A 52,891-nucleotide genomic window follows, 5' to 3' on the forward strand; every position below is an offset into this window, starting at 1 on the left:
ACTCGAACCCGCGACCCCCGGCGTGACAGGCCGGTATTCTAACCAACTGAACTACCACTCCGCATTTTCGTTGCTGTCTGAGTCTCCCCTGACAGCGGCGTGAATAATACGAACCAACCCCTACTTCGTCAAGGGCTTTTTTGTTTTTTTATAGGTTTTTTAGTCATCTGACATCGAAAGGTTTAAAATTTCACCGGATCTATCACTTTTTGAACCATTTTTGTCGAGTTCTTTTTTTTCATTACTTTGCGGCTCATTTTCAACTGCTGGTTTTTTCTGCAAAAATGGCAGCTTAATTTTTGGTAGCAGCGATTTTTTCTGAACAAAGACACGAATTGCCAACCAACCAAGCAGCAAGATCAGCAGATTTCCACCCACAATTAGACCTATCAATGTCATAGTTGCCATTGATTCAGCTTCTTTAGCGACTCTTTCTATCTCTTGTTGCTCTGCTTCACTAATAATAGGTGCTGGTAATTCAGGTACCACTTCGATTGGTCGCTCTATTTCAAACCTATAAGTGGGTAATGTCGCCATAAATTCACGGCCATTCACATTAGTGCCAAAAACAGACAGTTCAACACTGTATCGTCCCCAATCATAATTTTTAATTGCCAATTCGCGGGTCAGGCCTGCATTAGCATCAAGGGTAAACATTTGTTCTTCATTATTGGGGTAATAAATTTTACCTTGGATCAATACCGTCTCTGGCTGCACTATTTGCTTATCGAGGGTAATGGTTAATTGATGTTCTTGAAAGTCATCCTCGGCAAGTGCAATGCTATAACTAAAAGGCGGCTCTTTTACTTCGATAAGATCTTGTACAACGGTGCGCTTTAATATTGGCGTTTCTATATAAAGTTCAGGTCGCCATTGTCCAGCAGGAAAGGCTAACTTAAATTCCCCGGTAAAAACACCATCTTTGGGGCGTTCATCAAAACCACGCCCGTCATCTTTAAATTCTGCAACATTGTGGGTACCTGCACCAAAATTAGCAAAATCACTGTTGTTGGTACTTATAAAATCAACGTGTAGGCTAACTACATCGCGAAATAAGCCGCTGTTTATCGGCTGGCCATCGTTTAAGATCTGCCCAGTAATTTTCACGGTTTCACCACGAAACAATAGCGCTGGCAATGGCTCAACTTGCAGCTCTACTTCGCCTAGCACCACAATTCTGCTTTTCGGTAAAATGCTACCAACAACTTGCCAAGGCCCCGCCATTGGCTGCTTTATGGTAATAAGGTCGTAGCTGAGTTCATCAAACCATTGCAGGTTGTCATCTTTTCTTGCTGACGTTGCATAATATTTACTGCCATCAGGTTTTACTAATACGACCGCGGGCGCACCCGGTTTACGAAAAAACAATAAGGTGATTTCATCAACTTTATAATCGATTCGAAAACGATTTTCCAATAACGGAATTTCATTTTGCTGCCCGTTACGTTGCAATAAAGTTATTTTATCTTCACTGGTTGCATTACTGGTACTTGGTAACATCATTACCAAGCACACAGCTAACAGTATGCTTCTCATGTTTTGCCTTATTCGGCACGCCATAAACATTGGCTACCGACTATATTTAATCGTTCTTCATGAGCGAGTTGCTCATCACTACTGGCATGCAGTACTACCAGCGGTGCGCGGTTTGGATTTAAGCGACGCAGCTCTTTTTGCTGCTGTTCACTGCCTTGGTTTTTATTCTGATTAAGGTTGAGCTTTACTTGCCCACCGGTCATCGCTAAATAAACGTCGGCTAAGATCTCAGAATCCAGTAACGCGCCATGTAAGGTACGTTTAGTGTTATCTACATCATAACGACGACATAACGCATCAAGATTGTTCTTCTGACCTGGATGCAAGTCACGCGCCATTTTGAGGGTGTCGAGAACTTGGCAGTAATCATGGGTTTTTTGGTAACCTTGATTAAGTAACGCAAATTCATTATCCATATGCCCGACATCGAACGGCGCATTATGAATTACCAGCTCTGCCCCTTTAATATAGTCGAGAAATTCTTGAGCGATTTGATGAAATAGCGGTTTATCACGTAAAAACTCGTTAGTGATACCGTGAACATCAATGGCTTCTTCTTCACTTTTACGTTGCGGATTAATATAAACGTGAAAGTTATTGCCGGTTAAACGGCGGTTAACTAATTCCACGCAGCCGATTTCAATAATACGATGCCCCTGTTTAGGGTCGATGCCGGTGGTTTCTGTATCTAAAACTATTTGTCTACGTGCCATATCGAATTTAACCTGACTCTGGTATCTTCCTATAATCACTTCATTGTACATAAGATCAAGGGAAAACAGTGCAAAAAACCGTAGAGATTTACACCGATGGTTCGTGTTTAGGTAATCCGGGCCCAGGCGGTTATGGTATTTTTATGTTTTATAATGACCACGAAAAAAAATTAAGCCAAGGTTACACCCTCACCACTAATAACCGCATGGAAATGCTCGCAGCGATTGTTGCACTTGAAAGTTTAAACCGCCCTTGTGAGATTAACCTCACCACCGACAGCCAATATGTCAAGCAAGGCATCGAATCCTGGCTTGCAAACTGGAAAAAACGCGGTTGGAAAACGGCCGCAAAAAAACCAGTGAAAAATGTCGATTTATGGCAGCGTCTGGATGCAGCTTGCGCCCGTCATAACATTACCTGGAAATGGGTAAAAGGCCACAGCGGCAATAAATACAACGAGATTGTTGACGATTTAGCCCGTGATGCAGCAGGCAGTAAAGACTTACTTGTCGATGAAGGCTATAAACCGGAATAATCTAATTCAAAAAAATCACCGCAAAGCATTTAACACTATCCATTATATGATATAAGATTTAGCTATATCATATAACGGAGTTGTTTAATGTCTATTTTAGTCGAGTCTTTTTTTCATCAACAAAGTGCTACCTTTAGCTATTTAGTGTCTTGCAGTCTCACTAAGGCGGCCATGTTGATTGATAGCACTGCAGACTTTGACGCCGCTAGCGGCATCTTGAGCTTTAAAACCGCAAATGACATTATTCGCCACATAGCTGCAAACGAGCTGGTGCTTGAGTGGATCTTAGAAAGTCATGCCCATGCCGACCACATTACAGCGGCAAGTTATATCAAACAGCAACTTGCCTCTAGCCATCCTTGTAAGCTCGCAACAGGCAGCAAAATAACACAAGTGCAGCAACACTTTAGCCGTTTATATGATATTGATATGCCCTGTGACGGCAGCCCTTTTGAGCAACTATTTAACGATAATGACAACTTTATGCTTGGCGAGTATAACGTTACGGTGATCGCAACACCCGGGCATACCCCAGATAGCGTTTGTTATTTAGTGGAGGGTAATTTATTTGTTGGTGACACTTTCTTTATGCCCGATAGCGGCACCGCGCGCTGTGATTTTCCAGGTGGCAGTGCCAAGCAGTTGTACCACTCATTACAACGGATACTCGCTTTACCAGATCAAACCATATTGTGGATGTGCCATGACTATCAACCAAATGGCCGCGAGTTAGCAAATAAAACCACCGTTGCGCAACAGCGTAATAGTAATATTCACCTGCAAAATACGGAGCAAGGTTATATTCAAACTCGGCAAACACGCGATGCCACTCTTAATGCCCCTGCTTTACTTCACCCAGCAATACAAATGAACATTCGCGCAGGGCAATTACCGCAAGCACAGCAAAATGCGCAACGTTATTTAACTATCCCGCTCACGGTGCTGCTTTGAGGTTTGACGTAATCCGGCACCTTTCACTGGCGCAAACTGAGGACGTGCGTGCCATTTAGGTTTTATTGGTGTCAATGGTGCTACTCGCTTGCGGGCCACCAGCATATAAACACTGCCCATCGGTTTTAAATATTGCTTAGTAAAACGGCGCCATGGCGAAAACCGTGACAAGCGATTCCCCCGCGCGAGTGATGAATAAATAAAACGCTCATCACTAACAATTTCAAAGCCAAGCAAATTAAGCCAGTCTTTGACACGTGCAGGGGTAAAAAAACGTCCTGTCCACGGCAGCTTTTGACCGCTAAACGGCAATAACTGCGCCAATCCACATAAGCTAAATGGATTAAAGCCAGTGATCACCATATAACCACCTGGTATTAAAGTGCGGTGCGCTTCACGTAATATATGATGCGGATCAGAATGATACTCTAAGCAATGGCTTAAAATACATGCATCAACACTGTGCTCGTAAAATGGTAACTCATCAATATCTGCAATCACGCCAGTAAATGGCCCTGACTCTGCTACACACACTTGATGTTTTATCGTGCTTTTGCTGGTATTGAGTTCACCACTCAAATTTCCCAGTTTTAACATGTGATAACCAAACATACGCGGTAACCACTTATCTATTTTACGTTCTATATCACTACGTAAATAGTCGCCATGAGGAAACTCTTGCCAAGACAGTGGTTTGGGTCCTTCTTGAAAACTAAGGGCTGGTTTCATACGCTGAGCTCGTTATACTATCTAATATCGTCACTTTATAGAGCAAAGCCACATGGTGCAAGTCAAAGCAATTAAAGCCTTTTCAGATAATTATATTTGGTGTATCAGCGAGCCTAGCACGACTCATGCATGGGTGGTTGACCCAGGTCAGGCAGAGCCCGTGCTCAACTATTTAACACAGGCAGGCTTAACCCTTGCGGGAATTTTAATTACCCATCATCATTATGACCATACTGATGGCGTAAATGCCTTACGTGAAAAATTTGCCGATATTGATGTCTACGGCCCAGCTAATAGCCCATTTAAAGGGATCACTAAAGCGCTAAACGAGGCTGATGTGATCACTGTCCTTAATACTGAGTTTACGATTATTACCACCCCAGGGCATACCTTAGATCATATTTGCTATACCAATCCTGCGCTTGCTTTTACCGGCGATACCTTATTTAGCGGCGGCTGCGGACGTTTATTTGAAGGAACCGCGGCGCAAATGCAGCACTCTTTTGATAAATTAAAAAAATTACCCCCAACGTGTGAAATTTACTGCACCCATGAATACACGCAAGCAAATTTAGCCTTTGCGTTGGCAGTTGAACCTAGCAACCGCGATTTAATTGAGCACGCGCAGTGGGTAGATACTCAGCGCCACAACAAGCAAATTACCTTACCAAGCACGCTGGCGTTAGAACTAAAAATCAACCCTTTTATGCGCACTGATATTGCGGGAATAACGGACCACTTACCTAAACAATATAATCCGTTTACAAAAAACACATTACAAAATAATGAACCTTGGCAAAACTTTGCAGGTCTTAGAACCTGGAAAGACCACTTTTAAAACAATAAATTAAAAATAATCAAGCTATTATGATTTTTATACAGTGATTATTGCAGTTTTTAAATGGTCAAAAAGTGGCAATGTTAGCTCATTACGGGTAGTATTCGCCGAGTTTTTTACCTGATGTATTGGTATTTATGAATAAATCTCCCCTCGTTTTAGCCTTGGCACTGGTGCTAAGTGGTTGTCAAACATTGACATCAACACAGTCTGACGACGCTATTGCCAAGCAAGCAACGCAATCGCAACTCGAAGGCGCAAGCCCGAATGACATTAGCGAAGCATTGATGATCAATGCGCAATACCATCAAGTGAATGATGTCGATGAAGCGCCACCCGTTTTTGATGATGTATGGGAGCGAATTCGTTACCAATTATCAATAGAAGTACCGCAAAACCGCCCAGTGGTTGCCGAACGTAATTATTACGCAAAGCACCAAGCTTACCTAGATCGCATTTCAAAACGTGCTGAGCCTTACCTACATTTTATTGTAGAAGAAGTTGAAAAGCGTAATATGCCAATCGAGATCGCATTACTGCCGATTGTAGAAAGTGCCTTTGATCCATTTGGTTATTCAAACCGCAGTGCATCGGGAATTTGGCAATTTATGCCGCAAACCGGTGAGCGTTTTGACTTAAAACAAAACTGGTGGTACGACGGCCGTCGCGACATTGTGCAATCAACTCGCGCCGCACTCGATTACTTATCTTATTTACACAAAACCTTAGATGGTGATTGGCTTAACGCCATTGCTGCTTATAACTCAGGTGAAGGTCGTTTGTTACGCGCGATAAAAAAGAATCGCAAAAAACATTTACCGACCGATTTTTGGTCGCTTGATCTGCCAACCGAAACCACCGCCTATGTACCTAGATTACTTGCACTGTCTGACTTATTAAATCGCGCTGATGAATTTGGCCTAAAATGGAACCCAATCATCAATGCACAAGTTGTCGAAGCCGTTGATATTGGTTCACAAATTGATCTGGCATTGGCAGCCCAAATGGCAGATATCAGCCTTACCGAACTGTATCGCCTAAATCCTGGCTTTAATCGCTGGGCAACGGATCCAAATGGTCCACACTTTTTATTATTGCCCACCGATAAAGTTGAACAATTTCAAAGTTTATTAGCGAAAACTGAAGTTAAAGATCGCTTGCGTTGGCAACAATATATTGTCGTAAACGGTGACAGCTTATCGGTGATTGCGAAAAAGTTTGCAACCAGCACCAGTGCAATCAAATCGCTCAACAAGCTCAAATCAAATACCATTCGTGTTGGCCAGCAGTTATTAGTGCCGTTAAGTGACGGCGCAATTAATAGCGAACATTTACCCGAACAAGTGCGTTTGGCAGCAAATAAAAACAGCCAAAAAAAGCTCTCTCACACGGTTAAAAGTGGCGATACCTTATGGGATATAAGCCGAGAGTACGACGTTACGATTAATGAACTGGCAACATGGAACAAGCTTAAAAAGAACAGCGTATTACGATTAGGGCAAAAGTTAACGGTTTATCAGAGCGCTAAGACCTCTCAGACAGCGTTAGTCAGTAGCAACCGGACAATCACCTATAAAGTTCGCCGTGGTGACTCACTGGCGCGCATTGCCGATAAATTTAACTTAAGCGTAAACGATATCATTAAATGGAATAACCTTACAGGCCAAAAGTACTTACAGCCTGGGCAAAAGTTAAAGCTTAAAGTTGACGTAAAAAGTACCTAGTTAACACTTAACTCAAAACGAACAAGAGCGCATAAGCGCTCTTGTTCGTTTTTGGTATGCATCATCGTTATTGAGGTAATTTAGTTAACCAGTCTTGTAACCATGGCTCAGCCACAGGCCAAGGCTCAAAATCTTCGCACGCATCAATTTCTAAACGATGGCCAATCGGTTTAGCTTGCAAGTCACGAAATAACTCATCAAAACTGCGTCCAGCACCACAAAAGGTATCGCCATAGCTTCTATCACCCATAGCTATAATGCCGTAAGGCTTAGCGGTTAACATGGGAAAAGTGCTATTCAACTCGTTAAAAAAACCAGCGAGATTATCGGGAATATCGCCTTGTCCGGTAGTCGAGGTGATCACTAAAATATGTGTGGCTTGCTGAATATCCGCAATGCTTGGTTGATCGACTAAATTTACGCTGTGCCCTGCTTGTTCTATTGCGTCAATAACTTCGTCACTTAAGCGCTCAGCGCCACCGTAAACACTGCCTACAAAAATGCTAATAGTCGCCATTAATAATCCTTCTCTTGATTTGGCCAGCCTAGTTGAGTACAGATGCTTAGCATTGCCTCCCCCAGTGGCGCTGTAATGTTTATTGGTTGCTGAGTATAAGGGTGCACAAAGTTAAGCTCAGTTGCAAATAACATTAAGCGGCGCAGTGCAAAATGCTCCCTAAAAAACTGATTATGTTGATTGTCACCATGATTTACATCACCAATGATCGGTAAAGATAAGTGTTTTAAATGACGGCGAATTTGATGCTTACGCCCTGTTTTAGGAAAACACTCAACCAACGAATAGCGAACTGTAGGGTAGTTACCAATGGGGATAGGCAGCGTTGCTTGATACAAACAATTAAATTGTGTTTGCGCTTGTTGCGGTGCTTTATCTTGTGCGGCAAATTTATCCGCTATTTTATCCAGCTGTTCTTTTAGCGGTTTGTCTAAAAATACCGATTCAGGGGCAAAACCACGCACTAACGCTAAATAACGTTTAGTAATTTGATTATCAATAAATAGCTGATTGATGTCTCGTGCGGCCTCAGAACTTAATGCAAACAGTAATACGCCCGATGTTGGTCTATCTAAGCGATGCACTGGAAACACATGTTGACCAATTTGATCGCGCAGCATCTGCATCGCAAATTGCGTTTCGTGTTTGTCTAAAAATGAGCGGTGCACTAATAAACCCGACGGCTTGTTAATCGCGATATAGTTTTCATCACGATACAAAATTTCAAGCTCAGCAAACTCAACAGGGGCTAGACGTTCATTCATTATTACTTCCTAATAACTGATCAAGCTGGGCTAACAATCGCGTCACTGCTGCGCCACCGCTTTTGTGCGCTAACATAAGTTCCGCCATTGGCGCGATGGCAAAGTTAGCTGGTAACGGCTGAGCGTGGCTGACCAATAGCTGCATTTTTTCAATAAATACAAATTGCAGCCATTGTTCAAAGGCCATGGTATCGTGACAAAAAGGTACGGTTGAATTTAACGCTTGCACAGCCAGCGGCTCATCTTGCCACAATTGGTGCTGCTTCAATAAGCCTTCCAGTTGCGTTAAATACGCTTGGATCTGTTGGTACATAACCACCTACAATCATAAATATTGGCTAATTATACCCTGTTCCCTCAGCGCCTGCTATGGCGTATAATTTACAGAATTTTGCAGTAAAAATCAGTGGATCATTATGACCGAGCAAATCGCAACTTTAGGGCAATTACTGGATGGCGCAGGCACCACATGGCGCGTTTTTGATATTGGCAGACATATAACTAAACTAAATAAGAAGCAATTTTTCGCCATTGAACAGGCGCAAGTCCCCTATCCTTTTCCTTTAGCAGGTCATGCTTGGTTAGCCATTCAATTTTGGGATAGTAAAGCCAGCAGCGAGCCCTATGTATGGTTCTTAAAATTTCCAGTGGATGAGCAAAGTAAGCTGGTTTGCGCAAGCCGCGACCATTTTGCCAATATGGTGATTGAAGCAATTGGTAATGACTTAACTGGCAGCCAAGCAGATGGTAAGCTTGATAATAACCCTTACGTATTTACCCCCAATGCCAATAAATTAGCCGCTTTTAACGCACAATTAAAAGTGCTATTAAAACAACCAGCTTCACAATATTATGAATACAGCCAATTGTACTTTAGTGGCAAACTAGGGTTTGATAATTGGCAAAGTGTTGCAGTGCAAGGCATTGCTGATTTTGCTCTGCGCTTGGATGATGATAACAACCTAACCGCGTTGCAAAATGCCTGGCAGCAGTTGCCAGCGGAGGTATTACAACCACTCAGTGCCATGCTTGAACATGTTGAAATTCCCCCTGTATTGAGTGAGCAACTGTTAAGTTATGCTCAACAAGCCATTGCACAAAAAGACACATTAGCACTGTGCTGTGCTTTACGGGCGATGTCAAAAGCACAAGCGCAAACACTGACAGCCCAGTTAGTTGATACTATTTTGCAATCAGCAGTTGCCACGGAGCCGGATGTTATTCAAACCATAGCTGGACGCTGCTTTAATTTACTGAGCGACCCTGAACGGTTACATATTTTTATGGATAACTGCGCCCACCAGCAACAAATTGAAGAACTTTTTCCAAGTATTTTCGCGGATTTAGTTGCAATACCCAATATTCGCCCGCACTTATTAGGTTTGTTACGTAAAGAAAATCGCAGCGAAACCCTCGCGCGCGCAATTGGAAGGTTATTCTCGTAAATGGCAAGTTTATGGACATTCATTATCATTGGTGCGGTTATTTATCTGTTTTGGCTTAATCGTAAAGTGGCAGAAGCCGCAAATGCACATGCCAAACGGCAAAGCGAACAACTGCAAGTACAGTTAATGAGTGTCGCCTGTATTAAACGCCGCTTTGGCTTACTAAAAAGCGGCAAGCCCGGTATTAAGAGCGAGTTTATATTTGAGTTTTCCAGTGACGGTGAGAGCGTTTATCAAGGAGTGTTATTTATGGAAAATGAAATGCTAAAAAGTGTGGTGGTGCCACCGCATAAGATTTAGTAGCGAGTTAGAAAGTTAGCGAGTTAGCGAGTTAGCGAGTTAGCGAGTTAGCAGCGCACACTGATGTTTAATCATTTCACGTCAACTATAAAAAACCAAGGCGTAACATGTAGTTACGCCCCAATCTGACTTCATCCATAACAAGGCATCCATACCTATGCCGAAGCAACCATTTTTATCTTTCCCCTGAACGGGTATATATCCAAATACACCCTCACATTGCATCTATGCAATATCCTACACGTCCTAGTGTCATCCTCTTGCCAGCCTGGCCGTCCTACGTTTACAAACGCTCCTATTACTTCCTGTAATATAATCCTTTGGGCTATCCTTATCATTAGCTCCGCTAATGTACCGCATCCTCGCGGTGTCCTAGTTCATCCTTGCATCCGTGTTAACTTGTCCATTTGCATCCTGCTAAGCTTCATGCTTAATTGCCATAATCCATTTCCTTGGCAGTAGCTCATTCATTGAGTCTATGTCGTCTTGACAAAGTAAAGTTTAAAGCAAAGCAGGCTCAAGGGTAGTTACAAATAACAATAATTTTCATGTCACAATTTTGCAAAAATAACATATATGATAAAAAACAATAAGTTAAACCTTTAGCTACACTATTTATAGAGGAATAAACGGCTAAAGCGCACGATAATGTAGGATATCTCTCACAGTGATATTTCCATAATGGCGTTTATGCCGAATCAATGTCATTGAGCTGATTTAAACAGCAGTTCACCTTGTACATTACTAAACGTTAGGTGTTGTAAAGACACAAACCCTTCGCTGGCAAAAAATGCGCTATGCTGATCTTGGGTAACAAAAACCGCCATTCCTGAAGCATCTTCATTGCTTTGCACTAAATCATTTAAACCTCGTAATAAGTAACGGCCAATACCTTGACCATGAAAGTGAGGGTCAACCGCAATAAATGCTAAAAAATAATAGTTGCCTTGCGTAATGAGTGCATTGCGGATCGTTTGCTCTTTCTCAATCAATTGATTAGTTTGTAAATAACCTGCGCTGAGCATTAATTTCAAACGCCAATGCCAATAACGCTGAGCTTGCAGCTGACTTGATGATTCGAATACACACGCAACCGCTTTTAAACGATCATTTTTATATAAACCAATCAGCGGCTGTTTTTCTTGCCAAAATGTGTTGAGTTCTTCGCGGATCAAAGCACGCAGTTTTTTTTCATAAACCGCTTTATTCGCCTCACTGTAATTAAGCATAGGTTGCAATAGCGGATCATCATGATAGGCTTGATAAATTAAACTCGCTGCGATACTAATGTCTTCTGCGGCAATATACTGCACACGCAATGTTTCATTGTCAGTCTCTACTGTCATGACTCGTCCTTATTTTTATTTTGATTTTTTCTATAGCAACAGCTATAGGTATATTCCTATCTGCGTTAAAAGGCAAATTCAGCGGGTGTTAAACTCTAACAACCCATCATAAAGTTCGATTACTGTTTTACCGTTATCATCAAGGAGCATGACATGGATACTACTAAACACGATATCAATACACTCTTCAAACAACTTGGCTTAGCAAGTTCAGAGAGTGAAATTGATACTTTCATTGCTGCTCATTCATTACCCGACACCACATTGCTGCAAGACGCGCCATTTTGGGATCAAGCACAACGCCACTTTATTGCTGAGTCATTAGCAGAGGATGGTGATTGGAGTGAAGTGATTGACGAACTGGATGTACGTTTACGCCAGCAGTAAAAGTACTTGGCTACTGCCAACCAGCTGTTATTATACCCGGCGCAGCACATCTGTGTGCTGTGCCTTACTTTAAAGAGTTTAAAAATAGAATGAATGCTGTTGTTTTTGATGCAATCAAAGCCCTTCTTGACGAAGGCAAAACCCCTACTGTCGCTTTAACTAAAAGTAAACTAACCCAACCGATCCCATTACCTGTTATTATTGCCGCTGTAAGCCAATATAAAAATAATCCAGATTCTATCCATAACTTGGCAAAATCCACCAATGTTGCAGTTGAGGCTGTCAGTGATGTAAGTCAACTTGATCGTATTGAACAAAAGCTCGATCGCTTACTCGCCTTACTCGAAAATAAAAACTAGAGACTTAACATGTTTGTTGTTGATTTAACGTTTGATTGTTACCAAGATACGACCCTTGAAAATGCCGAACAAGCAATAAATCGCTTGGTGAATGCATTGCGCTTTAACGGCCAAATAATGGGTGAAGAATTTCCAACTGTGCTAAAAGATGGCTACTTCATTACCCGCGTTATGTGCCCGACCAATGATGCAATGCACCCACTTAACAACAGCCCGTTTGTTAAACACAGTATTGATAAACTTCACGATGCCGGACTACTGGCCCCTAAAGTCAAAGTCATTGGTCAAGATATTCACTCTAACGGCGCCGATCAGTGTCATCAACCATCGAGTTATATTTTATATACCACCTATGTTCATACATGCAGTCCATTGTATTGTGGTGATGACTTTTTACCCGTTCCGTTGTTTAAAATACCTGCCATTGCCAATGGTGATTATAAAACCTTAATAAAATGGCAAGAAGATTGGCAAGCGTGTGACCAAATTCAAATTAATGGCGCAACACGCTGTGAATTTCCTGCCTTGGATGAAATATCAAACCTTGATAGCGATCTTTCGCGCCGTGGTAAAGACATCGCCAAACGAGTTAGTTTTTTAACTAAAAAACCGGTGTATTATTACTTGTATCGGGTAGGCGGTAAAGACAAAGCATCTGAGCTGGAACGTAAATGCCCAGCTTGTAATAACGATTGGAAGTTACCTGAATCATGGTTTGGGTTATTTGATTTTAGATGTGAACCATGTGGTTTAGTGTCAAATATATCGTGGGATTTTCAGTAACCATTAGTCTTTGCGTACTAGAGATTAAAAAGCGCTGCGGAGTAGCGATTACTCCGCGGCACAAACACTTACACGGTAAGTGCGGTTATAAAAGAGCCAAGATCAGCGCTAAGCACATGATGGGGTTTTTTACCTACATACTCTAAACACACTTCACCGGTGTCTAACAACACCGAAACCAATAAGTCTTCTTGATCAGTGAGGCCAATAAATACGGTCGCTGGCTGTTTTAGTTTACGCTTCATCAAGACATGACCGGTTATATTTTGCTGCAATAAATCAAAATCATCATCGCTCCATGCTTGCAATAACTCCACGTCATGACCATCAATGTTGGCAATAATACAACCGCCGAAAAACGCACCATAGTACTGTTGCAGCGCTTGAGGAAACTCAAGCTCTAGCGCCTTGGCTAAGTCAGTTAAAGAGCCGCTAGGAGTGCGAGCTATCGCTTGCCATTGGATCAACCCTTGCTCATCTGGGTGGCCAACTTCACACGGGCTTGGCCAATCACTGTCATGTTCAATCTGTGGTAACTTGCCGGTTTGCGCTTGTTGCTTACTGGCAAAGCGTTGATGGAGTTGTTCTAACTGGGTAACAATAGTCATGCTGTGAAACTCATAAGCTTTAGGTATAATGGCGCTATTGTAACTACAAAAGACCTAATATGACAGATTACAGCAACGCACCAGAATTAAAAGACAGTGTGCTTGGTCAAGCAACTGAGTATGTTGATACGTATACACCTAGCCTACTGTTTCCGATCGCCCGAAAACTTAATCGCGATGATTTAAACATTGATGAAAGCGCCCTGCCTTTTCAAGGCCAAGATATTTGGACCGGCTACGAGCTTTCATGGTTAAACCCAAAAGGTAAGCCCGTGGTTGCTGTAGCAAGCTTTGAATTTCCCTGTCAGAGCAGCCATATTATTGAATCTAAGTCTTTTAAACTGTATCTAAATAGCTTTAACCAGACTCGTTTTGATTCAGTTGATGATGTTGCCGCCATTTTAACCGCCGACTTATCAGCTGCAGTAGCAATGCCTATTACAGTCACTTTATACAGCCCCGCAGATTATAACTGTTTGCCATCTACACCCTTACCGGGTGTGTGTATTGATGAGTTAGATATAGAGATCACTGACTACCAGCTAGGCGCTCATAGTTTAAAAGCAGCGAGCAGCGAGGTAATAACCGAAACGCTGCACAGTCATTTATTAAAATCAAACTGCTTGATCACCTCGCAGCCAGATTGGGCAAGCATTATTATTCGTTATAGTGGTGAGCAGATATGCCATGAATCATTGCTGCGTTATTTAATTTCGTTTCGTACTCATAACGAATTTCATGAACAATGTGTAGAGCGTATTTATTGCGACTTAATGGCGCAATTGAATTTAGATAAGCTTGAAGTGTACGCCCGTTATACCCGCCGTGGTGGCCTTGATATCAACCCGTATCGCTCTACGGATCAGGATATCACGCCATTTAATGTGAAAATAAACCGTCAGTAATAGCCATTTTATTGTATAAAACCCCGAGCGCGCTCGGGGTTAATTTTAACTCGCTAACTTTCCAAGTCACTGACTCTTTTCGTCGGAATTGGCATACCACAAACATCAACATAATTAGGCGTTTCAACAAACCATGCTTCAGAGCGATTTTTTCGTGCTTTGATCAAGGCTAAGAATGCGGCAGAATCAGTACGCATGACCTTAAATTGGCTATTATCTTGCTTACTAATATCCGCTAACACTTGCAGATCCGTGATCGGGTTAAAAGCAGCGCCGGTATTAGCAGTGCGAGATAAACGATTAAAATGCTCCATCCCCTCTAACACACGGCCAAACACGGTAATATTACGATCCAAATAACGCGGACCATGGCCTATGGTGACATAAAACTCAGTGCCGCCGCTGTTAATATCGTTATCCCGAGCCATCGCAAAAATACCATTGCAATGCACTTGCCAAGTTTGTGTTTGTGCATCGTTTTGCGCCACGGCAAAGCCATTCAAAAATCCGGTAATAGCGGCGTAACCATCACTGTGGTCAAGTTCGGTAATATTTACGGGGCTCGGGGTCGTTAAATAAAACTCTGCGGGTATCGCTTTAACGGCGCTTTTGACTGGCTTTTTACCACTTTCATCGCCACCTTGTGCTACAAAACCTTCCACAAAGCGATAAACATTTAAATCCTTATAAAAACCCTCACGAGCAAGCTGTTTGATATTTTGCGTGTGTTTCGGTGCAAGCTGTGGGTTAAGTTCAATATAAGCAGCGCCTGTTGGCAGTGTGATTTTGATAATATTGTCAGCATCCACTACCCGCCACTGCTGCTGCGTTGCTTGACTAATAATTGCCGCCGCCGTGGGCTGAGTATCGGCTTGTGCCACATTCATTTGGCTAGCTAATAAAGCAGCGCCAATAAGCGATAATTTTTTAAACATGTTGCACCTATCATTATTGTTATGGCGTTAGATTATTTGGTTAAGCTGCTTTTATCAAGCCAAAACTGCGGCTGATAAATTGGCGCACTGTGTGGCAGTAAGGGATTCATTAGTTCAATAATACGGCGATTTTTCAAATCAGCTTGTGCAATAGTGGCAGCAAAATATTCGAAAAATAGCGTGTCGAAAGAACCATCAGCAATCGCAGCTAATAGGCCATCTTGCAGTAATTTGTGTAGTGCTTGATTATTTTTTGCCACAAAAAAATACACCGCTGATGGGTAACGAATAGCAATATGCGACTCGTGAATAATATCATCGCCATGATTTTTGGGTAAATCAAAGATATCGTATGGCAGTGCATCAATACGTCCAGAGCGCAACATTGCGATTGGTTCGGCGCCCATCCCATACATTAATGTATCTAACTCATTCCGTTTAAAAATAGCGGTATCCGGCCAATCTTCCCGCAAACCAAATACAAACGGAGTCAGTTGTCTTGCATGGGTTACCGCTGCAAACATGTCTTTATGACTAATATGCACCACAGGAATGCGATAACCGAGTAACCCTTTATCTATCGGGATCAAAATTGCTTTGGCCTGTGTTTCCCACTCTGAGCTCGTTACTCCCCAAAACACATCTATGCCATTTTCCTTACCCAATAAACGAATAGCTCTGCTTTGTGAAGGAATATCGGGCACTTTATTAGGCACCATAGTAATAGCTGACTTACTGAGTATCAACGCTAATAACTCTGCAGGATAAGGATGGCCATCAGCAGAGTAACGAATCGTTAATGGCGTGTTAGCCAAACCACTAAAGGAGATCAATAAGCAAGCTAGTAGCAGTTTTTTCAACGTCTCTTAGCCCTTAATCTAGATCAAATTTATATAGAATATCAACGTTCTGATATAGGCCACTGGTGATTTCAATATAGAGCTGCGACAGTAATTGGTAGCGTACTGCCACTTCACTTAGCGAATCAAAAATACCCACGCTGTATTTAACTTGAATACCAGGTGCTACATAACCAGAAATTTCCACTTTGGTTTCATCACCACTGCCTTTTGAACTCAAGCTGACATCCGATAGACCGAACGTTTCTCCCACTTTTGACACCATCCCTTCACTGCGACTCACTCCTTGCGCGAGTAATAACTGCGTCAACATCGCATCGGTGGAGCTATCCCCTTCATCTAAGGGTCGGCCATTTAATAAATAAGCCAATGATTGCGCTTGATCCATTGCAGGCTCAGAAAACACCTTTAATACCGGTTGCTCAATGTTACCCGTTAACGTGATCCCGGCAATCACATCATTAGCGGTATTCTCTGGGTTGCGGATCGCTTTAATATTAAGGAATGGTTTATCTATCGGACCGCTAAAACCAATTTGCCCGGTACGGATAAGTAAATCTTGGCCAAAAGAACGATAAGTCCCTTCACGTAAATTCAACTCACCGGTTGCGATCATCGGAGTTTGCTGATCCATTTTGATTGATAAATCACCTTCAATTTTAGACTCCAAACCAAACGAATCGATACGCACATCATTTTCAACAATCAGCTTAAGGTCAATATCGTAGTCAAACGGTACCGCTTGAGTTTGCTCTGCTTGTTTGTCGATAATAATTTCATCATCACTAACTTGCACCGCCCCCTCTGGCAGCTCTTCAATTTCGATCCGGCCATACGGCACAACAACTTGTCCCGCTAATTTAAAGGCATTATCGGCTAAGCCAATCTTTAAATCCGGTGATATTTTAAATGTTACACCTTGCTGAGCACGTACATAAAACTGTTCGCCAAGCACGGCTAAGTTCACTGCAGGCTGTGCACCTTGCCAATCAATATCACCCACTAAGGCTAAATTACCGCCTTGTGCATCGTTTAATTTACCGTCAAGGGTGGCTTTGGTTTTATCAAAAGTAATACTGATATTTGAATCAACAATAGCGACAGGAAGCTGATCGCCTTGTAAATTCACATCAATGACTTCCAGTTCACCGTTAAGTAACGGGGCACTTAGTGTGCCTGCTAAGGCAATTTGACCACTGATACTGCCTTTTAATTGCTCAAGCGTGCCAATAAAAGGCTGTAAATCCGTTAATAAAATTTTATCAATCATTAGCTGCCCGCTCAGTAACTGTTGGCCAGTTAAATCGTCAGCATTCACATCCGCATTGATATCACCAAGTACTGTGGAGCTCAATCGAGCCTCTAACTTAGCATCACGCGGATCTGCTATGGCATTGAGGGTGAATGTTTCTATTGGTAAGCGATAACGTTTTTCTTCGTTAATAAGCGTCGCGGCCAAATCATGAGAGTTTATTGTCGCGGATAAACTTTGTAATTGACTAGCTTGCCAATTTGCCTTGATCTGCCCCGCAAAACCACCTTCGGTAATAATGTTTTTAGGCAATAAATGTTTAATTTCGGCTAAATCAAAATTCTCTAACTTGGCATTAAGCTGCCCAAGCTGTGCGGTTTGCTTGAGTAGCTCAATACACAGTTTACTGTTGGCACTTTGCCAACAATGTTGCTGTACGGAAAAATCACCATTATCAATATTAAATTTAATTGCAACAGCAGGTTCAGTAGTAAAATCAATTACATTATCGCTCAGCAGCACATCAGTTAGGCTACCTTGCCACACATTGTTAGTAAATTTACCAGCAACCTCAAGTTGGGCTTTTCCCTCTACAGCAGCTAAATCAAGTTGTAGTTGATGGTCTGTTTTATCCCCTGCTGCTGTAATAGTAAAACTGTTAATTTGCTGCCCAGCTACACTTGCATCTGTTACTTTTAAGCTCACATTAGTTTGCCAATCAGCGGCATAGTTAAAGTCAGTTTTTACACTCAAATCTTTAATAGTAATATCAGCAAAACTTAAATCACGTAGACCAACATCTAAATTAACAACTGGTTCTAAACGCGCTCCTGATATAGCAAGCTTTCCTTCACCAACACCAGTAAAGGGCTGTTTCTTTTGTGCTGATTTATTTAAATGGAGTAAGCCTTTAATATGCCATTGCTCGGAAATATCACCCGACAAGGCGAGTTTATTTTCACCACTGACAAGCTCAAATTTCTCAATACTGGCATGCAATGAATTATTTAAATCAAAATCGGAGACAAAGGTAAATGGAATATCATCAACCGTACCGCCAAGTTGAGTATCGGTCATTTTCAATTGCCACTGCTGTTGCGAAGCACTAAATACGCCGTTAAATTGCCCTGACAAATCACTCGTTACAGTGTCAGTTAAATACTGTGCTTTCAAGTTAGCGAGTTTTCCTGAAAACTCACTATAAATTCCCTTATCCCAACGCGCAGATGCTGTCATAGTGGCTTTACTTTCATTTGCGAGTACTGACAAGTTTTCAACATCGATATGCGTTAAGCTGCCTTTGAGCGCACTTTCCAACTGCACTTTAGGGTATGCCGCTAATTGACTCTGCGCCATTAGTTGCAATGTATAGTCATCGGCATTTCCTGCACCGGTTAACTGCACATCATTTATTTTTAAATTATTACTATCCACCTCAAGTAGCCACTGAGTAATATTTGCACTCATTGAAAAAGGGAAGTTTGTGGTTTTTAAATCTGCATTTATTTTTGCAGTCAGTGGATACTGCCCTTGGGTGATCACATCCAGCTGTAAGTCCCGTAAGTCACCAGCTACAGCCAAAGCGACTTGATGTTCAGGATTAGTGAGTGTTAGCTCTGCTGTAATTGCCGTGTCATCGGCTAAGTTTGCTGTTAATTGGCTAGCCAAATGCCATTGTAAATAGTCAGCACTGAATGACGGCAAGAGCAGTTCGCTTTTGTCTATTGCAAAAGAGCCTTTAATATCGGTAATTTCGTGGCTTTGCTCTGCTTGTACCAGCGTGATTTTAGCGATAAATAGCTGCTCAAGTTTTGCAGCCAGCGGTGAGCTAAAATGAATATCCGGCAAAGCTGCAAGTGCAGTTAATGGCTCTGCTGGAGCGGCTTGAGTCTCTTTAAGTAGTACATCAATCTGTGCAATGGTTAATGAGCTTAAGGTGACAAGTGATTGTTCAGCGGACGCTGACAAAACAAACTTTTTCACTGCGACGTCAGCACTGGCATGGGCAAGTTCAAACGAGGCTATTGCGATCCGTTTTATCGAAATTGCCAGAGGTAAGCTAATCTCATCAGTCGTACTCGTATCAGCTGGCTCTGCTAATACTGGCTCATCTTCAGCCACGGCGGGTGGTGGCTCTGGCAATACCAGCGCAATGCTCTGTGCACTGATGTTTTCGATGCAAATACCGTTGCAGCCCCACCAAAATAAATCAACTTTTAGATTTTTTGCTTTGAAATCAAGGCCATCTTTTTGAAACTCGACGTCAAATGAATCGTTATATAAGAACCGGCCGTTTTTGATCGTTACCTGCAAACCATCAACAAGTTTATTAGCACTGTAGGCAATAAACTGATTGCCTGGCGCGGTAAATAGCACACAAAAGACTAACACCAAGATTGATGCAAAAAAAAGTGTCAGTGCCGCGGTGATTTTTTTCATTTTTGACATTAAATTTCAGGCCCTATAGTAATACTTAGTCGCGTACTCTTACTTTCTTTCGTCAGTCCCCACGCATGATCAATTCGAACAGGGCCTACTGGCGTTAAATAGCGAATACCAAAACCAGCCCCCACTTCAACGCGATCTGTAAAGTCATTGGTCGCGGTGCCACTGTCAACAAATAAGGCTGCTCGCCAACTTTCGGCAAACTGGTAATTATATTCAACCGTACCTGTCATTAAGTATTTACCACCAATCAAACGACCGGCTTCATCTTCAGGTGATATTGATTGATATGCAAAACCACGCACACTTTGATCACCACCGGCGTAAAAACGCAATGAAAATGGCACATTGTCAATATCATCCACTAACATGGCACCAACATTAGCCTTTAAAAACAATAAATGACGATCAAGATAGGTTTGTAACCACGCATTTTGGATCTGTACTCTGACGATGTTGGTCGTGGAAAACAGGTCTTTTAAACCAAATTCTGCAGATAACAACCACTGATAACCCGATGTTGGCGTTGTGCCTCCTTCGGTTTGTTTTTTTGCATAGCTGATCCCTGGCATTAACATTTTAGAACTTTGTTCTTCATCACCAATGCGGTAAGTCTCTCGGTCGCGGCGCAAAAATGCAGTACGTACCCAGTCGTCATCCGTCAGCCATTGTCGTTGTATTTGTCCCGTTAAAATTTTACTGTAAACATCGTTAGTTAACTCATCTTCGAGTTTATAACCGGCTGAAAAACGCCATAAGTCATCATTAGGATCGTCAACAGGGATCGTGTAGCCAAGCGAGATATCTTGCTGACGCTCTGATACATTTAAATTACTTTCAAGATAGTGACCGTTTTCTGTGATCCACGGTTTAGTCCATTTAAAGCGCACTTTAGGGCCTAGATCGGTACTATAACCGCCACCCACTTCATAACTATTGGCAGGCTTGTGTAGCACGTCAACTCTAATCGGTACTTGTTGATCCGCACGATTAGATATATCAGCATACACACGTACACTGGCAAAATACGGCGTGCTAGATAACGCTAAATTGTATTCCGATACTAAAGTCGCTTTATACGCTTCCCCTTGTTTAAATTTGGCTAAAGAACGAATGTATTTTTCAGCTGGAGTTTGCTCACCTAACACGAGATCACCAAATTGATAACGAACACCGGTATCTATCGTTAAGATCACCTCAGCACTATTATTCTTTAATGAAATAGCCAACTGGCGTGCTTGCCACTTCACATCGAAGTAGCCTAACTCAAGCAATTGCCCTTCAATTTTTTTACGTGCAGCATCGTAATGACTGTGATTTAAAATATCACCCTGTTTTAGCGCAATACTGTTTATGGTTTGCTTAAGTAATAAGTCATCTTCACCAGCGCCATTTACGGTTATACGCACATCAGCAATACGCGTCACCGGACCGCGGTCGATTCTTGCAATCAGTGTTTGTGTGTCATTGTCATAATTAAGCTTAATAACAGGTTTATAATAACCAAGTGCTTTTAAACTACTGGCAACTTGTTTTTTTGCATGACTTAACAAAGTACTGGTGGCTTGTTCACCTTCTAATTGCTTTAAGTACAGCGCAACATTCTTTTCAAGCAAGCCATCAATACCATTTATTTCATAGCTATTTACAACTTGTGCGGCCGCAAATAGATTAAATGAAAACAACAAAAATAAACCAACTGTAATGCGAGTTAATATCCAGCTAGGCAAGTAATTTCCTTACTTAAAAACGATTTATCGATAATGAAAGAAATAGTACCATATTGAAACCACTTCACGCAGTAACTCAAATGTGAAAATTAGTACGCTTATGTGCTGGATTTTGGTTACAATAGTCATTACTAATTTGAAATAATTTTATTGAGTTTTTAAATGCACTTTCCTGATGATGACAATGGCCAACTTTTAGCTGAAATCGCAGCTGCAGGCATAGATTTAGCCCAGATGCACAAAATTGATTTCTATATTTTATTCGAACAAAAAGTAGATGCTGAAAAATTTGCCACAGCGATAGTAGAAGATGAGCTTGCACCTACAACCGAATTAGTGCAATGCAAAGACACTGGTATTTGGGAAGTAGTAACTCAGGTACAAATGGTGCCAGATCACACTTTACTTGGCCAAACTGAGCAGTATTTAGAAAGTATCGCCAATGGCTATAATGGCTATGGTGACGGCTGGGGATTAATGGATGGCGACGACGCCTAAAACAAAAAATCAGTTAAGTTTATTAACCACTTAACTGATTTGCCTTTCTAAAATTTCCTTGGTAATCAAATAGTTTATCCGCAACCTTCCAGCCATATTTTTTACTCTTTCTGGCAATCACAAAATCCGGTGCTACCAGCTGTAATTGTTTAGCAATGACTTGCTGCGCCGATTTAAACTCTGTCGGTGCAAGACCTTGCGCGGTACGCTTAGCAAATTGTTTATTAAACGCGTAACGCGCCGCTGATTTTGAAAAGTCATATACTTCATCACAACTGGCACCATCTTCATCATAATAGGTGATCTTTATTATCTGCTCATTACTTGCAAGGCTTTCAACACTTAAACCACTACAACGCAGCACTAATGCATCTTTTAAGTTAAGTGCCGCCCGTAATTTATCATCCGGATCAGCCATTACTGCATGGCAAGCTTGGCACATACGCGCAGCAATATCATTTTCTGCGCCGCACGCTTCACATTCTTTAAAACGAAATCGATAGTCGCATTGCTCTTTTAAGCCGTCATCATCTTCAAGCAAACCTTGACAGCGGCGGCCAAAATGTTCAACGACTTTACCTTGGCTATCGGTTTTTCCCCAAAAAATATTGGCAAAACCACAGCCAGGGCACTGTACTTGTACTGGCTCGTTATCACTGTCGCCCTTTTTACTGCCTACCTCTGGGTAAAACAAATCAAAACCATTCCCAGCATAATCAATGACTAAACATTCCGTTTTTCCTTCACTTAAACGCAAACCACGACCGACAATTTGTTGATATAGACTAACCGACTCGGTCGGCCGTAATATAGCAATAAAATCCACATGCGGGGCATCAAAACCGGTAGTCAATACTGATACATTAACAAGGTATTTTATCCGCCGCTGCTTAAACGCCATAATGATCTGGTCACGTTCAGCGTTAGGTGTATCACCCGTGATCAAAGCCGCTTGTTGATCGGGCAAATAGCCATAAACTTCTTTTGCATGCAACACGGTGGCTGCAAAAATCATGATCCCTTTACGTTGCTCACTGTACTCAATGACTTGCTGCATAATGGCTTTGGTAGCACGACTATTTTTTGCCAGTAATTGATTCATATCATCACCCGTATAGCGTCCGAATGAATCACTTTGCAAAGACGAAAAGTCATAGTGGCTAATTGCAGCATCGATTTCCCGCGGCGGTGTTAGATACTGATGTTTAATCATATAGCGCAGCGGTAGTTCAAAAATGCACTCTTGGAATGGGCTGACCTTATCACCTCGGACAAAACCATGGTAATGACGATAATACACCCAGCCGATCCCCATACGATAAGGTGTGGCAGTTAACCCCAACACTTTTAACTGCGGGTTATGTGCTTTTAATGCCAGAATCACTTTCTCGTATTGACTATCTTTATCACCACTGACACGGTGACATTCATCAATGATCACTAACGAATAGTGCTGATCAAGTTGCTCAATATTTCGTGACAACGATTGGATACTGGCAAAGGTGACCTGATGTGCTAACGACTTTTGTTTTAAACCCGCAGAAAAAATACTCGCTTCAAGACCAAAGCTCTTATATTTTTCGGCGTTTTGTTCAACCAGCTCTTTAACGTGGGCAAGTACTAAAATTTTTTGTCTGGCAATGCGCGCCAACTCAGCAATAACTAAACTTTTCCCAGCACCGGTAGGTAATACGATTAAGGCAGGCTCTGAGGTTTTACGAAAATAAGCAACGGTGCGATCAACCGCTTCTTGTTGATAAGGGCGTAATACATACGTCATGGTGGCAACTTAAAGGAGCAATAACAATGAGGAGTAATTTTCAGCAAAGTAAGGGGCTCGCGGCCCCTCTGCTATTAAGCTAGATGTTTGGTTAGTTCAACACCTTGGAATGCTTTAGGACGTTTACCACGGCCAGTCCATTCAACAGTTTCACCTTCAAATTCGATACGGTATTTTGGCATTACTTTAGTGCGTTTATCATTTGCACCTTCCTGAAGGTCTTCAACAGTTAAGCCTTTCGCTTTTAATAAATCAAGGACTTCCTGTTTCGCTTGTTGTTGCTCTGTATATTTTGCGATTGCATCTGTTAATAATGCTTGTGCTTTCTCTAAGTCAGCAAGACTCGCTGATTTTATAAACGCTTTAATTTCTTTCATTTTCGACTCACTAAATTGTAAAGTTATAAATTAGATTTGATTCAAGTAAATTATAAGCCTATTTTTTTAAATAGGCCAAGCTGATTAATCAGTTTTTAAGGATTTTATTTAAACTAAGATTAATAATAAGATGAGTATAGTCATTCATTAAAGTTAAGTGGTTTATTATTCACTTTATCAGCGCTGAAAAGTGTACTTAACATGCTTAATTACATAAAATCATTTGATCACTTTATAATAAAACTACATCGATGTTATTAGCGTTTCAAACCGCTCAGCTAAACCAATATCATTAATATTTTTTTCAAGAGCAATAAAATAGGATTGCTTTTTGTCAGTCCAGGATAGACTCGAGTACGCATTATCGCTATTGTCTTTAAGTACATAAAGGATACCTGGATGGTTATTGACATAATAATTAACCGCATCCGCATCAAGGTATACGCCACTGCTTTGACTAAAACTAAACACTTTTATAATCACAGTACCAAACGTATCATTTTTGACAACCTGAGTTAACTGATCCCAACCGCTACCGGCAATAAAATTTCCGCCAACGGTTTTACTCATAACAGTAAATTCTTGTTGCACCAATATATTATCTAAAGCGACTGTGTCACCTGCAAATTGCTGCGACAAATTAGTTTGGTCTGCGATTGATTGCGCAGCCATAATTTCAGGTTTTAAGCTAAGCAGAAATAGTTCATGGCCATATTTGTGCTCTGCAATCAGTTTTGCAATATCTTTGATCTGAGATGTGTCTACTAACGCAAAACCATTGGTTTTAGTCTCTACAGCAAGCCGCACATAGCCGGTATCTTGAGCTGCATTAATGTTATCATGTTCGTGCAGAGCAATTGGTGTTTCTGTAAAAGAGAACACCTGAGCGCCCTGCTGTTGCGTTGGATGTTCAGCAAGAAAAGGATTAGCATTTAAATCGGGCTCATTAGCAAAAGCTACAACCGAGAATACAGCAGTCATAGTTACACTGAATATCACGTTACATTTTTTCATAATAGGCTCTTTATCCATAAAGAAGGCAATTAAGGGTGATCAACTAACAATTAGTATAGTCGATTAAATACACAATTTGTACCTATATAATAAATTTATTCTTTTAATTTACATTACCCGGCTCGGTTATAAACAGCAGCCCTTATAGCGCGCGCCTTCCCTTATAAATTAAGCAGTAGCATTTAATAATAACCTTATAGATACAAAAAAGCCCTGTACAAACAGGGCTTTTTTGTATCTGAATAATATAGTTTAAATGCTAGGTACTAATTTAATTGCGCCCTGCTCTACTTTCATATCTAAAGGCAGCTTGCTTAATAATGCGACTTTAGGGTCATTCATATTTAGTTTATAGACCGGATTTACAGCTAAAAACCCGTTAATAACTTTCATTGCTTCATCATCAAGAACCGCTAAATTGCCCTTAAAGCCACCAGCGTCAATGGTTGAATCAAGCAATTTTACATTGCGTAAAAATACTGCTTTCTTCTCACTATCATAAAAAGGGGCACCTTCTATTTGCAACTTTAAGCGCACCGGATATTTAAGCGCAAAGGCATTTATAACGGCGCTTGAATCTGCGCCAAGCACCACTACATCTCGATTATCAGGGCCTACATTCACGCTTAAATCATTCACATCAAATTGCACGGGTAAGCCCATCAAACTCACTTTTTCACTGAGCTTTGGCAATTGTTGGTTAAGCACTGTTTCAATCTCACTGCTAGTAAATGAATAAACAGCAACACCGTTAGTGGTATTACACGCTGAAAGTAATAAACAGCCAATTAATAAAATATACTTCATTATTTTTCCTTTACTATAATATTATCGTCAATAACTAAATAAAAATAAAAGCCGCACAATGGCGGCTTTTCTGCAATGGATAGCGCACTGGTATTGTTTAAATGCTAAATACCGCTTTTAAACGAGTTAGTGTGTCAGCATCAACTGAACCTTGACTGAGTGCCAGCAGCTGTTTTAAGTAATAATGTAAGTCTGCTTGTTCACCGCGATGTTTATCATCAAGCATCGCAACTTGCTCTGCCATACGTGAAATCCCCTCGGGGCTGCTAACATTAGCAAGAATTTCCATTCTTACTAATAGCTGTGCAACGCTTAGCTGCGTATTAACACTACTTTGCCACTGTGCTGGAATTGCTTGTTGGCTTTGCAGCGCACTAAACAAAGCCGCGAAATCGGCTTGTGCCGCTTGCTCTGTAACAGCAGCTAGTTTATCGTCAATATTAGCCAATAACTTTTGCATACGATTATTTAGTTCTTTGCTACCGTCAAGAGCAACCACCTTAGTGCGTAAATCCAGTAATTGTGCTTTTTGATTCACTGCTGGTAACGCATCTTCAAGCTCAATTAACTGGCTTGTTATTACGGCGTTGTCGGCTGCTTGTTGCTGTTTATGCTGAGCAAACTCTTCGCTGCGTTTAGCAAAGGTGACATCGTTAAATTGGCGGAATTTTTGCCATAATGCATTTTCAGCTTTCACGCCAGCAAAGCCAATACCCTGCCACTGCTGCTGTAATTCTTTTAGCTGCTGACATGCGCCCGCTAAGTCATCACTTTGCGCTAGCTGTTGCGCTTGCTCTACAAGTGCATTTTTTGCTGCTGCATTACCTTTGTGAAAGGTATTTAAGGTATTGAATACTTGCTGCTGCTGTGCTTTATATTGCGTTTGTAATGCACGATATACTTTAGGCTCTACATTACCGGCATTACGCCAGGCTTTATTGATGCGGTTGTATTGGCTTTCAAACTCTTTCCAATCAAACTCATCGCTCGTCGTATCACTAGTGGCCAATAACTTCATTTCACCAATAATAGCGTCGCGCTCAAGTTTCATCGTTTCGCGTTGTTGTTCAAGCTCAGCAAAATGTTCACGACAAGGGGCAAATAATAATTCTATCTTGTCATCAAACTCTTTTCCTTGCGCCTGCTCTTGCTCGGTATCTAAACGGCCGAGCTCATTCCAACGACGACGTAATGTTTTCACTTCATTTGCACGCTGCTTGGCATCTGTGCAAGGTTGTGCAAGTAATGCGGTGATCTCCGTCAGTAACTCTTCACGTTTAGGCGCAGACGCATATTTTTGCCAATCACGAGCATTATCTAATTGTTGCTCAAGATCTGCTTTCACTTTTTCAAGGCTTTGCTGACTATTCGCTGTTAAGGTGTCATACAACTCAATAAAGCCTTTAAAAACACCAAACGCAACATTAAAACGCCCTTGTTCAATTAAGCGCTGTACATCACGTCCTTTACGAGCAGCAAGTTGCTGGTTTTTAGTTAATTTATCACTGATAGGCGCAACAGCCGTATGCCAACGTTGCTGCTGCTGTGCAAGTTGGGTTTTAAATGGCCCTTGTAAAGGCTTAGGTAACTGAGCTAGAGATGCATTCGCCGCTTTATATGTCTGCTTAAAATGACGATTCGCGTCATCGTAATTTGCTTGTTCAATAGCATCGGTACTTATGTTAGTCAGTTCAGTTAATGCCACCTTGAATGCACTGATCGCTTCACTAAGTTCTGGTAATTTAGCTACTTGCTTAAACAAACTCGTTAATCGCGTGGTGATTTGAAGTTTTTGTGCGCTGTCTGACAGTTCACTTTGCGCCAAGCTATCTTGTGCTTGTGTCACTTTCGCTTCTAACCAATCTTGCTGTATTTGTTCTGGTGTTTCTAAACCCAGTTGTAGTGCATTTTCAATTTCATCGCTGAGAGCTTCTAAATTTGCCAGTGCTAACAGTTGCCGCTGCTGTAACGCCAAACGTTGCTGTTGCTGATCATGCGCAGCTTGTAGTTGGCTTACTAACTCATTAAGCTTGTCGGTCAGTAGCGTGTATTTAGTTGCAACTGTGTCACGTTGCTCTGAGCTTAACCAACTAAGTTCTAGCGCTTGCCATTGCTGAGTTAACTCACCGTATTGTTGAGTCACTACTGCAAAGTCTTGCTTCTCACGTAATGCATTAAGTTTTGCCAAAATAACACGGCTTTCACTTTGTACTTTTAATGGCATTTCAACGGCTAAACGCTCATTTTCTAAATGCGTTTGCAGGGCTAATTTTGCGTCCCCTTGCGCATGCTTTACTAAATTTTTCACTAATTGATGAGTGATCACTTGTTCAACAAGATACACTTGTAGTTCACTTGAGCCTTCTTTAAACGCTTTTTCAACCAGCTTTGGATTGGCTAAACGTTTTAATAACTTCGCTCTTACTTGTAGTTCTTTTTCTGCAAACGCCAATTTTTCGAGGGTTTTAACAGGAGCAAAACGCTCTATATATTCATTTTTAATTTGACTCGACAGCTTACTTTCATCATTCAGTACAGCATTCGATATATGCTGCTCGGCTAATTCTTTTAAGCTTTGATCTTGTTTATATGCCTGCCACCACAACACTAAATCATTTACTTTAGTCAGTGCTTTTTTACGAATTTCTGCTGAACTATCTTCAAGTGCTAATGCATTTAAAATAGTCGCATCACGCTCTACATCGAGCTTTTCAATTGCCTCTAAACGTACTTGTTGCTTTGGGTGCTTCCACTTTGGGGTAAAAAGGTGTTTAAAGATCATGTTCACTAAACCTTGCTATTTCGTTTTCTGCGGTGAATTCTTTTTGCAATTGTGCTTTGGTTTTTTGCACCATTTCACCATTAGAACCAATGGTAAATTGCTCATTTGTTTGCGCAACTTTAGCTTGATAAAGCATCACTAATTGCACTGTCTGCTGTTTTTGCTCAGAACTTAGCACAGTGCCATCAGGCCATTTTCCTGTTGCCGCACCATACTGTAAGCGTTCGAATAATTCTGGGGTAATTGTTTTTACAAGATTGTCGATGTTCATGTCATTTTTTCTTTTTCAGCATCACTAAAATAACGCGATTAATTAAATACCAAATACAACCGATAGCAATGGCTGCTGCGCATGCGTACCACGTTGGCGTTTCGGGTTCTGGTTGCAAAAAGTACAAGCTAAAGAATCCACCTAAAAATATGAGCAGCGCAAAAAAAGAATGATTCATAAACATTTGTTGTTTTTGAATACGTTTTTCGCGTGCTAGCTGTTGACGTTGCTCGTCATCAAGCTGCGCTACATTATTATCACAGTGTGGGCACTGTTTATGTTTATCGGATATTGACTTATTACAACTAGGACAACTAACAATCGCCATATCTTTCTCCATACTTCGCATAAAAAAGGCGCCTTGCGGCGCCCTTTATTGTACGTGTTTTATTTGTCGTTGTCTTTTTTCAATTGCACCCAATCGGTGTGAATCAAAAAACAGCTTTGATCACACTGTTTAGTCTTTAGACTCAGTATCTTTAGCTTGTTTTGCAAGACGTTTTTCCCAGAAAGTAGCATTTTTGATGCCTAACTTAACCGGATCAAATGTAATTGGGCCGCCATTTTTCTTTTGGTCTTCATAGTCGCGCAAGCATAACAGTGCAGGCCTTGCGACAAAAAATATCGCCAAAATACCCAAAATATTGATCCACGCCATCAAACCTACGCCAATATCACCAATACTCCAGATATAACCAGAGCTGTTAACCATGCCATACGATACCATAAACATAATCACTAACTTCACAATAACCAGTGGGATGCTGCCTTTAAAATAACGATTTAAATAGGCAACATTGGTTTCTGCAATATAGTAATAAGCAAGTATTGTAGTAAACGCGAAGAAAAATAATGCGATCCCGACAAATGCTTCGCCAAAACCACCAAACACGCTAAATAATGCCATTTGCGTAAAGGCAGCTGAGCCAACCTCAGTTGCAGCATCAACGTTTTGCACAATAAATTGGCCCGCAGGTAATTCACCCACGACATTGTATTGCTGAGTGATTAAAATCATTAACGCAGTCGCAGTACAGACAAAAATAGTATCAACATACACAGAAAAAGCTTGCACTAAACCTTGTTGAGCTGGGTGATCAACTTCGGCTGCTGCCGCTGCATGCGGTCCAGTACCTTGACCCGCTTCGTTAGAATAAATACCGCGTTTTACACCCCAACCAATAGCTGCACCAAAGCCCGCCTGAGCGGTAAAAGCATCAGTTATGATTAACGAAAAAATATCCGGCACCTTATCAAGATTTAAAAACACCACGATTAAAGCCAGTATAATGTAGCCTAACGCCATAAATGGCACCACAATCTGGGTAAAATTGGCAATACGTTTAATACCGCCGAAGATAATGAACGCTAATACAATCAGAATAATGGCCAATGCAACCAGTTTAAAACTGCCTACATCACCAAAACTGGTTGTTACCATAATGCCATCACCAAAAACTTGCGTGAAAGCGTTACCAACAGCATTCGCTTGCACGCCGGGTAAGAACACCCCACAGGCGATGATTGCCGACACTGCAAATAAGATAGCCAGCCATTTTTGTTCTAAACAACGGTCAAAATAATAAGCTGGGCCACCACGATATTGGCCGTCTTCTTCGGTTTTATAAATTTGCCCGAGTGTTGATTCTGCATACGCGGTACTGGCACCTAAAAAAGCCACCACCCACATCCAAAAAATAGCCCCTGGGCCACCAAAACCAATGGCTGCTGCTACCCCTGCAATATTACCTACACCGACTCGCCCAGATAATGAAACAGCGAGTGCCTGAAAAGACGAAATACCGGTATCTGAAGTATTCGGACTAAATAGGAGTTTACACATTTCTTTGAAATGTCTAATTTGCGCGAAACGGGTTAATACGGAATAAAACAGACCTGCGCCTAGACATAAGAAAATGAGTGCATTACTCCAAACTATGTCATTAACGCTGCTTACAAAAGCTTCCATGGATATCCTCACTAGTTATATTTATTATTTATAGTTACGGTACTGTGCTTGAGCGACTCAGAATGCGCGACTGATTGCTGAAAAGTAAGATGTCATTGGTATAAGAACACAGCGCCTACTTCTCTTTTCAATTTGTTGAATATTAACTTAAATCACCCATCCTTGTTAACAGTTAATTATCAAAAGAGCTAATTAGACTGCGCTAACACAGATGTAAAGCGATTAGGCGAACATCTAATCGTCATTAGTGTGTTCGAAAGATCACGCCATAAAATACTTAAACAAAGTAAAAAGGGCATCATTAAATGATGCCCTTTTCTATTAACGCAGCTTGTCAACAACATTGACGATGGCTGCCAACGTATCTTGACCAAATTGATACGAGCGGCGATCTGACCAACCATAATCTGGATCAGGTAAGCCATCGTTATCTTTAAATGGCATTTCAACCGTGTAAGCAAGCGCTTTAAATTCTTCTGCAACAGCCGATGAAGCCACCGTTAGATTGGCTTGACCTGGCTCATCTTTCGGGTAACCGTGGATATCTTGAAACTCAGGAGTCACTATGTGCAATGCCGCTTTAAAACTGTCTTCTAAGTCTTTTAAGCGCGCATCATAGCTTGGGATACCTTCACTGCCGGCAACAAAGTTATAGGGGATCGCTTCATCCCCGTGGATATCTAAGTGCATATCAACACCGGTCTCACGCATTTTATTTAGCACTAAATATACTTCAGGGCTATTTTCCATGCTTGGGGTTTGCCATTCACGGTTTAAATTCACGCCTTTGGCGTTAGTACGTAAGTGACCACGTGCGCTACCGTCAGGGTTCATATTTGGTACTATGTAGAAAACCGCTTTTGATAACAATGCCGCGGCATGCGGATCTTCGTCATCTAATAATTTATGCAATACACCTTCAACAAACCACTCAGCCATCGTCTCGCCTGGATGCTGACGCGCAGTGATCCAAATTGTCTTTTTATTCTCGTCGCTTTCGCCACCAATGCGCAATACGCTCATATCACGGCCATCAAGCGTTTCACCTAAGGTTTCAAGCTGACAGGCTTCTTGGCTTTGTGCCCACGTAATAAGATCTAAATGACGCTCGTAGCTATATGGGGCAAAGTAAGCAAAATAAACAGTGCCACATTCTGGTTCAATCTCAAATGATAAACTGCCATCAGCATAGTTTGAAGGAACCCTAAACCAGGTTTGCCGATCATACGATGCAACCGCTTGATAGCCATCCCAGCCATCTGGGTACGCTGAATTCTCAAGATTATTGATATGTAATTTATGGCTTTGAAAAGGCGTTGTTTCTAAACGGAAATGGAACCACTGGAAAAAATCAGATAAATGATCTTTATTGATCTCAAGTTGAATATCGAGTGGATCGGTCGCGGCAATGACCTTGATATTGCCACTGTCAAAATTACTGGTGATTTTCATTTTATTAAACCTATTATATGAAAAATTAATCACTAACCTATCGCTTGTTAGTTAGAAATTAAGCAACGCCCTAATGTAATGGACGCATTGTTATTAAAATGTAGCAAACTAGAGACAGCCTACCACATGGCTTGGGTTTTGAAAAAACATTCACGACTAAAAAAGCCAGCGAATGCTGGCTTTTTGTAAAGATTTTTAAGCTATTGCCTATTAACGCGGCAAGCTAGGGAATGAAACCTCAGCCATATCGCGCATACAACGCACAACTTGGCAGCTGTAACCAAATTCATTATCGTACCAAACGTACAGTACAATACGGTTGTCATCAACGATTGTTGCTGTTGAATCAACCACACCCGCATAACGACTGCCCACTAAATCTGTAGATACAATTTCAGTCGAAGCCGTGTAATCAATCTGGTCGCGTAACTCTGAATGCAGAGCAGCATGGCGTAAGAACGAGTTTAGTTCTTCAACCGTAGTGCTGGTAGCAAGGTTCAGGTTTAAAATAGCCAAAGACACATTAGGGGTAGGAACACGGATTGCGTTACCGGTTAATTTGCCTTCAAGCTCTGGTAATGCTTTTGAAACAGCTTTCGCTGCGCCAGTCTCAGTGATCACCATATTAAGCGCTGCGGCGCGGCCACGACGATCCGCTTTGTGGTAGTTATCAATCAAGTTTTGGTCATTCGTGTACGAGTGCACTGTTTCGACGTGACCATTGTTAATACCAAACTTATCATTCAGTGCTTTTAATGTTGGTGTGATAGCGTTGGTGGTACAGCTTGCTGCACAGACAATTTTATCTTCAGGCAGAATATCTTGGTTATTAACACCATATACGATGTTTTTGATATTACCTTTGGCCGGTGCTGTTAATAATACTTTTGCAGCGCCTTTTGATTTTAAATGCAAACCAAGGCCAGCTTCGTCTTTCCAGATCCCAGTGTTATCAACGATAAGCGCATTGTCGATTCCATAAGAGGTGTAATCGATTTCATCTGGTGAATTAGCATAGATAACTTGGATGTAGCTACCGTTTGCTTTAATAGCATTACGTTCTTTATCAATGGTAATAGAGCCATTGAATGGACCGTGAATTGAATCGCGACGTAATAAACTCGCACGCTTTTCAAGGTCGCCATCTTTACCACCACGCACCACAATGGCACGTAAGCGTAAGTCAGCATAAGGACCTGATTTTTCAATTAACAAACGCGCTAATAAACGGCCAATACGACCAAAACCGTAGAGCACCACATCGCGTGGCTCTTTGGCTTGTGAGTTGACAATTTCAGCTAGCTCGTCGTTTAAATACTGTTCGATAGAACGACCATTTGCAGCATCGTTAAATAAATAACCATAGGCCAGTTTACCGATATCAATACGTGCAGAGTTTAAATCCATTTTGCTGATCGCTTCTAAAAATGGGAAGCTTTCGCGTAAACGTAATTTAGTGCCTTCAAATTGTGCCACTGTTTTGTGAGATTTAATGATATCAATTGTACTGGCATTAACGAGAGGACGGCCATATACAGCGATTTCAATACCGCGATTACGATATAGCTTACCAATGATAGGTTGCATGCTTTCAGCGTAATCTTGGCGTTCTTGCCAACTATTTGTGTATTCTAACTCGTGAGATGAGGTCATTTTATTTACCTAATTAAACAATTTTTGAACGGATAGCCTTAAGACATATTGTGTTTTGAGAGCAATACGCCTCAGTGGGCAGCGCTATTCTAATTTAAACTAACTTTATTCTCCACTGTTAGAGAGCAATTCATTAAGCTAGAATAATAAAGAAATTATTAAAATGGGGTTAAAGGATGTTGCTAAGAGCAAGTGTTTTACTGAGTTTGTTGGCGTTGACTGGATGTGAAGAGCCTTTAACACTTTCCAAGGTGTGTGAAGATACACCGGGGTTATGTAATGATTTAAATAAAGACAGTCACTGTAAAGCACTGCGTGCCGAGGTGATCATGGCCCGTTACCATGAATACAAGCACCCTACTGATGACAATAAATACTTACTATTAAAAGATTTTGAAAAATACGGTCAATGCGTCTCGCTGGCAGCAAAAATTGAGCATATAAAATTAAAAGAAAAAACCACCTCCCGCGTGGAAGCTCATTTAACCAGCATCAAAGAAATGACGCGACTTTATCAAGATACCCAAAATACCAATCACCCAGGCTTATTGTATTATCAATGGTCACGCAATAATAACCAATCGGCACTGACTAAATTACTAGCCCTTGAAAACGATCCTAGCGTGACTGAAGACGCTGAAATCCAGTTTTTCTTAGCCAGTTACTATATTAAGTTTGATGAAGAGAAAACCATTGATTTACTGTATAAAACCTTAGAGCTAAATAAAGCAGATCAAATCCCAAATCCTGAAATTTACACCACCTTGATCAGTTTATTTTATAAACATGAAAAATATAAGCACGCCTATACGTTTGCTAAAGTCGCACAACTTTCTGGGATAACCAATGTTGAAATATTCCCGATTGAACAGCAGCTCACAGCCGCAGGGAAAAGTTTGAACGGATTAGATACCCTCGCACAGCAAACCTATGACAGTATTCAATCAGGACAGTTTGTCTCACCGCGAGAATTTTGATGCGCTACGATCACTGATAAATTTGCGCAGTAGCAAAGAAAAAGGCAGCTTACGCTGCCTTTTTTAATTTATTTGCTCGTGCCAACTTCAACACGAGTTTTGAGCTTTTGACCCGGTCTAAAGGTCACAACACGTCGCGCCGAAATAGGAATGTCTTCCCCTGTTTTCGGGTTACGGCCAGGCCTTTCTTTCTTGTCACGAAGATCAAAGTTACCAAATCCAGAGAGCTTAACCTGCTCGCCTTTTTCAAGCGCTGAGCGGATTTCTTCAAAAAACGCTTCAACTAAATCTTTGGCATCCTTTTTATTGATCCCCAATTTTTCAAATAGGTGTTCAGCTATGTCGGCTTTAGTAAGCGCCATATCTAGTCCCTCAACGATGCATTAAACTGTTCGGCCAGTGCGGCCACCACGTTATCAACTACTAGATTGATATCTTTCTCTTCGAGCGTTCTATCAACCGCTTGCAGTGTTAGAGCAATCGCCAAACTCTTATAATTTGGCTCAATACCTTTGCCCTTATACACATCGAATAAGTTTAGGTCAACCAATTGATTTCCGCCAACTTTTTCTATCACTGATAAAATGTCGCCAGATTTCACCTGATCTGCCACTAAAATAGCGATGTCGCGGCGGTTTGAAGGGAACTTCGAAACCCCAACTGCCTCTGGTAAATTTCTTTTTTCAATAGCAGACATTTCAATTTCAAATACATAAGTCGCATTATTGATATCTAACGATTTTTGTACTTGTGGGTGAATAGCTCCAAAGAAGCCCACCTTTTTCCCTGCAACATAAATCACTGCAGATTGACCAGGATGTAAACCATCTGATTGTTCTGCTTTGATCTCAAAACGCGTTATATCATTGGTTAATGCAAGTAATGCTTCAACGTCGCCTTTTAAGTCATAAAAATCAACAGCGCGCTTTTCTTCAAGCCAATGTTCACCATGGGCAAGACCAGTAATAGCACCACCGATAACTGCAACTTGGTTTACGCCATTTTCTGCATGTTCATCAGGTAGAAATTTAAGGCCATGCTCAAATAAACGAATACGTGGTTGTTGACGGTTTTGGTTATACATTACTGACGCAAGTAGCCCTGGCATTAAACTGACACGCATTGCCGACATTTCAATTGAAATTGGGTGTGGCAAAATAAGCGCATCGCTATCTGGATGTAAAATAGCCTGTGCTTTAGGGTCAACAAAGCTGTAAGTGATCGCTTCTTGATAACCACGAGTCACTAACGTATTGCGAAATTTATTCACTGCAATATTGGCTTCGTTATGGGTGGTCATTTTTAATTTAGCGGTTGGTGCTACGTTTGGAATACTGTTGTAACCATATACGCGAGCAACTTCTTCAATTAAATCTTCTTCGATGCGAATATCAAAACGGTAGCTAGGTACATCTGCACTCCACACACCATCGACAATTTTCACATCAAGCCCTAAACGGGTGAGAATGTCAGTTACTTTCGCATCATCAATATGATGACCAATAACACGGTCTAAACGCGCACGACGAAGACGTACTTCAGTGACCTTAGGCAGCTTATCTTTTGCAACAGCTTCAACTACAGGGCCGGCTTGACCGCCTACAATCTCAAGCAATAAGGCGGTTGCACGTTCCATTGCATCATGTTGCAGTGCAAAATCCACACCGCGTTCATAACGATGCGATGCATCAGTGTGTAAGCCGTAGCTGCGAGCTTGACCTGCGATAGCAACTGGATTGAAAAACGCACTTTCTAAGAGAATATCCGTTGTTTGCTCGGTAACGCCTGATTGCTCACCGCCAAAAATACCAGCAATCGCCAATGCTTTGTTATGATCCGCAATAACCAGCGTTGATTCATTTAATTTTGCAGTGTTGCCATCTAGTAATACCAGCTCTTCACCGGCATCGGCACTACGAACTTTAATGCCGCCTTCAATGGCACTTAAATCAAATGCATGCATTGGGTGGCCAAGTTCGATTAACACATAGTTAGTTACATCTACCACAGGATCAATAGAGCGTACGCCACTACGGCGAAGCTTTTCAACCATCCACAGCGGCGTTTCTGCGTCTAGGTTAATGCCTTTGATCACCCGACCTAAGTAACGCGGACAGGCGTCTTCATTTACCAGTTCAATCGATACTTTGTCATCAATTGTTGGCGTAACCGCAGGAATGTCTAGTGCTTTAACATCAATACTGTTAAGTACGCCCACTTCACGGGCAATCCCTTTAATACCAAGGCAATCGCCACGGTTCGGGGTTAAATCAACGTCAATGATGTTGTCATCAAGGCTTAAGTACTCACGTAAGTCGGTGCCCACCGGTGCATCGAGGGGCAACTCCATGATACCGTCGCCTTCTTCGCTAATGCCCAGCTCTACGAACGCACACAGCATACCGTGAGACGGTTGACCACGCAGTTTGGCTTTTTTAATTTTAAAATCACCCGGCAATACTGCACCTACGGTTGCAACGGCCACTTTAATGCCTTGACGACAGTTTGGCGCACCACAGACGATATCTAGCAGCTCATCGCCACCGACATTAATTTTTGTTACCCGTAGTTTATCTGCATCAGGGTGTTGACCACATTCAACCACTTCACCAACAACAACGCCTGAAAATTTTGCCGCAGCAGGCTCTACACCATCGACTTCAAGGCCAGCCATTGATAACTGTTCCGCAAGAGCCTGCGTGTCAATTGCAGGATTAACCCACTCTCTTAACCACTTTTCACTAAATTTCATGTTATTTCTTCACTCTTAACGGAACTGATTAAGGAATTTTAAATCGTTTTCGAAAAACGCACGTAAGTCATTTACACCATAACGCAGCATGGTTAAACGCTCTACACCCATACCAAAGGCAAAACCAGTGTACTTTTCAGGGTCAATGCCTACTGATTTAAGTACATTTGGGTGCACCATTCCGCAGCCTAATACTTCTAACCATTTGCCATCTTTGCCCATTACGTCTACTTCCGCTGAAGGCTCTGTGAATGGGAAGAATGAAGGACGGAAACGAATTTCCATGTCTTCTTCAAAAAAGTTACGTAAGAAATCGTGCAAAATACCTTTCAGCTCAGTGAAGCTTACATCGGTATCAACCATTAACCCTTCCACCTGATGAAACATCGGCGTATGCGTTTGGTCGTAATCGTTACGGTATACACGCCCTGGCGAAATAATGCGCAGTGGTGGTTGCTCAGTTTCCATGGTGCGAATTTGCACACCGCTGGTTTGCGTACGTAAAACCAGTTTTGGATTAAAATAAAAGGTATCGTGATCAGCACGCGCGGGGTGATGTTCAGGAATATTTAGCGCGTCGAAGTTATGAAAGTCATCTTCTACTTCAGGGCCTGATTTAACAGCAAAACCTAATTCACCAAAAAAGCTTTCAATACGTTCGATTGTACGAGTTACCGGATGCAAACCACCCGTTGGCATAACACGACCTGGCAAAGTTACATCAATAGTCTCAGCCGCAAGTTTTTCTTCAAGCGCTTTGCTTGCCAGTAACTCACGCTTTTCATTAATTGCAGCTTGCACATCTTGCTTAGCTTGGTTAATCACTTGGCCGGCTTCTTTGCGTTCTTCAGGGGCAATTTTACCAAGGGTTTTTAATAGGTTAGTGATTTCGCCTTTTTTACCAAGGTAGTTAACCCTGATATCTTCAAGCTGCGCGATTTCACTGGCACTGGCGACCGCCTCAAGTGCTTGCGCTAATATATTTTCTAAGTTCATTCGATACCTGATCTGTCACAGAGGTGATTGCTTTTAAGTAATAGCTAATGATAACTGAAAGCACAGGCTAGATTCTAGACTTTATACCAATCTTATTGAATTCTTTCCCATTCTGATCTAGCAAAATGGGAAGTTAAACGATTTTGCAGAGAAAACTAGAGTTTTAGAGTGGATTTTATAAAGGGAATAGTCAATTTACGCTGTGCAGCCATCGATGCATGATCGAGTTTATCAAGCACATCAAGTAGCGCACGCATATCACGGCTTAAACGGGTTAATAAAAACCGCGCACATTCATCGCTTAATTCAAGGCCACGCATATTAGCACGTTTTACTAAAGCTTCGGCTTTGTCATCATCACTCATGGAACGAATTTGAAATGTGGTGCCCCATTTTAACCGTGATTCAAGATCTGGCAGGCTAATATTTAGCATGTCAGGGAGTAAATCAGCAGTAACGACTAAGCACTTACCCGGTTCATTGAAACGATTAAAAAAATTAAATAAGGCTTTTTCCCAAGCGTCATTGCCAGCTACTAAGTGCACGTCATCAATACATAATACATCAAGCGTATCTAAGCCATCGAGTACCATAGGGCCAAAATCAATCACTTCACGCATGGACAGCAACATGGTCGATAAGCCATGCTCTTGAGCATGAATACAAGTTGCATACAGTAAATGCGACTTACCCGAATCCCCTAACCCACATAAGTAAGTATACTGAAATGTGGTCGCTAAACTTTCAAATGCATTTTTTAAATGGCTCACTTCCAGTGAGTTTTCGCCACCAAAATAAGAGGCAAAGGTCTCATCATCCGGTAATGTTACCGGCAATGCCATTTGCATCGGCTCCATTGTCTGCATTAAAGACCAACCCACTGATACTCTAAGTCGTTTTGCGCTGCCACAGGATAAAAAGCACGCGGGTCAACAAAGGGCTTAAACGCACGGTCCAGCTCTAACGCTTTTTGTAAATCATGCATACTGCCGGTGTGATTTAAAGCAAAACTAACCACCTCTGCTGTACGCGAAATAATGGTCACTTGGGTAACGACACTTAAACTTTGCAACTGACGTTTTGCCAATTCAATATCAACAAAGTTATTGGTGCCTTTTAATTTAAACACCGCTTGGGCAAGCTGCGTTGTAGAATTTGGGTCAACCGCATATTCATTGGCCAAACCTGCTGCTAAGCTATCAATCATTAAGGCTATGGCTTGTTGTTTATCACCGGTTACTCTGTTTGCTTCAAACAGCTCGTCGTTAGTGAAACGCCAATCAAGTAACCACACCTCGCTGTTTGGCTGTTTATATAATCGTGCCGTAATACTACGCTCGGCGCTGTAACGGCTAGACGCCAGCTCTACCGGCTCTGAAAAATTCCCCCACACTTCAGGAATACCCACTAGTGCACGGTCTTGTAAATCAAGTAATGGCACCACCACTGGCAAACCACGCCGCGCTGCGGTGCTGTAAATTAGCTGCTCTAACTGCGGATAGCTTTCTTGGGTTACCAGTTCACGACGCCAGTTATCTTCAATAGCTAGCCAAATTGCGACGAGTGGCCGACGTGTTCCCCACAGTGGCAAGTTAAGTTCTTTGATCAGCGCATTGATCTTGTTTGCCTCAAATTTCACCACGAGATTAAGCTGACCATCGGCTTTTTCGTCGTATTCAAATTTGAGCATGTATTCTGAAATATCTTTACTGCGTTGCTGAGCGGTTGGATTTTTATCCGCATTCGGATCGCCACTGACTTTGACCAGTACGTTAAGTAACGCTTCACGGCTGGCGCTGAGTCGAGCATCGCGGGATTTGTCAGACACTTTTAAGACATCTTGATATAGATCAGTCACTTCAACTGCTGTTGCAGTGAAACTTAGGAACATGGAGGCAATAACAATAAGTAATCTAGGCACAGGACATTAGTTCTTGGTTTTAAACTGATTTGATCCTAATTCAAAGCACTCAACAAAGCAAAAATATATTTGTTAAAACCCACTTACAAATAAGTGTTGGTGATCAAGGTAGAAAAGTTCACTGCTGCATCCCTGTAGGGATCGCAATTAGCTTACGGATAAGTACTTTATCGCGGCTGCTAACAATCTCATGATTGCGCTTAACCATCCCAAATTAGTTTCTAACCCTTTCAAAAACCATTACTATTACGCTCTATAAATATAAATAACGGATATTGACATGCTCGACCTAGCTGTACTGGGAGTATTTATACCGACCTTCTTTTTTGTCTCAATTACACCGGGTATGTGTATGACTTTAGCCATGACGCTCGGGATGAGTATTGGTGTACGCAGAACCATGTGGATGATGATCGGTGAGTTACTCGGCGTTGCTATTGTGGCTGTTGCAGCCGTCGCAGGTGTAGCCAGTATTATGCTTAATTATCCAATGGTTTTTAATGCCTTAAAATGGCTCGGCGCAGGCTATTTAATCTACGTTGGGGTGATGATGTGGCGGGCAAAAGCAACCATCAAATTAGATGCTGAAAATCAGCTAAAAGTCTCTCGCCAAGCATTATTCTCACAAGGGTTTATCACCGCGATTGCCAATCCTAAAGGCTGGGCGTTTATGATTTCCCTGCTCCCGCCATTTATTAATATTGACTCTGCCATAGCCCCACAATTGAGCATGTTAGTCGCCATTATTATGCTCAGTGAGTTCACTTGTATGATGCTCTATGCCACTGGCGGCAAAAGTTTACGATTATTTTTAAATCAAGGTGATAACATAAAATGGATGAACCGCATTGCCGGCAGTTTAATGATCGCGGTTGGTGTGTGGCTAGCTGTTAGTTAGTAGCCAACTAAGCACAAGACTAACGCGCAATATTCACCACTGAATGTTGCGCGCTAAATTTATATCTTTGCTATATCAGCGTTTAATCGCTATTAAACGGCACCTTTATCGTACTGCTCTTGTAAGGCAACCACTCGCTCACGTAATTCATCTGCAGTTACTGCATTGGCAGCAATAGGCTCGTCAACAGTCACAGCCACCAGCGACCATTTCAGTCGTGGTAGTCGCCATTTTGCTTTACGACTAAACATGCTGCCCCATAACCCGCCTAAATGCACCGGAATAACAGGCACCGGTGAACGTTGTATAATACGTTCAATACCACGGCGGAAAATAGCAATCGAGCCATCGCCGGTTAATTTACCTTCAGGGAAGATCCCCACTAACTCACCGTTAGCTAATGCTTTTGCAACCTCATCAAATGCTTGTTGGAACGCCTGCGGATCAGATTTTTCACTGTCAATGGGAATCGCTTTGGCCATTTTAAATAGCCAATGCAGTGCGGGAGAATAATAAATAGGGGCAAACACCATAAACCGGATAGGCCTTGGTGACGCCGCTAAAATAAACATCCAATCAACAAAGCTAACGTGATTGCTGACCAGCACAGCAGCGCCTTCACTGGGAATATTATGCTCCCCTTTAGTACGCACTCGATACATGCAAATGGTCAACAAGTAGATAACAAAGCGTAAGAAGAACTCTGGCACTTTGGTATAAATATACACTGAGATCAGTAAATTTAATCCTGCCAGTAACAAGAATAACTGTGGGATCGACCATGCAAATATAGATAGCATGACAATACTTAACACCGCACTGGCGACCATAAACAACGCATTTAACACATTATTAGCGGCGATGATCCGTGAGCGGCTTGATTCGACGGTGCGTTGTTGGATCAAAGCGTACAACGGCACAGTATAAAAACCAGACGCAATACCAATGCCGGCCATCCAGATAAAATGCCAATACATGTCACCGGTATGCAGTATTTGCTCAAGTGTAAATAATGCTTCGCTTGGTTGCTGGTAAAAGCTCATTGCAGGCTCTTGGCTCAGAAAATACAAAAATAATGTGATCAACAGCGCGCCAAACGGTACAATACCTAATTCTATCCGTGAGCGAGACAACTTTTCACACAACAGCGACCCTATCGCAATACTTAATGAAAACACCACCAAAGCGCTGGTGACGACCAGCTCATCGCCAACCATGACATATTTCACATAGTTTGGTAGCGCCGTTAAAATAATAGCGCCAATAAACCAAAACCAGCTGATGCCAAGTACGGACTTTCCGACTGATTCAGTCTGGGCATTGAGTGCTTTAAACAAACCTGTAGTCGATGAAAAAAGATTAAAGGTAAACACTAAATTAGCATCATTCGCCGCACTGTTCGGTATTGAGCGACTACTCAGATAGCCAATAACCGCCAAGCAAACAATTACTACACTAATAATCGTTGGCCCCAAGGTTTGAGTAATGTAATACGTACCAAACGTGGTGCCTAACAAAATGGCCACGAATGTCGCTGACTCAACAAGGCCATTAGCTTTGGTTAATTCATTGGCTGCAACATGCTGCGGTAAAATTGAATATTTTAACGGGCCAAAAAAGGTACTTTGTAACCCTGTTAAAAATACCGTTGTTAACATCAGCCAAACAGAGTGCGTTGAAATGGCCGCAGCGCCCACTAGCATAATCGGAATTTCGGCAAGTTTTACGGTACGGATTAATTTTGACTTTTCCTTTTTTTCAGCAATTTGTCCCGCCATTCCTGAAAATAAAAAGAACGGTAGAATAAATAAGCCTGCCGCTAAGTTAGCATAAAAAGCGCCATCGGCAACATTTGCAGTTTGAAAAATCAATAACAGTAGCACCGCTTGTTTATAAATATTATCGTTTAACGCAGAGAAAAACTGAGTGACAAAAAGCGGTAGAAAGCGTTTGCTCTTTAACAAAGCACGCTGAGGTTTTTTATTATCTTGCATTGTGATCCTTACAAATTAGCCTGACTGACGAAAAAAGTGACTCCAGCCACTAAGAAATAGATTACCCAGTTAATGGAAAAATTACGATCAAACTTTTACCACCAAGCTATAAAAACAAAAACCTGCATAACGGGCGTTAATGCAGGTTTTAACTTAATGCACGTCTAATCGTTAATTTTGACTAACCACGCGTCGGCCACTAAATGCATGCATTAACGTCATACCGTCGAGCAAGTCAAGTTCGCCACCGACTGGAATACCATGGGCTATCCGCGATGCAGCAACCTTATAACGGTGACAAAGCTGGGCAATATAATGCGCTGTAGTTTCCCCTTCAACTGTCGGGTTGGTCGCTAATATAACCTCGTTTATCCCACCTTGCTGCAACTTACTTTCAAGAATATCAAGGCCAATTTCATTTGGACCAATGCCATCGATAGGTGACAAATGCCCCATCAAGACAAAGTACAAACCTTTATACTGGCCAGTTTGTTCAATCGCCAGTACATCGGTAGGTGATTCAACCACACACAAAATACCACTGTCTTGGCGTTTTGGGCTTAAACATATTTCACATTGTGGCTGCTCTGCAAATGTACGGCAAGATTGGCAATGGCCAATTGCGGTCATCGCTTTGATAAGTGCATTACCAAGCTGAGCGCCACCTTTACGGTCGCGTTCCAATAAATGAAACGCGATGCGCTGTGCTGACTTTGGACCTATACCGGGCTGACAGCGCAGTGCCTCTATCAACTGGTTTAAACTCTCTGAAAGTTGCATGTTTTATCTTAAAACGGCATTTTCATACCTGGTGGTAGTTGCATACCACCAGTTACTTTACCCATACGCTCTTGTGTTTCTTCTGCTACACGACGTACTGCATCATTACAGGCAGCGGCAAGTAAGTCTTCAATAAGGTCTTTGTCGTCTTCCATTAAACTTTCGTCAAGTTCAACGCGGCGAACATTGTGGTTACCAAGCATAGTTACTTTAACTAAACCAGCACCGGCTTCGCCAACCACTTCTAAGTTAGCAATTTCGTCTTGGGCTTTTTGCATGCGCTCTTGCATTTGCTGCGCTTGCTTCATCATGTTACCCATTCCACCTTTAAACATAACTTTCTCTCTTTCTATTTCTAATTGCCATGAAGATAAGGGCTATTGCAGTGAATTACAATGCCTGAATACTGTTTTCGTCGATAATTGCTGAAAATAGCTGCTGTAATTGCACTATATTTTCATCGCCGTTGATCACATCAATTGCTTGCTGGTGACGCCCTGCATCTATTTTTTGCTGAATTAAATATGGCGAATCAATCACCCCTGCTGCAAAATTAATCGTCAGCTCAACATTGTGTTCATAAATAGCAGCAAGAGCTGCGCTGAGTTTTTGTCGTAACATCGGGGTATCTAGATGTTTTTGCGATTCATCCACTTCTAAATGCAACTGTTGTTGCTGTTTAGAATAAATTGAATGCAAAGCAAATTGCCGCATCCGCCCGCCAAGCCCCATCCGCTTAATTAAATAGGCCCATTCATCTTGTTGATGCGCAAAACGAATATCGCTGATCGGGCTTTGAAAATCATCCGGTACTTGAATATTTATTTCAGGCTCAGGCTCTGCCTGCACTTTTTGTGGATTAATTTGCTCCAGTAATTCTGGGGCTAAATTTTCTACAATGGTCTGATGCTTCTCTTTAAAGTCAGGCTTTACCAGCTTAGTTGGCACGCTATTGTGCGTGTAGCTACTAACCTCTGACTGGCTAGCTGTCCCCGTTATCTGGGGCTGTGACTTTTTTACTGGTGTACTGCTCTCAACCTCAGCTGTTGTGCTTACTTGCGGCTGTGTTGATACTTTACCACCAGAAAGTGTGCCTGCACCGGAAATATTTCTATCCCGTAAAATACGGGCTATTGCAGACTGCGCTTGTGCTTCTTTTTGGCTAATATCCGTGGTCGCTGAATACTCTGGCAATGAATTGCTCTGTGATACAGCACTGTTTTGCGTAACGTCATGATGGCGTTCATGCACATATTGCTCAGCTTGATGAGCGTTGTCTGCATGAAAACCTTGCTCTACTGCGTTACTCATCACAGCGTCATACTGTGATGCTAATTGCTGCTCAAGTTCTGCATCTGAATCATGCGCTGGCTCATCATGCATATTGCTCGATTGTGGCGCAATTGCAGCCATCTGAGCAGACTCACTGTTAACTGGATCGACTTGTTCTTGCGCCATTGCCTGGGGGCTGTCAGTATTTCCTACTGTTTCTTCTTCAGTGCTCGTTGCTGGTGTAGTCGCTGGCAATGTGGCTTGGTTATCAATACGCGCTGATGCCACTGGCTTATTTTTATTAAGAATATCTCTGAGTGAGCCTGCACGAGCGCGTTTTTCATCAGCCGATGGTGCAGTCGAGGCTGCGCTGGCAAGGCTTTGGTTATCAATAGGTTGAAATGCCAATAAACGCAGCATGATCATTTCAAAACCTAAGCGAGGCTCAGGCGCCCATTGTAAATCTTTTTTACCATTGAGCAGCAATTGATAATAAATCTGCATTTGCTGTGAGTCGCAGCTGTGCGCCACTTCGCTGATAAATTCGCGGTTGTAATCATCCAACTTGGCAGCATCAGGTACCAATTGGGTTAATTGCGCTAAATGTGTCAGGCCGATAAGATCGTCTAACAAGGCAATATAATTTGGATTTTGAGTCGCAACCTGCTCAATTTGCGCCATCAATGCAGGGCCGTCTTGTGCTAATAATGCAACCAACAAGTGCTGGCTATAATGGTTATCCATCAACCCTAGCATTGCTTGCACTGCTTGATGTTTAATATCGCCGTTAGTTTGTGCAATCGCTTGATCGGTTAAGCTCAATGCATCACGCATACTGCCATCAGCCGCTTTGGCGATAATTTGCAAGGCGTGGGTTTCAAAACTTAATTTTTCTTCGCCTAGTACATACTCAAGTTGCTGGAGTATTTCCGCTTGCGATAACGCATTAAGATTAAACTGCAAACAGCGCGATAAAATCGTCACCGGAAGTTTTTGCGGATCCGTCGTGGCGAGTAAAAACTTAACGTGTTCAGGTGGCTCTTCTAGGGTTTTTAATAATGCATTAAAACTGTGCTTTGAGAGCATGTGCACTTCATCAATAAGGTACACTTTATAGCGCCCACGAGTGGGTGCGTATTGTACGTTATCGAGGATTTCGCGGGTGTCTTCAACTTTCGTCCGTGATGCCGCATCAATTTCAAGTAAGTCAATATAGCGACCGGTTTCAATATCTACACAACTACTACACTTGCCACAAGGTTGCGCCGATATACCTTCATCACAATTTAAGCTTTTTGCGAAAATTCGCGCGATGGTGGTTTTACCCACCCCGCGAGTCCCAGTGAACAAATAAGCGTGATGCAATCTATTTTGTGTTAAAGCATTAATAAGTGCTTGTTTCACATGAGATTGACCGACCAATTCATGAAAGGTCTGTGGACGCCACTTTCTCGCTAGGACTTGATAACTCATTAATTATTCGCCTTCGAATTCAACCAATTTTAGGATTTTAATCCCCATCTTCGCAATGCGTTGTTCGCCACCAAGTTCAGGTAGTGATACGACAAATGCTGCATCTGTCGCATGACCACCTAATTTATTCACTAACTTAGCAGTCGCTTCAATCGTACCACCCGTCGCTAATAAGTCATCCACTAATAGCACTTTATCGCCTGGGACAATCGCATCGGTGTGCAATTCTAAAACATCCTCACCATATTCTAGCTGGTAATCTTGAGAGATCACTGCACGTGGTAACTTACCTGGTTTACGCACAGGAATAAACGGAATACCAAGCGCATATGAAAGTGGTGCACCAAAAATAAAACCACGGGATTCAGTACCAATGATTTTAGTAAAGCCTTGATCTTTATAGGCGCTTATAAATGCATTGATCGTTGCTTGAAATGCCGCAGGATCAGCCATTAACGTTGTTACATCACGGAACATAATGCCCGCTTTTGGGTAATTTGCAATGGTCGTAATGCTATCTTTGATGATAGATGGAGTTACTTGAGTCATAATTTAAATTATTTTATCTGTAATATTACAAAGCAGAGAAGTATAACATTACAAAAATCAGTTGTCGGCAGGAAGTTTAGAAAAAGATAAGGCTGCAAAGGCAGCCTCTAAATTTGCATGGTGCAAATTAAGATACAGTGGTGATCCAGCCTAGGATTGCATTTAAACAGCCAATTCCTACAAACACGGCTAAAAACGCAAGAAAATACATTGCATTAAATGGGTCTTTAAAATCTTTATCTTCAGACATGAAGTACTACCTTTTATTAAGCGCGACAAATTAAGGCGCACATAATAGACGATGTGAAATAATCAATAAAGGTTTTAAGGGGGATTTTTTGTCACGATGACACCAAGTGAGGCCATCGCATTTAACGTTGCAGTCGCACCTTGAAATAATTGCTCTGTCGTAAATTGTGGGGCTTGTTGAGCAACTTGCGCCACCAAAGCAGGTAAACGAATACCTGGGGTGACATCTATAATCGATAATAACAGCGCCGTCATTGCATTGGTGGCAAGAAACTGTACTTCGTCATCTGCATCACGGTATACCACAAAATAATGAGCTTGCGCACTGGGCTGCTGCGGCTGAAAATCCACACTGATATGCTGCACAGCAAACTGATAACTCAAATTTCTGGCACTACTACTTAAATAAAGTGCCTGCTCAGTTAACTCACCAGTAATAGCACATTCCAGTGGATCAGTTTGCGCTATTGATACATCAAGCTCAACCCATTCATAATGGGCAAGCTCCAACATAAATACTGGATCGCTTGGTTGCAAAATATAGTCATTACTTAAATATGTAATAAACTCACCCGCGATATCCAAAAAATAAGGTGAGTGGCAATCGTGCTCTGCAAAAAACCGCCGCACTAACCTTATCCAGTCATCATCGCTGTAAAGTGTTTTCAGTACCGGAAAACCAGAGGAAATAAAACCATTGATATTATTAAAAAATAAATCACGGTAAATAGCCATACGGCGGTCTTCGATGCCATCCGGTTTGGGCTGTAATTGTGGATCGCGAATATGCGCCATAAACGCAAGTTGGCTATCAATAAAATTCATATCAGGCACTTTCTTTATTCTGAGTTATAGCGTGTTTTGCTTGTAACTGATGAATGATATCCAGCTCTTTTATAAGCTCAGGAATGGCAGGAATATTAAAATCACGCTCTAATAAGGTAGGAAATACCCCGTGATGTTGATAGGCAAGATCAAGCAATTGCCACACTGGATCAATCACATCCGCACCATGCGTGTCGACGATTAAATCATCCGCTTCGTTATAATGCCCAGCGACATGACCATACGCTATGCGGTTTGATGGTAAGTTTGCTAAGAAATGTTCACTGTCGTAGCCATGATTTATTGAATTCACATAAATATTATTTACATCAAGCAGTAGTTTACAGTCAGCTTGCTGTAAAATTTCATTGGTAAAATCCAACTCACTGATTTGCTGATCTGGTGCGGCATAATAAGAAACATTTTCAATTGCTATTTGTTGCTCAAGAATATCTTGTACTTGTTTAATACGAGAAACAACATGTTTAACGGCCTGCTCAGTAAACGGGATCGGCATTAAATCATACATATGCCCGCTGCCTGAGCAATAACTGAGGTGCTCACTAAAGAGTTTAATGTTATGTGTTTCAAAAAATACTTTTAATGATTTTACAAATTCAATATCTAACGGTTCGGGAGAGCCGATGGATAATGACAAACCATGACAGAGGAAATTATTAGTATCAGTAAGTGACTTAAATTGTTTAGCGAAACGGCCACCCAGTTTTAACCAATTCTCTGGTGCAACTTCCATAAAATCAATTTGGCTTGGCATATGAGTAAGCAACTCATCGAGCATTTCTCGACGTAAACCAAGGCCTACCATGCCAAATTCATCTTGTTTGATTACTGCCATTTAAATCTCCATCAATAAAAAGGGCCTATGCAGGCCCTGATCAAGCATTGCGACTAATTTTTATCATACAAATTAGCTACGGCCACCGCATTTACCTTCGCCACATTTGCCTTCTTTTTTAGCTTTGGCATCTTTAGCAGCGCCACCACATTTACCTTCGCCGCACTTGCCTTCTTTTTTAGCTTTGGCATCTTTAGCAGCGCCACCACATTTACCTTCGCCGCACTTGCCTTCTTTTTTAGCTTTGGCGTCTTTAGCAGCGCCGCCACATTTACCTTCGCCGCATTTGCCTTCTTTTTTAGCTTTGCCGTCTTTAGCAGCGCCGCCACATTTACCTTCACCGCACTTGCCTTCTTTTTTAGCTTTGTCGTCTTTAGTTTTAGCATCGCCACCACATTTACCTTCGCCGCATTTACCTTCGCTAGCGTCAACTTGGTAACCCGTCACCAGTTGTTGAAATTCAAACGGATTTGCTTGTACATCTGCAGAAATGAAACTTGTGCTGCCTACTACTACTGCGCCTAATGTTAACGCAATCGAATTCTTTTTAATTGTATTCATTTTATGACTCTCTCTAAACAAAGGGTGTACTAAGTAATAAGTAGACCTCGCTACAAAAAATAATATTTCACTTGTCTGCAAATTTTTATATTATTTTTTGCTCTCACTGCAGAAGTCGTACAACTGAGGTTAACTATGGGAGTAAAATTGGCATTTATCAATGTTATATTTACAGGTAAACTACGGCTCCTTTTCTAAAGTCAAAAGTGCCTCGATCATGAAATTAGTTTTAGCACCTATGGAAGGGGTTGTCGATTTTAAAATGCGCCAGCTACTCACCGATATTGGTGGCTTTGATTTATGCGTCACTGAATTTGTACGTGTGATAGATGCTTGCTTACCCGACAAAGTGTTTAATCGCTACTGCCCTGAATTGCAAAACAATGGCTTAACGCGTGCTGGCACACCCGTTCGCATCCAATTACTTGGCCAAGTCGCGCACGCATTGGCAGAAAATGCGGTGAAAGTAATCGAACTCGGCTCTCACGGCGTTGACCTTAATTTTGGTTGCCCAGCTAAAACGGTCAACAAAAGTAAAGGCGGTGCTGTGCTATTAAAAGATCCTGAGCACATGTATGAAATAATCAAAGCAGTCCGTGACGCCGTACCCAGCGAACATCAAGTAAGCGCTAAAATTCGTTTAGGGTTTGATGATGACAGTAACAGCCAAGAAATTGTCGATGCCGTTGTCAGCGCCGGTGCCAATAGCATTGCTATTCATGCTCGTACAAAACGAGACGGTTATAACCCGCCCGCTTATTGGGAAAAAATCCCACCGCTTATCAAAGATAAAGATATAGCCGTGGTGGCAAATGGCGAAATTTGGCAAGTAGAAGACGCGCTACTGTGCCAGCAACGCAGTGGCTGCACAGACTTAATGCTAGGCCGTGGTGCGCTTTCTCACCCAGATCTTGCACGAAAAATAAAAGCACATGTTAATGGTAAACAATACGCAAGCCTGCAATGGGAACATATTCTGCATCATTTAATTAATTCAGCCATCCACCATGATCCCGCTAAAGATGAAAAATATTTTGCTTCTCGCACTAAGCAATGGTTGGGCTATTTAAAACGTCAATACTCTCAAGCTGATACTTTATTTGATGAGATCAGACGCTTAAAGATAAAAGAAGATGTGGCAGATGTTTTGAAAAAATACGCAATTGCACCTTAATTTGACACACATCATAGTGCCTTTCTTTAATTAATGAATACTGTAGCATTGCTCAACGAGGATAATGACAATGATCAATGCTCAACACCACCTTCAGTTACTAAATACAGAGTTGCAGCAAGTAAGGCAAGCCTTACTATTGAGGCTCTCAGACTCAAATAACCTTATTCATCATGCATTGGTTGCGACGTTACACGAACACAACCCTGAGCAGTGGTTAGAACTCACACAAAAGCAGCTTGGCACTGAATACCAAGATATCATTTTACGCTTAGAGCAGCTTGAAGCAGCGGTTTGCCAAATTGATATTGGCCAATACGGCTATTGCTGTGACTGTGAAGAAAAAATTGACCCGCAACGGCTAAATGCCGATCCAACAGCGCAGCGCTGTGGCAACTGCGAGTCAAAATTATAAAAATCCGCAAGCTAATTTACGGTGTTGTTAAAAGTGTTGCGAACGCAAAACTTTGCGCCGGATAAAAAATGATATCAGCCACTAAGTAGTCGACTTGTTGTGGCGTCATTTTTAACCGTTTCAGTAAATTAACTTTCGCTTGTTGCACTGTCCAAGCATGGTAATGAATGCCAAGATCGGTTTCCATCATCGTAAGCCAAAATGTTCGCTCTTCATCACTGAGTCCTGCAGCTACTTGCTGAGCAGAGCTGCTAAGGTTTTGGTAGTTTTGCGCCCAATCAAAACCGTGGGGTTGATTTTTAGACTGTGCAAAACGCTGCTCAAGCACTGAGTGTTGATGATCAATCGCTAAATTAAGCGAATATACTTCCTGTTGGCTACCTTGCAATTGAGATTGCACTGCAACCAGCCAGTTGATGGGGGCTTTCGTAGTCCCTGAGAAGTAGTTTAGTTTACTTTGGTACCAAGGCCCACCATTCGATAAACCATGCAAACCAGCACTACCTCGTGGCGTATAGGACGCTAAAAAAACGTTAAAATCGGTCAACGTTTGCTTAATAATAGCTGGGAGATCATCACCAGCAAGACTTTTTGCTACTTGCGTTCGCAATGCCGTAAGCTCGATAGAATTGAGTCTCAGTTTACTTTCTTGCGCTGACACTAATTGTTGCTGTGTAAAACGGATCCAACCAGCGATGCCTGCTGAAATATCCTGTTGCTGATTATATTCAAGCATATTTTCAAGCACTGGAATATAAACCGGCCAGCTGAAGTAACGCTGCGGAAAACGTTCTGCAATAATGAGGTAATCTAATAAATGTTTATCAACAGGTGCTAATTCAAGAGATTGCATCGCTTGATAGATTGTGTGGCGCTCTTTTAAATACGCATCACTAAATGGCCACTGCGACTCAGATACACTAGCGCTTGTAC

At 41.8% G+C, this 52,891-nt stretch carries 52 protein-coding genes; 15 read left to right on the forward strand and 37 right to left on the reverse strand.

The features are described 5' to 3' along the window. Positions 1–159 precede the first annotated feature (159 nt). Together ENH88_RS17500 and dnaQ are read right to left on the reverse strand one after the other, a co-directional pair. Positions 160–1,536, reverse strand: a complete 1,377-nt coding sequence (locus ENH88_RS17500; protein ID WP_414704856.1) for a TIGR03503 family protein — start codon at positions 1,534–1,536, stop codon at positions 160–162. 8 nt (positions 1,537–1,544) lie between these two features. Continuing rightward, positions 1,545–2,249 carry a DNA polymerase III subunit epsilon gene (dnaQ, locus tag ENH88_RS17505; protein WP_283710899.1) on the reverse strand — a complete coding sequence of 235 codons (705 nt, stop codon included), beginning with the start codon at positions 2,247–2,249 and terminating at the stop codon, positions 1,545–1,547. Between the two features lie 68 nt (positions 2,250–2,317). On the opposite strand from dnaQ, the gene rnhA reads away from it, so the two are divergent. Further along, positions 2,318–2,785 carry a ribonuclease HI gene (gene rnhA, locus ENH88_RS17510; protein WP_304184194.1) on the forward strand — a complete coding sequence of 156 codons (468 nt, stop codon included), beginning with the start codon at positions 2,318–2,320 and terminating at the stop codon, positions 2,783–2,785. 87 nt (positions 2,786–2,872) lie between these two features. Beyond that, complete coding sequence (locus ENH88_RS17515) at positions 2,873–3,736, forward strand: MBL fold metallo-hydrolase (protein ID WP_304184196.1); 864 nt, start codon at positions 2,873–2,875, stop codon at positions 3,734–3,736. Here ENH88_RS17515 and ENH88_RS17520 read toward each other — a convergent pair. Further along, positions 3,707–4,465 (reverse strand): class I SAM-dependent methyltransferase, encoded by a 759-nt coding sequence (locus tag ENH88_RS17520; protein WP_304184197.1) that lies wholly within the window; start codon positions 4,463–4,465, stop codon positions 3,707–3,709. The genes ENH88_RS17515 and ENH88_RS17520 overlap by 30 nt on opposite strands. Positions 4,466–4,517: 52 nt before the next feature. Here ENH88_RS17520 and gloB point away from each other — a divergent pair, with 52 nt between their 5' ends. After that, on the forward strand, positions 4,518–5,303 hold the full coding sequence (gene gloB / locus ENH88_RS17525) for a hydroxyacylglutathione hydrolase (RefSeq protein WP_304184199.1): 786 nt from the start codon (positions 4,518–4,520) through the stop codon (positions 5,301–5,303). 137 nt (positions 5,304–5,440) lie between these two features. Continuing rightward, positions 5,441–7,027: a LysM peptidoglycan-binding domain-containing protein gene (locus ENH88_RS17530; protein ID WP_304184200.1), complete on the forward strand. Its 1,587-nt coding sequence runs from the start codon at positions 5,441–5,443 to the stop codon at positions 7,025–7,027. 67 nt (positions 7,028–7,094) lie between these two features. On the opposite strand, the gene ENH88_RS17535 is transcribed toward ENH88_RS17530, so the two are convergent. From ENH88_RS17535 to ENH88_RS17545, 3 genes are read right to left on the reverse strand one after another with little or no spacing between them, the layout of a single operon-like run. Next, positions 7,095–7,544: a flavodoxin gene (locus tag ENH88_RS17535; RefSeq protein ID WP_304184202.1), complete on the reverse strand. Its 450-nt coding sequence runs from the start codon at positions 7,542–7,544 to the stop codon at positions 7,095–7,097. Then, a complete protein-coding gene (gene truC / locus ENH88_RS17540; RefSeq protein ID WP_304184204.1) occupies positions 7,544–8,308 on the reverse strand; it encodes a tRNA pseudouridine(65) synthase TruC in 765 nt (254 codons plus the stop codon). Before truC ends, ENH88_RS17535 begins: the two co-directional genes overlap by 1 nt. Next, the gene (locus ENH88_RS17545) at positions 8,301–8,621 is read right to left on the reverse strand and encodes a YqcC family protein (RefSeq protein WP_304184206.1); all 321 of its coding nucleotides are present in this window, start codon (positions 8,619–8,621) and stop codon (positions 8,301–8,303) included. Before ENH88_RS17545 ends, truC begins: the two co-directional genes overlap by 8 nt. A 103-nt stretch (positions 8,622–8,724) precedes the next feature. Between ENH88_RS17545 and ENH88_RS17550 the strand changes: the two genes are divergently transcribed. Then, the gene (locus ENH88_RS17550) at positions 8,725–9,753 is read left to right on the forward strand and encodes a DUF3549 family protein (protein ID WP_304184207.1); all 1,029 of its coding nucleotides are present in this window, start codon (positions 8,725–8,727) and stop codon (positions 9,751–9,753) included. Then, positions 9,754–10,053: a DUF3301 domain-containing protein gene (locus ENH88_RS17555; protein ID WP_304184209.1), complete on the forward strand. Its 300-nt coding sequence runs from the start codon at positions 9,754–9,756 to the stop codon at positions 10,051–10,053. Positions 10,054–10,757: 704 nt separating this feature from the next. On the opposite strand, the gene ENH88_RS17560 is transcribed toward ENH88_RS17555, so the two are convergent. After that, positions 10,758–11,399, reverse strand: coding sequence for a GNAT family N-acetyltransferase (locus ENH88_RS17560; protein WP_304184210.1), 642 nt, complete (start codon positions 11,397–11,399; stop codon positions 10,758–10,760). A 153-nt stretch (positions 11,400–11,552) separates the two neighbouring features. Here ENH88_RS17560 and ENH88_RS17565 point away from each other — a divergent pair, with 153 nt between their 5' ends. The 3 genes from ENH88_RS17565 (at position 11,553) to ENH88_RS17575 (ending at position 12,928) form a co-directional block, all read left to right on the forward strand. Beyond that, a complete protein-coding gene (locus ENH88_RS17565) occupies positions 11,553–11,786 on the forward strand; it encodes a DUF2789 domain-containing protein (protein WP_064668351.1) in 234 nt (77 codons plus the stop codon). A gap of 89 nt (positions 11,787–11,875) precedes the next feature. After that, positions 11,876–12,145: a hypothetical protein gene (locus tag ENH88_RS17570; protein ID WP_304184213.1), complete on the forward strand. Its 270-nt coding sequence runs from the start codon at positions 11,876–11,878 to the stop codon at positions 12,143–12,145. 9 nt (positions 12,146–12,154) lie between these two features. Then, positions 12,155–12,928 carry a Zn-ribbon-containing protein gene (locus tag ENH88_RS17575; protein ID WP_304184215.1) on the forward strand — a complete coding sequence of 258 codons (774 nt, stop codon included), beginning with the start codon at positions 12,155–12,157 and terminating at the stop codon, positions 12,926–12,928. Between the two features lie 68 nt (positions 12,929–12,996). On the opposite strand, the gene syd is transcribed toward ENH88_RS17575, so the two are convergent. Continuing rightward, on the reverse strand, positions 12,997–13,536 hold the full coding sequence (syd, locus tag ENH88_RS17580; protein WP_304184217.1) for a SecY-interacting protein: 540 nt from the start codon (positions 13,534–13,536) through the stop codon (positions 12,997–12,999). A 59-nt stretch (positions 13,537–13,595) separates the two neighbouring features. Here syd and queF point away from each other — a divergent pair, with 59 nt between their 5' ends. Beyond that, positions 13,596–14,441, forward strand: a complete 846-nt coding sequence (gene queF, locus ENH88_RS17585) for an NADPH-dependent 7-cyano-7-deazaguanine reductase QueF (RefSeq protein ID WP_304184219.1) — start codon at positions 13,596–13,598, stop codon at positions 14,439–14,441. 53 nt (positions 14,442–14,494) lie between these two features. Here queF and ENH88_RS17590 read toward each other — a convergent pair whose 3' ends face one another. The 4 genes from ENH88_RS17590 to ENH88_RS17605 all read right to left on the reverse strand — a co-directional run bounded on the left by ENH88_RS17590 (position 14,495) and on the right by ENH88_RS17605 (position 21,639). Further along, on the reverse strand, positions 14,495–15,328 hold the full coding sequence (locus tag ENH88_RS17590) for a peptidylprolyl isomerase (RefSeq protein ID WP_304184267.1): 834 nt from the start codon (positions 15,326–15,328) through the stop codon (positions 14,495–14,497). An 80-nt stretch (positions 15,329–15,408) separates the two neighbouring features. Next, the gene (locus ENH88_RS17595; protein WP_304184220.1) at positions 15,409–16,236 is read right to left on the reverse strand and encodes a hypothetical protein; all 828 of its coding nucleotides are present in this window, start codon (positions 16,234–16,236) and stop codon (positions 15,409–15,411) included. 13 nt (positions 16,237–16,249) lie between these two features. Continuing rightward, on the reverse strand, positions 16,250–19,936 hold the full coding sequence (locus ENH88_RS17600) for a translocation/assembly module TamB domain-containing protein (protein WP_304184221.1): 3,687 nt from the start codon (positions 19,934–19,936) through the stop codon (positions 16,250–16,252). Then, complete coding sequence (locus ENH88_RS17605) at positions 19,936–21,639, reverse strand: autotransporter assembly complex protein TamA (protein WP_414704857.1); 1,704 nt, start codon at positions 21,637–21,639, stop codon at positions 19,936–19,938. Before ENH88_RS17605 ends, ENH88_RS17600 begins: the two co-directional genes overlap by 1 nt. 186 nt (positions 21,640–21,825) lie before the next feature. Between ENH88_RS17605 and ENH88_RS17610 the strand changes: the two genes are divergently transcribed. Then, complete coding sequence (locus tag ENH88_RS17610; RefSeq protein ID WP_304184223.1) at positions 21,826–22,161, forward strand: ribonuclease E inhibitor RraB; 336 nt, start codon at positions 21,826–21,828, stop codon at positions 22,159–22,161. A 22-nt stretch (positions 22,162–22,183) separates the two neighbouring features. On the opposite strand, the gene ENH88_RS17615 is transcribed toward ENH88_RS17610, so the two are convergent. From ENH88_RS17615 to ENH88_RS17660, 10 genes are all read right to left on the reverse strand, one after another. Then, positions 22,184–23,941 carry a DEAD/DEAH box helicase gene (locus tag ENH88_RS17615; RefSeq protein WP_304184225.1) on the reverse strand — a complete coding sequence of 586 codons (1,758 nt, stop codon included), beginning with the start codon at positions 23,939–23,941 and terminating at the stop codon, positions 22,184–22,186. Positions 23,942–24,015: 74 nt separating this feature from the next. Beyond that, positions 24,016–24,318 (reverse strand): H-NS family nucleoid-associated regulatory protein, encoded by a 303-nt coding sequence (locus tag ENH88_RS17620; RefSeq protein ID WP_304184226.1) that lies wholly within the window; start codon positions 24,316–24,318, stop codon positions 24,016–24,018. A 243-nt stretch (positions 24,319–24,561) separates the two neighbouring features. Beyond that, positions 24,562–25,332, reverse strand: a complete 771-nt coding sequence (locus tag ENH88_RS17625; protein ID WP_304184228.1) for a hypothetical protein — start codon at positions 25,330–25,332, stop codon at positions 24,562–24,564. A gap of 252 nt (positions 25,333–25,584) precedes the next feature. Then, complete coding sequence (locus tag ENH88_RS17630; protein ID WP_304184229.1) at positions 25,585–26,139, reverse strand: DUF1439 domain-containing protein; 555 nt, start codon at positions 26,137–26,139, stop codon at positions 25,585–25,587. A 97-nt stretch (positions 26,140–26,236) separates the two neighbouring features. Then, a complete protein-coding gene (locus ENH88_RS17635; RefSeq protein ID WP_304184231.1) occupies positions 26,237–28,921 on the reverse strand; it encodes a DUF349 domain-containing protein in 2,685 nt (894 codons plus the stop codon). Then, positions 28,911–29,192: a YeaC family protein gene (locus tag ENH88_RS17640; RefSeq protein ID WP_304184232.1), complete on the reverse strand. Its 282-nt coding sequence runs from the start codon at positions 29,190–29,192 to the stop codon at positions 28,911–28,913. Before ENH88_RS17640 ends, ENH88_RS17635 begins: the two co-directional genes overlap by 11 nt. 1 nt (position 29,193) lies before the next feature. Beyond that, positions 29,194–29,520, reverse strand: a complete 327-nt coding sequence (locus ENH88_RS17645) for a hypothetical protein (protein WP_304184271.1) — start codon at positions 29,518–29,520, stop codon at positions 29,194–29,196. Between the two features lie 129 nt (positions 29,521–29,649). Further along, positions 29,650–31,161: an alanine/glycine:cation symporter family protein gene (locus ENH88_RS17650; protein ID WP_304184234.1), complete on the reverse strand. Its 1,512-nt coding sequence runs from the start codon at positions 31,159–31,161 to the stop codon at positions 29,650–29,652. A gap of 321 nt (positions 31,162–31,482) precedes the next feature. Further along, positions 31,483–32,613 carry a M14 family metallopeptidase gene (locus tag ENH88_RS17655; RefSeq protein WP_304184236.1) on the reverse strand — a complete coding sequence of 377 codons (1,131 nt, stop codon included), beginning with the start codon at positions 32,611–32,613 and terminating at the stop codon, positions 31,483–31,485. 210 nt (positions 32,614–32,823) lie between these two features. Further along, on the reverse strand, positions 32,824–34,266 hold the full coding sequence (locus tag ENH88_RS17660) for a glyceraldehyde-3-phosphate dehydrogenase (RefSeq protein WP_304184238.1): 1,443 nt from the start codon (positions 34,264–34,266) through the stop codon (positions 32,824–32,826). A 176-nt stretch (positions 34,267–34,442) separates the two neighbouring features. Between ENH88_RS17660 and ENH88_RS17665 the strand changes: the two genes are divergently transcribed. Beyond that, complete coding sequence (locus ENH88_RS17665) at positions 34,443–35,243, forward strand: DUF2989 domain-containing protein (protein WP_304184239.1); 801 nt, start codon at positions 34,443–34,445, stop codon at positions 35,241–35,243. Between the two features lie 68 nt (positions 35,244–35,311). Here ENH88_RS17665 and ihfA read toward each other — a convergent pair whose 3' ends face one another. The 5 genes from ihfA to ENH88_RS17690 all read right to left on the reverse strand — a co-directional run bounded on the left by ihfA (position 35,312) and on the right by ENH88_RS17690 (position 40,912). Beyond that, a complete protein-coding gene (ihfA, locus tag ENH88_RS17670) occupies positions 35,312–35,605 on the reverse strand; it encodes an integration host factor subunit alpha (RefSeq protein WP_016707763.1) in 294 nt (97 codons plus the stop codon). A gap of 2 nt (positions 35,606–35,607) precedes the next feature. Then, positions 35,608–37,995 carry a phenylalanine--tRNA ligase subunit beta gene (gene pheT, locus ENH88_RS17675; protein ID WP_304184240.1) on the reverse strand — a complete coding sequence of 796 codons (2,388 nt, stop codon included), beginning with the start codon at positions 37,993–37,995 and terminating at the stop codon, positions 35,608–35,610. 15 nt (positions 37,996–38,010) lie between these two features. Then, positions 38,011–38,991 carry a phenylalanine--tRNA ligase subunit alpha gene (gene pheS / locus ENH88_RS17680; protein ID WP_192541605.1) on the reverse strand — a complete coding sequence of 327 codons (981 nt, stop codon included), beginning with the start codon at positions 38,989–38,991 and terminating at the stop codon, positions 38,011–38,013. A 155-nt stretch (positions 38,992–39,146) separates the two neighbouring features. Beyond that, positions 39,147–39,857, reverse strand: coding sequence for a DnaA inactivator Hda (hda, locus tag ENH88_RS17685; RefSeq protein WP_304184273.1), 711 nt, complete (start codon positions 39,855–39,857; stop codon positions 39,147–39,149). Further along, entirely contained in the window at positions 39,857–40,912 is a 1,056-nt protein-coding gene (locus ENH88_RS17690) for a DUF2066 domain-containing protein (RefSeq protein WP_304184243.1), read from the reverse strand. Before ENH88_RS17690 ends, hda begins: the two co-directional genes overlap by 1 nt. A 280-nt stretch (positions 40,913–41,192) precedes the next feature. Between ENH88_RS17690 and ENH88_RS17695 the strand changes: the two genes are divergently transcribed. Next, positions 41,193–41,810 carry a LysE family translocator gene (locus tag ENH88_RS17695; protein WP_304184244.1) on the forward strand — a complete coding sequence of 206 codons (618 nt, stop codon included), beginning with the start codon at positions 41,193–41,195 and terminating at the stop codon, positions 41,808–41,810. A gap of 92 nt (positions 41,811–41,902) precedes the next feature. Here ENH88_RS17695 and ENH88_RS17700 read toward each other — a convergent pair whose 3' ends face one another. From ENH88_RS17700 to ENH88_RS17740, 9 genes are all read right to left on the reverse strand, one after another. Continuing rightward, on the reverse strand, positions 41,903–43,804 hold the full coding sequence (locus ENH88_RS17700; RefSeq protein WP_304184245.1) for an MFS transporter: 1,902 nt from the start codon (positions 43,802–43,804) through the stop codon (positions 41,903–41,905). A gap of 171 nt (positions 43,805–43,975) precedes the next feature. Further along, complete coding sequence (recR, locus tag ENH88_RS17705; protein WP_304184247.1) at positions 43,976–44,584, reverse strand: recombination mediator RecR; 609 nt, start codon at positions 44,582–44,584, stop codon at positions 43,976–43,978. An 8-nt stretch (positions 44,585–44,592) separates the two neighbouring features. Further along, positions 44,593–44,919: a YbaB/EbfC family nucleoid-associated protein gene (locus ENH88_RS17710; RefSeq protein WP_304184249.1), complete on the reverse strand. Its 327-nt coding sequence runs from the start codon at positions 44,917–44,919 to the stop codon at positions 44,593–44,595. 55 nt (positions 44,920–44,974) lie between these two features. Next, on the reverse strand, positions 44,975–47,329 hold the full coding sequence (gene dnaX, locus ENH88_RS17715) for a DNA polymerase III subunit gamma/tau (RefSeq protein ID WP_304184250.1): 2,355 nt from the start codon (positions 47,327–47,329) through the stop codon (positions 44,975–44,977). Between the two features lie 3 nt (positions 47,330–47,332). Continuing rightward, positions 47,333–47,878: an adenine phosphoribosyltransferase gene (apt, locus tag ENH88_RS17720; RefSeq protein ID WP_304184253.1), complete on the reverse strand. Its 546-nt coding sequence runs from the start codon at positions 47,876–47,878 to the stop codon at positions 47,333–47,335. Positions 47,879–48,005: 127 nt separating this feature from the next. Then, complete coding sequence (locus ENH88_RS17725; RefSeq protein ID WP_016707776.1) at positions 48,006–48,128, reverse strand: hypothetical protein; 123 nt, start codon at positions 48,126–48,128, stop codon at positions 48,006–48,008. A 74-nt stretch (positions 48,129–48,202) separates the two neighbouring features. Continuing rightward, positions 48,203–48,952, reverse strand: a complete 750-nt coding sequence (locus ENH88_RS17730; protein WP_304184256.1) for a DNA-binding domain-containing protein — start codon at positions 48,950–48,952, stop codon at positions 48,203–48,205. 1 nt (position 48,953) lies between these two features. Continuing rightward, the gene (locus tag ENH88_RS17735; protein ID WP_414704858.1) at positions 48,954–49,778 is read right to left on the reverse strand and encodes a DUF692 domain-containing protein; all 825 of its coding nucleotides are present in this window, start codon (positions 49,776–49,778) and stop codon (positions 48,954–48,956) included. Between the two features lie 102 nt (positions 49,779–49,880). Further along, positions 49,881–50,369, reverse strand: a complete 489-nt coding sequence (locus ENH88_RS17740) for a hypothetical protein (protein ID WP_304184259.1) — start codon at positions 50,367–50,369, stop codon at positions 49,881–49,883. Positions 50,370–50,586: 217 nt separating this feature from the next. On the opposite strand from ENH88_RS17740, the gene ENH88_RS17745 reads away from it, so the two are divergent. Further along, positions 50,587–51,543, forward strand: a complete 957-nt coding sequence (locus tag ENH88_RS17745) for a tRNA-dihydrouridine synthase (RefSeq protein ID WP_304184260.1) — start codon at positions 50,587–50,589, stop codon at positions 51,541–51,543. A 70-nt stretch (positions 51,544–51,613) separates the two neighbouring features. Then, entirely contained in the window at positions 51,614–51,958 is a 345-nt protein-coding gene (locus ENH88_RS17750) for a TraR/DksA family transcriptional regulator (RefSeq protein WP_304184262.1), read from the forward strand. Between the two features lie 16 nt (positions 51,959–51,974). Here the strand turns inward: ENH88_RS17750 and ENH88_RS17755 are convergent. Beyond that, positions 51,975–52,891 (reverse strand): hypothetical protein (locus ENH88_RS17755; protein WP_304184265.1); only part of this gene is annotated, 917 nt, incomplete at its 5' end.

It is taken from the genome of Pseudoalteromonas prydzensis, from assembly GCF_011050055.1.
Lineage (GTDB): Bacteria > Pseudomonadota > Gammaproteobacteria > Enterobacterales > Alteromonadaceae > Pseudoalteromonas > Pseudoalteromonas prydzensis_A.

Bases quoted from the DNA above. Each gene is read 5' to 3' on its own strand.
- ENH88_RS17500 (WP_414704856.1), bottom strand. From the start codon at position 1,536: ATGAGAAGCATACTGTTAGCTGTGTGCTTGGTAATGATGTTACCAAGT.
- dnaQ (WP_283710899.1), bottom strand. From the start codon at position 2,249: ATGGCACGTAGACAAATAGTTTTAGATACAGAAACCACCGGCATCGAC.
- ENH88_RS17515 (WP_304184196.1), top strand. From the start codon at position 2,873: ATGTCTATTTTAGTCGAGTCTTTTTTTCATCAACAAAGTGCTACCTTT.
- ENH88_RS17520 (WP_304184197.1), bottom strand. From the start codon at position 4,465: ATGAAACCAGCCCTTAGTTTTCAAGAAGGACCCAAACCACTGTCTTGG.
- gloB (WP_304184199.1), top strand. From the start codon at position 4,518: ATGGTGCAAGTCAAAGCAATTAAAGCCTTTTCAGATAATTATATTTGG.
- ENH88_RS17530 (WP_304184200.1), top strand. From the start codon at position 5,441: ATGAATAAATCTCCCCTCGTTTTAGCCTTGGCACTGGTGCTAAGTGGT.
- ENH88_RS17535 (WP_304184202.1), bottom strand. From the start codon at position 7,544: ATGGCGACTATTAGCATTTTTGTAGGCAGTGTTTACGGTGGCGCTGAG.
- truC (WP_304184204.1), bottom strand. From the start codon at position 8,308: ATGAATGAACGTCTAGCCCCTGTTGAGTTTGCTGAGCTTGAAATTTTG.
- ENH88_RS17545 (WP_304184206.1), bottom strand. From the start codon at position 8,621: ATGTACCAACAGATCCAAGCGTATTTAACGCAACTGGAAGGCTTATTG.
- ENH88_RS17550 (WP_304184207.1), top strand. From the start codon at position 8,725: ATGACCGAGCAAATCGCAACTTTAGGGCAATTACTGGATGGCGCAGGC.
- ENH88_RS17555 (WP_304184209.1), top strand. From the start codon at position 9,754: ATGGCAAGTTTATGGACATTCATTATCATTGGTGCGGTTATTTATCTG.
- ENH88_RS17560 (WP_304184210.1), bottom strand. From the start codon at position 11,399: ATGACAGTAGAGACTGACAATGAAACATTGCGTGTGCAGTATATTGCC.
- ENH88_RS17565 (WP_064668351.1), top strand. From the start codon at position 11,553: ATGGATACTACTAAACACGATATCAATACACTCTTCAAACAACTTGGC.
- ENH88_RS17570 (WP_304184213.1), top strand. From the start codon at position 11,876: ATGAATGCTGTTGTTTTTGATGCAATCAAAGCCCTTCTTGACGAAGGC.
- ENH88_RS17575 (WP_304184215.1), top strand. From the start codon at position 12,155: ATGTTTGTTGTTGATTTAACGTTTGATTGTTACCAAGATACGACCCTT.
- syd (WP_304184217.1), bottom strand. From the start codon at position 13,536: ATGACTATTGTTACCCAGTTAGAACAACTCCATCAACGCTTTGCCAGT.
- queF (WP_304184219.1), top strand. From the start codon at position 13,596: ATGACAGATTACAGCAACGCACCAGAATTAAAAGACAGTGTGCTTGGT.
- ENH88_RS17590 (WP_304184267.1), bottom strand. From the start codon at position 15,328: ATGAATGTGGCACAAGCCGATACTCAGCCCACGGCGGCGGCAATTATT.
- ENH88_RS17600 (WP_304184221.1), bottom strand. From the start codon at position 19,936: ATGTCAAAAATGAAAAAAATCACCGCGGCACTGACACTTTTTTTTGCA.
- ENH88_RS17610 (WP_304184223.1), top strand. From the start codon at position 21,826: ATGCACTTTCCTGATGATGACAATGGCCAACTTTTAGCTGAAATCGCA.
- ENH88_RS17615 (WP_304184225.1), bottom strand. From the start codon at position 23,941: ATGACGTATGTATTACGCCCTTATCAACAAGAAGCGGTTGATCGCACC.
- ENH88_RS17620 (WP_304184226.1), bottom strand. From the start codon at position 24,318: ATGAAAGAAATTAAAGCGTTTATAAAATCAGCGAGTCTTGCTGACTTA.
- ENH88_RS17625 (WP_304184228.1), bottom strand. From the start codon at position 25,332: ATGAAAAAATGTAACGTGATATTCAGTGTAACTATGACTGCTGTATTC.
- ENH88_RS17630 (WP_304184229.1), bottom strand. From the start codon at position 26,139: ATGAAGTATATTTTATTAATTGGCTGTTTATTACTTTCAGCGTGTAAT.
- ENH88_RS17635 (WP_304184231.1), bottom strand. From the start codon at position 28,921: ATGATCTTTAAACACCTTTTTACCCCAAAGTGGAAGCACCCAAAGCAA.
- ENH88_RS17640 (WP_304184232.1), bottom strand. From the start codon at position 29,192: ATGAACATCGACAATCTTGTAAAAACAATTACCCCAGAATTATTCGAA.
- ENH88_RS17645 (WP_304184271.1), bottom strand. From the start codon at position 29,520: ATGGCGATTGTTAGTTGTCCTAGTTGTAATAAGTCAATATCCGATAAA.
- ENH88_RS17650 (WP_304184234.1), bottom strand. From the start codon at position 31,161: ATGGAAGCTTTTGTAAGCAGCGTTAATGACATAGTTTGGAGTAATGCA.
- ENH88_RS17655 (WP_304184236.1), bottom strand. From the start codon at position 32,613: ATGAAAATCACCAGTAATTTTGACAGTGGCAATATCAAGGTCATTGCC.
- ENH88_RS17660 (WP_304184238.1), bottom strand. From the start codon at position 34,266: ATGACCTCATCTCACGAGTTAGAATACACAAATAGTTGGCAAGAACGC.
- ENH88_RS17665 (WP_304184239.1), top strand. From the start codon at position 34,443: ATGTTGCTAAGAGCAAGTGTTTTACTGAGTTTGTTGGCGTTGACTGGA.
- ihfA (WP_016707763.1), bottom strand. From the start codon at position 35,605: ATGGCGCTTACTAAAGCCGACATAGCTGAACACCTATTTGAAAAATTG.
- pheT (WP_304184240.1), bottom strand. From the start codon at position 37,995: ATGAAATTTAGTGAAAAGTGGTTAAGAGAGTGGGTTAATCCTGCAATT.
- pheS (WP_192541605.1), bottom strand. From the start codon at position 38,991: ATGAACTTAGAAAATATATTAGCGCAAGCACTTGAGGCGGTCGCCAGT.
- hda (WP_304184273.1), bottom strand. From the start codon at position 39,857: ATGCAGACAATGGAGCCGATGCAAATGGCATTGCCGGTAACATTACCG.
- ENH88_RS17695 (WP_304184244.1), top strand. From the start codon at position 41,193: ATGCTCGACCTAGCTGTACTGGGAGTATTTATACCGACCTTCTTTTTT.
- ENH88_RS17700 (WP_304184245.1), bottom strand. From the start codon at position 43,804: ATGCAAGATAATAAAAAACCTCAGCGTGCTTTGTTAAAGAGCAAACGC.
- recR (WP_304184247.1), bottom strand. From the start codon at position 44,584: ATGCAACTTTCAGAGAGTTTAAACCAGTTGATAGAGGCACTGCGCTGT.
- ENH88_RS17710 (WP_304184249.1), bottom strand. From the start codon at position 44,919: ATGTTTAAAGGTGGAATGGGTAACATGATGAAGCAAGCGCAGCAAATG.
- dnaX (WP_304184250.1), bottom strand. From the start codon at position 47,329: ATGAGTTATCAAGTCCTAGCGAGAAAGTGGCGTCCACAGACCTTTCAT.
- apt (WP_304184253.1), bottom strand. From the start codon at position 47,878: ATGACTCAAGTAACTCCATCTATCATCAAAGATAGCATTACGACCATT.
- ENH88_RS17725 (WP_016707776.1), bottom strand. From the start codon at position 48,128: ATGTCTGAAGATAAAGATTTTAAAGACCCATTTAATGCAATGTATTTT.
- ENH88_RS17730 (WP_304184256.1), bottom strand. From the start codon at position 48,952: ATGAATTTTATTGATAGCCAACTTGCGTTTATGGCGCATATTCGCGAT.
- ENH88_RS17735 (WP_414704858.1), bottom strand. From the start codon at position 49,778: ATGGTAGGCCTTGGTTTACGTCGAGAAATGCTCGATGAGTTGCTTACT.
- ENH88_RS17740 (WP_304184259.1), bottom strand. From the start codon at position 50,369: ATGAATACAATTAAAAAGAATTCGATTGCGTTAACATTAGGCGCAGTA.
- ENH88_RS17745 (WP_304184260.1), top strand. From the start codon at position 50,587: ATGAAATTAGTTTTAGCACCTATGGAAGGGGTTGTCGATTTTAAAATG.
- ENH88_RS17750 (WP_304184262.1), top strand. From the start codon at position 51,614: ATGATCAATGCTCAACACCACCTTCAGTTACTAAATACAGAGTTGCAG.